We start from the raw sequence: 41,843 nt of genomic DNA, 5'->3' as shown, positions 1-41,843 counted from the left end.
GTACTTGTCCGCTCCCTCTTTGTGGTGCCTTACTATCATATCACGTTCGCGTCCCTTTGTCAAGTGCTTTTTTTCGCCCCTTGTCTTTCGGTACTCCCCCGCTTCGACAGCTTTGTTATTTTAGCACCTTTTTTCTACTTTGTCAATAGGATTTTGCAACTTTTTTATTTTTCTGCTACTCATTGCACCTTTCTTTTAAGAATGATATAATAGATTCATTCTTATAGTTATTTAAGGGAGGTTATAGCATGCCCATCAATATACCCAATTCCCTGCCGGCAAAACAGACGCTGGAACAGGAAAATGTTTATCTAATTACTGATGACCGAGCGGCGCATCAGGACATCCGCCCCCTGCGGATCATGATCCTAAATTTAATGCCTAAAAAGATCGAAACAGAAACCCAACTGCTGCGCCTGTTGGGCAATACTCCCTTACAGATCGACATTGACCTGCTGCAAACCGCGACCCATGTTTCTAAGAACACCAGTTCAGAACACTTATTGAAGTTTTACCGGACTTTCGACGAAGTAAAAGAGGAACGTTATGACGGCTTGATCATTACTGGCGCCCCGGTTGAGATGATGCCCTTTGAGGAGGTTGACTATTGGGGAGAATTGGAACAAATCTTTGAATGGAGCAAGACCCATGTCTACTCCACCTTTCACATTTGCTGGGGAGCGCAGGCCGGCGTCTATTATCATTATGGTATCGAAAAGCGTATTCTTCCACAGAAGATGTTTGGCATCTTCCCCCACAGCCTTACAAACGCCAATCATCTTTTAATGCGCGGGTTTGACGAGATCTTCCAAGTCCCTCATTCCCGCCATACTGGGATCGACGAAAAAGCGTTGTATGGGCATCCAGAGTTGGAGGTGCTTTCCTATTCCGATATTTCCGGGATCAATATCGCTATTTCTCATGACTGCCGGCGTGTCTTTGTATTTGGGCACTTTGAGTATGACCGCCGCACCCTTGCAAACGAATATTTCCGGGATATTGAAAAGGGAATGGACAACGTCCCGTTCCCCTATCACTATTTCCCTAATGATGACCCGGCGATGCGTCCTCCCTTTATTTGGCGGGGGCATGCGAATCTTCTTTATAAAAACTGGCTGAACATCGTCTATCAGCAGACTCCATATGATCTAAATGACCTGAAGTAAAAAAAGACCGTTCCATTTTTGGAACGGTCTTTTTTTACCGAAACAACTGATAGGATAGGTTGATCAAAAACGGCACACAGGCTGAACAGATCACCCCGTTCATCACAGAGATCACCACAACATCTTCACTGGTATATTTTATCATCATCGGAAGCGTTGTATCCTCGCTGGTCGCGCCCGCGGGTGCAATGGCAGTGTAAGGGCCGAAATGGCGCACTATAAATGGGATCAGCAGAAAGGAAAGGATCTCTCGCAGCAAATTGCTCAAAAACGCGATCGTCCCTGCTTCAGCGCCAATCAAATCGCCCACTAAAACTCCCGAAAGGCTGTACCAGCCCAGTCCGGAGACGATCGGCACGCAGGTGGACAACGGCATCTGAAGCACCAGTGCGGCAAGCCCGCCCCCCGCTGCAGAGCCAATGATGATACCTACAGGGATCAACAAAACTGTCAGGTTATATTCTTTCAATTTTCGCAGTACGACCTTATTCATCCCAACACTGATACCCACAGAAATCATCAACACATACAAAACTAAATCAGAAAGCCGGATCAGCAAATCCGATATTTCAGGTGTGAAGATAAACTGTGCGCACAGCACCCCGGCAATTAAGCTGACGATCGCTAGATATACCACCTGTTATTCCTCCTCTTTCCGAACATGCCACCCTAAAAAACGTTTTGTCAGCGGATATACTAAAGCGACCGACAGCACGATCGGGAACGCTGCCAGCACCAGGCTTTTCCACCCTAACTGCGTAAGCTCCTGGAGAAAATCTTCCCGGCTTCCCAATTTGACCCCCATCATAAAAATCAAGATACAGACCAGGATCAGCTGGAACTGGGAATTAAATTTCCCAAACCGTTCCGTTGCCCGGACCGGGATCAAAAAATATCCAATCAGCGTACCCGCTGCCATAATGATCACAACTGCCATGTTTTTCCTCCTGTTCAGCCAGAAAATAAGGCTTGCAGCGAAAGCCGCAAGCCTTATTCATTTTATTCTTCCTCTTCCGTGCTTTCTTCCGGTTCAGGCTGCTGCGCCGGGCCAGAAGAATAATAAATGGTGATCGAGCCATCCTGAATGTCTTCCAGCGGAACCTCTGCACCAGGCTGAATCCCATTCGGGCCTTCAATATTGATCACATTCCCCTTTGGAACGATCTCATGCGACTGTTCCACGGGGTCAGCAAACTTAGAGGCCGGAATATGCAAATCATCCCGTAAATTGGAAATCAAATTATCCTTTGTCATTTGCTGCAGATTATCTAATGCCGGGAAAGTTACCGTAAGCTCTGGAACTGTTACAACGATCAGCTTTAACTCCGCTCCCCGTTCCACCTTTGTTCCTGCTGCAATGCTCTGTTCTACAACGGTCCCTTCTTCGTATCCGCTTAGTTCCTGCGCCTCTACGACAAAGCTGTATTTCCCGTCATACATTGGGTTATTCTGGATCTCACTGATATTCATGTCGATAAAATTATCCACTTCGATCAGGTCCGCAGCCACTTCACTGGAAACTGAGGAATCAGAAGAAACGCTTTCTGTTTCAGACATATCAGAAGTCAACTCAGAGCTTGCCGCCGAGTTTAAATCATCTGCTGGCTCATTGGTGCTTTTACAGCCAAATCCGACCATCACCCAGTACAGCAAAAAGGCGATGAGCAGGACAAATGGCAGACAAAGCAGCACGACCCGTTTCCAAGGCGCGATCGGAGGACGCTCCTCTTTTTTCTCTCCCGGTTTTCCACCATTGGGTTCCTTTTCCGCTGGATTTGCCGCCGGGCGCTTCTTGGCAGCGTCATAATACTGGGTCGCCTCTTCCTTGACTGCATCCATAGAAATGGTAAAATTCCCTTCGTGGTACAGATCAGAAACTAACCCGCGGATATTGCCGGTACGTTCACGGTAGTCGCAGGTAAGGCCGCGCTCCACCGCCAAAGAAACTGACAACGGCACTGTTTCATTCAACTCCACCAGCGGGATCAGGTTATCATTCACTGCGCGGGTATTTGCCTCCGGCGGCATCGTGCCCGAAAGGGTCTTGTAAAGCACCGCGCACAGGCCGTACACATCGGTCCATTCACCGTGGGGAGTCATACGGGCATACTGCTCCGGCGCCGCATACCCCTCATAGATCTTACTTCTCAGTTCGCTGTGCTGGACCCTTGCTGCACAGATCTCAAAGCCGGTCAGGATCAGTTTCCCTTCCAGTGTTACCATCAGCGTTTCCGGGCTGATGCCGCGGTGGATCACACCGTGGGTATGGATCACCGCCAAGGATTCAAAAATCGGTTTAAACAGTTCCGAGGCTTGCTTCCAGCTCAGTTCCCCAGCCTGTTCCCTGATATACTGGGACAGCGGGACCGCGTCATATTTTAGATAGACCGCATAAACGGTATTGTTTTCCTCAAAAAGGTCATAAACCCGGATGATATTCTCCAGTGAATTCAATTCTCCAAGGTTCTGATACAGGTCCAGAAAATCAGATTTCAGCGCTTTAAACTTTGCATCGCAGCCAGGCTCCACGATCAGCGTTTCTTCCTCGCGGGCACAAAGATTATCGGGCATATACTCCCGTAAATAAATTGCGCATTCCTTATTGCAGTCAAAGCCGATATAGGTATTTCCTTCCCCATCTGAAGAAAGCAGCTTTCCAACCACATAACGGCTGTGCAGCACAGTTTTTGGTTTCAGCGCGTTAGGCAAAACAACATCCTCCCGGCTAAAGCCACAGTGCGGACAGCGTTCCACATCCCCGATCTCACGCATACAACCCAGACAGATTCTGACTCCCATCTTTTACACCTCAAATTCACGATATTTTCGCGAAATGTTTCTATCCTTTACAAAATGATTTTTCATCATGACCACATCTTATTATTTCCCGTTTAATATAATATCAACAACCAGAAAATTTGTCAACCAAACCGCCGGGTTTTGTCAAACAAAATCTATCATTTGCCGCTCGAAAATATGGACATTTGTTTCATCTCATTGACTTTCCGTCCGGGAATAAGATATAATAAAACCAGCGAGATTCAATCATTTGCTCCATCAATCTGAGTAAGGAAATGAGGGTGTTTTTATGTCAGTTTTGGTTACCGGCGGTGCCGGGTATATCGGCTCCCACACCTGTGTCGAATTATTGAATGCCGGGGAAGAGATCGTTGTCATGGACAACTTCTGCAACAGCAAGCCGGAAGCGGTAGAACGCATTAAGCAGCTTACCGGCAAGGACTTTAAATTCTATGAAGCCGACCTGCTTCATCCGGACGAAATGGAAACTATCTTCGCGGAAAACGAAATCGAAATCGTCATTCACTTTGCCGGGTTAAAGGCGGTGGGGGAATCTGTACAAAAACCGCTTTTATATTACCATAACAACATCACCGGAACACTGATTCTATGTGAAACGATGAAACGCCACAATGTCAAAAAAATCGTGTTCAGCTCCTCTGCAACCGTATATGGAAACCCGCATACTGTTCCAATCAAAGAGGATTTCCCATTGTCTACAACAAACCCTTATGGTTCCACGAAATTGATGCTGGAACAAATTCTGACCGATCTAAATGTGGCAGATCCGGAATGGAACGTTACTCTGCTTCGTTATTTCAATCCGATCGGTGCTCACAAAAGCGGCCTGCTTGGAGAAAACCCCAACGGGATCCCAAATAACCTGATGCCTTACATCTGTCAGGTAGCAGAGGGGATTTTGCCGCAGCTGAACGTATTTGGAAACGACTACCCAACTCATGACGGCACTGGCGTACGAGACTATATCCATGTTGTCGATCTTGCGCTGGGGCATCTGAAAGCCGTGGAAAAAGCAAGGGAGATCGGCGGGGTCAACGCTTACAATCTGGGGACAGGAACCGGCTACTCTGTATTGGATATCGTAAAGGCCTTTGAAACTGTAAATCAGATCAAAGTCCCCTATGTCATTGCGCCGCGCCGGGCAGGCGATATCCCGGAATGCTATGCAGACCCGGCAAAAGCAAAGGAAGTTCTGGGCTGGGAAGCAAAATACGGCATTGAGGATATGTGCCGGGACAGCTGGAACTTTATCCAGAAAAACAAATAACTTCAAAAGGCTTTCCATGATTTGTGGAAAGCCTTTGTTTTTTATAGCATCTTGATTTTTTTAATGCCGCAAGGTATGATAGTTTTGGTACTACATACAAGGAGGAAACAACCCGTGAAACGATGTAAATACTGCGGAAAGCCGTTGACTGGCCCGCAGGAAAAATACTGTAATGCAGACTGCCGCATGAAAGCCCATGCATTCAACCGATTCATGGACCGGAAAACTCATTCTTTCCTGTTCCTCTTTATCGTCGGCACGGCCGGCATTATTGCCGGTAGCGTTATGATGATGATGAAACCGGGGGTGGGCACCGGGATCATTGGTTTGTCGCTGATCGTTTGGGGGCTAAACTTTTTCATCCTGCCGTTTGGTTTCCCCGATTCCTTTTACTGGCTTGGGATCTTAAGGTCGATCCGCATCATCCGAGCGGTCAGCCTGCTGATCATCTTATGCGGGATCGTCATTGCTATTTTGGGCTTCGGAGGATAAGCCTCGGACATGTCTGCAACTATAAAAATCCCCCTGACCGAACCAATCGTCTTCGGTCAGGGGGATTTTTAAGTATCCTATTATTTTATATGAACAATATAGCTCAGCGGGCTGGTCCCTGTCAATTCTACACTTCTGTCATCCGGCTGGCTGATCCCAGCAAACAACTGGAAGCTGCCGCTTTCAATCTGCCGCTGACCCTGCTCATTCACCGCTTCCAGCTCATGAGGCTGTACGGTCAAGAAAACCGTTTTCTTTTCTCCCTTTGCCAAAGCAACGCGCTGGAATGCCGCAAGGCTCCAGTTACGCACCGCATTGGGAGATTCCAAGTCTTTCACATAAACCTGCGCTACCTCTTCCACATCGAATTCCCCGCGGTTTTCCAACGTCAGTTCTATGGCGACCGGTTCTCCTTTGGCGACTGCTTCCGGCGCATTGAGTGCAGCAGCCTCTACCTTGGAATAGGTCAGGCCATATCCAAATGGATAAAGCGGTGTGGTTTCCAGATAGCGATAGGTGCGCCCCTTCATGGAATAATCAGTGAATTCCGGCAGGTCAGCCGTATCATGATAAAAAGTTACCGGAAGCTTTCCGCTTGGGGAGACCTTACCAAACAGCAGATCGGCCGCAGCAGTTCCCCCGTGGCTGCCCGGATACCATACATCCAGGATCGCTGCGCAATGCTCCTGCGCATACTGGATCGCCATAGCGCTTCCTGCGCCCAAGATCAGTATCACCGGCGTCCCGGTGCCGCATACCGCCTCTAAAAGGTTCTGCTGAAATCCCGGCAAATTCAAATCCGCCTTATCCCCGCCGGCATAAGAGTTTCCTTCATCGCCTTCTTCCCCTTCGATCAGGGAATCCAGCCCAAGGCAAAGGACCACGGCATCGCAGCGTTCCGCCACAGAAACAGCCTCGCTGACCCGGTCGTTTGTTTTAGCAAGGCCTTCTACCCGGTCCTTATACAGGTGGCAGCCCTCCGCGTACCAAACACGGGTATCCGGGTCCACCGCTTCCTGAATCCCTTCCAGGATCGTAGTATACTTCGATGCTGTCCCATAATAGTTACCTTTGAGCATCAGCTGGCTGTCTGCATTCGGCCCGATCACCGCAATATTTTTCAGGGATTCTTTTTTCAGCGGCAGGATCCCATTGTTTTTCAGCAATACCATTGATTTTTGGGAGGCTTTCAGCGACAAGGCGTTGTGTTCCTTACAGTCATTGACCTCGTAGGGGATTTTGTTGTACTCGCAATCCTCATCAAACATCCCCAATTTCATTCTGGTAGTAAACAGCCGTTCTGCGGAACGGGTGATCGTCTCTTCGTTGACCAGCCCCTCCTGAAGCGCTGCCAGCACATGCAGGTAGGTGTTTCCGCAGTTGACGTCACAGCCGTTATTCAGCGCCAGCGCCGCTGATTCCGGAGCTGTCTTGGTCACCATATGATGGGTATGGAAGTCACGGATCGCCCAGCAGTCTGAGGTAAAATGTCCCTGGAAGCCCCATTTTTCCCGCAGCAGGTCGTGGATCAGGGTCTTGCTGCCGCAGCAGGGTTCGCCGTTGGTGCGGTTATAAGCGCCCATGACCGCCTCGACCTTCGCTTCCTTTACTGCCGCTTCAAAAGCCGGCAGATAGGTTTCGTTCATGTCTTTTGGGGTCGCCTGCGCGTCAAATTCATGCCGCAGGCTTTCCGGGCCGCTGTGCACCGCAAAATGCTTCGCACAGGCCGCCAGCTTCATGGTCTTTCCATCTCCCTGAAGCCCCTTGATAAAGCGCACCCCTAAACGGGAGGTCAGGTAAGGGTCCTCCCCATAAGTCTCGTGCCCGCGTCCCCAGCGGGGATCTCTGAAAATATTGATGTTTGGGGACCAAAATGTCAGTCCTTTATAAATGTCCCGATCGTTTTTCCGCACAGCTTCGTTGTATTTTGCACGCCCTTCGGTAGCGATCACCTCGGCAATTTCCTGCAAAAGATCCTCATCGAACATTGCCGCAAGGCCGATCGCCTGTGGGAAGATTGTTGCCGTCCCGGCACGCGCCACGCCGTGCAGGGCTTCATTCCAGTAATTGTATTCCGGAACGCCCAGCCGTTCTACTGCCGGGGCGTCAAATCGCAGCTGGGAAGCCTTCTCCTCGACCGTCATGCGGGAAACTAAATCCTTCGCGCGTTCCTCTGGGGAATAGGAAGGATCCAAATAAATGGGTTTTGACATTACACCATGCTCCTTTACGGTTTTCTTTTTCCTTGATTATACCGTATATCACACAATTTTGTATAGTATTATCGAAGAAATCGGCAAATTTTTCAACTAAAAACGCAATAATTGATAGTTTTTTCCTTGTTGCACAGAAACTTTAAAAACGGTATAATAATATCAATAAAACACGGGAGGAAAAATTATGGCTCAGGTCGGTTTAGTTTTGGAAGGCGGCGGCTTGCGCGGTGTCTATACTGCCGGGGTATTAGACGCCTTTCTGGAACAAAATATCAAAATCCCTTATGTGATCGGGGTTTCCGCGGGCGCCTGCAATGCGGTGTCCTATCTGTCTAATCAAAAGGGGCGGAGCGCCGCCATTAACATTGAGCACTGCAATGACCCGGAATATTATGGGTTTCGGAACCTGATCACCAAAGGTGCAATTTTTAACGAAGACATGCTGTTCCGAAAAATGCCGGAGGAACTGTATCCTTTTGATTATGATACTTATGAAAGCTGTGGGATCAAGCTGATGGTCGGCGCAACTGATTGCGTGAACGGCGGTGAAGTTTACTATTCCATGGAGGGCTTAAAGGACAAAATGGTGATCGTAAAAGCCTCTAGCTGGCTGCCCTATGTTTCCCCGATGGTGGAATACGATGGAAAAAAACTGCTGGACGGCGGGATCGCCGATCCAATCCCGGTCAGAAGATCCATAGCGGATGGCAATGATAAAAATATCATTGTTCTGACCCAGCCGCAGGGATACAAAAAAAGCCCCTCAAGTGTGATACGGCTTGCAAAAATCAAATACCGACGTTTCCCGAAACTGATCGAAATGCTGAAAAACCGACATGAGGTATATAACCAAACCCTTGCCTTCGTTGACCAACTGGAAGCGGAGGGAAAGGCGGTCGTTCTGCGGCCCAGCCAATCTTTAGGACTTTCCCGGCTGGAAAAGGACGCGGAAAAATTAAAAGCCGCCTACCGGTTGGGATATGCAGACGCACTGGAAAAAATAAAGGTGATCCAGGCCTTTTTAGAGCAATGATTCCGGTTGGACCCCGCAGAATACTGCGGGGTATTTCTTGCGCTTCGTGAGTCTGTCACAGAATCTAATTGCGAAAACGGTTATACTAATTAAAAAGGAGGAGACATCATGGCAAACATTATCATCATCGGCGCGGGGCCGGCAGGGGTTTCCGCCGCTTTATATACCGCACGCGCCGGGATCCAGACTACGATCCTGACAAACGGAAAAGGCGCGTTGCAGAAAACAGAAAAAATTGAAAATTACTACGGCTTTGCCCAGCCGATCAGCGGTCCCGAGCTGGAGCAGGTCGGCCTTGCCGGCGCTGTGCGTTTAGGGGTCGAGGTCAAACAAACAGAGGTTTTAGGCATTACATTCGAGGAAAAGCTGGTGGTACAAACCACCTCCGGCAATTTTCCGGCAGACAGTGTGCTGCTTGCTACCGGTTCTTCCCGCACCACCCCTAGAATTCCCGGCATCCGGGAGCTGGAGGGCCACGGGGTAAGCTACTGTGCAGTCTGTGATGCCTTTTTCTACCGTGGAAAATCAGTCGCTGTGCTGGGAAACAGTGATTACGCCTTGCACGAGGCACTGGAGCTGCTCCCGGTTGCAGGTTCTGTTACCCTGCTGACCGATGGGCTCCCCCCTTCCGTAGAGGTGCCGGAGCAAATTCAGACCGACTTGAGGAAGATCGCGGCAATTCGCGGTACGGAACAGGTAGAAGCCGTAGAATTTTCTGAGGGTGACCCTCTGCTGGCAGACGGCATTTTTGTGGCTTACGGCGTAGCCGGCAGTACCGATCTGGCTAAAAAAATCGGCGCTGTAACAGATGGAAACCGGATCGTCGTTGATGAACGTATGGCAACGAATATCCCGGGGCTTTATGCTGCCGGAGATTGTACCGGCGGCTTGCTGCAAATCTCTAAAGCTGTATATGAAGGAGCAAAAGCCGGGACAGAGATGATTCAATATATTCGGAAATTAAAATAACTCCTTCCGCTTTTCTACTATAAAAAGGCCGTTGTTTTAAACAGCGGCCTTTTTTATAAAATCTGTCACAAACGGCAGCTAAGGGTACGAGCGCACCGTGCCGCATATGACTCTGTATTGTGTTTTTGAAACGGTTATGGTACACTAGGAACAATAGAGTCGATCGGAGATGATACGATGCAGCCAACCGAATATGAAGTCATCTTACAAGAAACATTCCCTTTTTGGGGACAGCTATCCAAGGAACAAAAAGAATTGATGATCAAAAACACCATGACAGTCCAATACCCCAAAGGAGAACAACTGCATCGCGGAAGCCTGGACTGCATTGGGGTATTGCTGGTCCAAAGCGGGCAGTTCCGTACTTATCTGCTGTCTGAAGATGGGAAAGACATCACTCTGTACCGTCTCTCCAAAGGGGAGGTCTGCCTGCTGACTGCCTCCTGTATTTTAAAGGAGATCACCTTCGATGTTTTTGTAGACGCGGAGGAGGACAGCACGGCGCTTTTGGTCCCCGCGGCTGTGTTCCGGCAGGTCACCCAGCAGAATATTCATGCGCAGGTCTTTGAATACCAGCTGCTTACCACCCGTTTTTCCGATGTAATGTGGGCTATGCAACAGATCCTATTCATGAGCTTTGACAAACGTCTTGCCATCTTCCTCATTGACGAGCTTGCCAAAACCGGCGGGGATACCGTCCGCCTTACCCACGAACAAATCGCCAAATACATGGGAAGTGCCCGGGAAGTGGTAACACGTATGCTTAAATACTTTGCCAATGAGGGAATCGTCACGCTTTCCCGAGGAGCGGTTACCGTGACCGACCGGGAAAAATTGCGGAAGTTGACCAATTAAAAAATATCTCTTTCATGATAATGCCTAAGATTTATTTTTAACCCTAGGTTAATTCTCACAAAGCATTTTTTAACAACCTCTCCGTTGTATTTTACCGTAATTTTTGATAGGATGAAACCATAAAATCACGGGGGATTCGGTATGAAGATCAATCAAATCATTCGGGAAAAAAGAAAAGCATTATCGCTGACACAAGAGCAAATGGCAGAACTGCTGGGGGTATCTGCACCGGCTGTAAACAAATGGGAGAAAGGCAGCACATATCCCGATATTACTCTTCTGCCCGCTTTGGCTCGCCTGTTAAAAACTGATTTAAACACGCTTCTGTCTTTCCATGATGATCTGACAGCTGACGAAATCAAACTTTTTGTAGATGAAGTTGATCGAACAGTTCAAAATCAAAGTTACGAAGCAGCTTTCCAGCAGGCAATAGAGAAGATACAGGAATATCCCACTTGTGATAACCTGATTTATTCTGCTATTCTTTACTTAGAGAGCGCGCTCTTACTTTACGACGTACCTAACCCGGAACATTACAAAGAGAAGTTTCGACCATATTACGAACGTTTAGCCGACAGTGAAAACCCGGGAATCAGGGATACCGCTATGTGTATGCTGATCTCCTATGCACGCAATCAAGGGGATTTTGTAAAGGCAGAGGAACTGATCCATGCTCTTCCGTTTTCCTCCGTGGATAAAGAAGAACAGCTTGCCGTGCTTTATCAAAAGCAGAAACGGTATGAAGACGCGGAAAAATTGTGGGAACATCGGATATTAAAAGGAGTTACCGAAATAGAATCTGCCCTAATTAACATGCTTGATATTGCATTATCAGAAAATCGTGACAGCGATGCCGCATTTTTTGCAGATACCTATGAAGCTGTTAATACGCTGTTTTATTTTCCGGAATGGATGAACTGGCATGCTCATTTACAGCTTGCTCTTGTACAAAAGGATCAAAAGAAAAGTTTAGAAATCCTCAAAAAAATGCTGCCCGCCATGAAAATGAAGTGGATTCCTCAGGCCTGCCGGTTGTATCAGAGTGCAAAGAACGGCTATTCCACCGATTGGTCAAGCCGGTTGGCAGATACGATTTGTAACGAATTAGCCTACAAGGAAGATTTTTCGTTTCTTCGTAATAATACGGAGTTTGACAAACTGATTACGCAAATGCATGACGGTTAAACAAAATCTCTACTTATAAAAAATCCGTACTCTTTGAAAAACAAAGGGTACGGATTTTTTATGCTCTTTCATTACCGGATCAAATCTTCAATCGCAGATTTAGGCTGAACACCTACTGTCTGGTTTACCAATTTTCCTCCGCGGAACACTGCCAGAGTAGGAATACTCATAACTCGGAATTGCTGAGCCAGTTCCGGTTGTTCATCGATATTGATTTTGCCAACCTTCACATCAGCATTTTCTTCTGCCACTTCATCAACTACCGGGGAAAGCATCTTGCAGGGCATGCACCAGCTGGCCCAAAAATCTACCAGTACGGTCTGTTCCGCCTGAAGTACTTCCTGTTCAAAATTTTCTTTCGTTATCGTAATCACTGCCATGAGGATCTCTCCTTTTCTTTTATCTTGAGATTAGTATATCCAATTTTTTCATTCGATTCTGTAACCCGGTTACAAAAACAAAGAATATTATCGTTTTATCTGATATAAAAGCGCATTGACGATCGCTGCCGCGACATTGCTGCCGCCTTTTCTGCCTCTTGCTACGATCGCCGGCACTTTTGCGCCTAAAATCAGTTCTTTCGCTTCTACTACATTCACAAAGCCGACTGGAACACCAATGACAAGCGCCGGTTCCAGTTGCTTCTGGGTTATTAGCTCATACAGTTTTATCAAGGCGGTTGGCGCGTTTCCAACCGCAAAGATCAATGGTCCCGGCAGGGAGGCAGCTTTTTCCATGCTTGCCACGGCGCGGGTAGTCCCGGCGCTTTTTGCCAGCTTTTCTACATCCGGGTCAGCCATAAAACATTCTGCCGTTCCACCCAGCTCGGCTAGGATCTTTTTGTTGATCCCCGCCTTTGCCATGTTGGTATCCGTGACCACCGTCGCTCCTTTTTGCAGGGCGGAAAGCCCAGCTTCTACGGCATTTTCAGTAAAGGTCAGATTCTGCACATAGTCAAAATCCGCCGAGGTGTGAATGACACGTTTTACGACCGGCAGCTCCTTCTGTGAAAAGTGATGCGGTCCCATTTCCTCTGTGATGATCTCAAAGCTGCGGTGTTCTATCTCCATCGGCAGCGCCTGCGCAAGTTTCATCATTGCTCGATCCCCCTTCTTGCCGCGATCCCACGGTCATATGGATGCTTTTGTTTTACCATTTGGGTCAGATAATCGGCCGCTTCTATCATGTAATCAGCCGGGTCCCGCCCAGTCAATACCAGCTCCAGCTGCGGCGGCTTCTGTGTTAGTAATTTTTGCAAAGCCTCTTCTCCAAGCAACCCGGTGGAAATTGCAGAGGTCGCCTCATCTAACACCAGAAGATCGATCTCTTCTAGCTGAGAAACCGCTTCCCGCAGTAGTTCATCCTGCTGGAAACGCACTGCCTTTTTTTCTTCTTCTGTCATCTGAAAAGAAAATTTCTGGCACTCTCCACGCCGGACCGTCACACCCGGCAGACGTTCCAGCACCGCGATCTCCCCGCTGGGACGGCCCTTCATAAACTGCAAAAACCAGACCCTCATGCCGTTGCCCGCCGCGCGAACAGACAGCCCGACAGCCGCCGTGGTTTTTCCCTTTCCATCCCCTGTATAAAGGTGGATCAATCCCTGTTTCATATTCCTTCCTCCAAAAACTGATAGATCCGTTCCATATCCACATGTCCCCGGATCCCGTCTGCCAGTAAATCGAACTGCCTTTCCCGGTATGCGGTTTCATCGAAAGTGTCCAGAGAAGCGTCGATCCCTTTTGATTTCAGTAACGCTTTTACCATAGCGGCCGCGATCTCTGGGGAATCAAACAGGCCGTGGACATAGCTACCATAATAGTTTTCTTTCTGCGCTCCGCCAAGGTCAGAAAGCGGGAATACCGGTTGTAAAAAGGAGGTCTTCCCCATGTGGATCTCGTATCCGGAAAAAGCCTTGCCCGACAGGGCGGCAAAAATGCCCCGTACTTTTGAAAATGTTCCCCGCACCTGTCCGCGGACCTTTTCTCGGGAAAAGGCAGTTTGTGCTGGGAAAAGCCCCATACCCCGCATAGACCCGCCGCTTTCTACCTGCTCCGGATCCTCCAGCTGTTCGCCCATCATCTGGTAACCGCCGCAGATCCCAAACACAGGCCCGCCCTGTGCCGCAAATTTTAAAATCCTGGCTTCTAATCCGTTTTCCCGCATCCATTTCAGATCGCCCATCGTGTTTTTTGTTCCGGGCAGGATCACCATATCCGGCGTTCCAAAGTCCCGTAGGGAGGTTATATACCGGAGAGACACCTCCGGAACCCGTTCCAAAGCGTTAAAATCTGTAAAATTGGAGATGCGCGGGAACCGGACCACCGCAATGTCACAAAGTCCCTGCCCTTTGTGTCCGTCCAAACGTTCCGAAAGGCTGTCTTCGTCATCTAAATCCAAATGCAGGTAAGGAATCACCCCGCTGACCGGGATCCCGGTCAGCTCCTCCAGCATAGAAAGTCCCGGACGGAGGATCTCCTCATCCCCGCGGAATTTATTGATCAACAACCCTTTTACCATTTGGCGCTCGTCCTGTTCCAGTAAGGCGACCGTCCCATACAGGGAGGCAAACACCCCTCCGCGGTCGATATCTCCAACCAACAGCACAGGCGCCTGCGCCAGTTTAGCCATCCCCATATTCACGATGTCATCCTGCTTTAAATTGATCTCGGCAGGGCTTCCAGCCCCTTCGATCACAATCATATCGTTCTGGGAAGCCAGCGTGTGAAACGCCTTCATAATATCAGGGATCAGTTTTTTCTTGTACCGGAAATAATCCGCCGCTTTCATATTCCCCAGCACTTCCCCGTTCACGATCACCTGCGAGCCAACGTCATTGGTGGGCTTTAGCAGGATCGGGTTCATCAAAACAGAGGGCTCGACCCCCGCCGCCTGCGCCTGCAAAACCTGGGCGCGGCCCATCTCCAGACCGTCGGCAGTGATAAAGGAATTCAGCGCCATATTCTGTGATTTAAAGGGCGCGACCCGGTATCCATCCTGACGGAATATCCGACATAATCCGGCTGTTACCAAGCTTTTTCCAGCATTGGAAGTAGTTCCCTGAATCATCAGTACCTTTGCCATTGCTATGCTATCCTCCATAAATACAAGCCTTTAACGCCTGTATCAATCGTTGATTTTCTTCCGGTGTTTTGATCGCCACACGGTAATCATATGCGTCCAAGCCGCGGTAATCCCCGCAGTTTCGCACCAAGATCCCCCGCTTCAGCAGTTTTTTTTTTAAGTCGGGGCTACCGGCACGAAAGCAAAGGTAATTTGCCTGCGAAGGAATCACTGTCAGTCCCAAACTCTCCAGTGAAGCTTTCAGCCGGGGGCGTTCTTTCTGCAAAAAAAGACGTGTCCTTGTTAAAAATCCGGCTTCCCGAAGCGCGGCAAGTCCTGCCGCCTGTGCTGGGATCGAAACATTCCATGCCGCGCCCGAAAGCTCCATTTCCCTCAGCAAATCCTTGTCCGCACAGGAGCACCAGCCAAGCCGCAAGCCTGCCATGGCATAGGCTTTGGTAAACGCCCGCAAAACCAGCACATTTTTGTATTCACCCAGCAGGGAAAGCATGGTGTTCTGCTCTCCGCATTCCCAAAATTCCAAAAAGCACTCATCTACACAAAGAAAAGCCCCAGCCTTAGCACACCGCTTCGTGATTTCCTCAAGCCAGCTTCTTGCCACAGCCTGCCCGGTGGGATTGTTTGGATTGCAAAGAAAAAGCAAATCCCCCTCCTCAATCCAAGAAAGATCCGGGATCTCCTCTGGTAAAAAATCATTTTCCCGGGGCAAAGGGATGGTGCGGAGCTCGCATCCCACACTGTTCAGCGCGATTTCATATTCGGAAAAGGTGGGAGCAAACAATGCGGCCTTTTTCGGCTTTAACGCCTGCACCAATCGGAAAATCAAATCAGCCGCGCCATTCCCGCACAGGATCCATTCGTCCGGCAGGTGGTAATATGCCCCTAGCTCCTGTCTTAATTCCCGGCAGGCCGGGTCCGGGTACCGATTGCAGAAAGTCACAGCCCTTTGCGCCGCTTCCGCCACCGAGAGAGGCATCCCAAGCGGGTTTACGTTTACTGAAAAATCCAGCGCCCCCGCCGAAGTTTTCTCCCAATCTCCCCCATGTATCCTGTTGATATCAGCCGACACCCTATTTCTCCTTTCTGTTGTAACCGCCGGGCCGCTACCGGCAACCGTTATAAGATCCCGCTTAAAACAGCAAGCCAAATTCCCCGCCAAGCGCAGGAAAGCGCTAACGCCAGCACTGCGGCAGCCTGCATCAAAATATTTGCCCGCGCAATATCCTCCGGCACGATCGGGCGGTCATCGTCCCCAATATATGGCTTATGACAAAGCTTTCCAAAGTAAAAATTATCCCCCGCCAGCCGCAGATGAAGCGCCCCGGCACAGACAGATTCGGTCTGCGCGCTGTTGGGGCTTGCGTGCTGACAGCGGTCACGACGATAGATTCTAACGGCATTTTTCCGGTCAAACTTTTTTTCCCCGCAGCAGGCGATCATCAGCCACGCAGAGAGCCGGGACGGCAGAAAATTCATGATGTCGTCCAGCTTTGCCGCCGCCCATCCAAAGAAAAGATACCGTTCATTTTTATACCCGACCATGGAATCCATAGTATTGACAGCCTTATAAAAAAATCCCAGCGGGGCGCCGCCGACCGCTAAAAAAAACAGCGGAGCCACCACCCCGTCCGAGGTATTTTCAGCAACTGTTTCCACTGCTGCGCGGGCAACCCCGGCCCTGTCCAGTGAAGCGGTGTCCCGGCCAACGATCATGGAAACTGCCCGCCTGGCCGTTTCCAGCGTTCCATGCTGTAGCTGCTCCAGCACCGCCATGCTTTCCTTTTTCAGTGAGGTCACCGCTAAAATCTGGTAACACATCACCGTTTCCAATAAAAAATACAGAACCGGCTGGCATCGCCAGGCAAGCCATAAAATCACGCATGGGATTGCCCATGCCAACAGCGTAACAATCAGCGCCAACAGTACTCCGGCGGTACGTTCCCCCCGCGGCGTTTTTGGAAAAACAGCACGCAATCCTTTTTCCAGCCCGCTGATCAAAAGCCCGATCAGCCGCACAGGGTGAGGCAACCAGTGCGGATCGCCCAGCAAAAGATCCAAAACAAAACCGGACAGCATCGCTAACAACGAAAGCCATAAAAAATTCATGCCTGTCCCTCCAGTTGTGACAGCTTACCCACTACGGAAAACCGCTTTTTTTCCCATTGCTCCGGTGTAACCTCAACAAGCCAGCCGTCGCCGTTTTCACACTGCCAATCATAATAATCCCGCTTCGGACACCCATAGGCAGACAACAAATTCATCACCGTTCCGCCGTGCGCCACGACTGTGATCTCTGTTTTCCCCGATCGGAACAAGCTGGGGACGACCCGCTCCCAAGCGGTACGCATCCTTCGGTCTGCTCCCTCTAGCGTTTCCCCATTTGGAAAGCCGTTCTTCCCGTTTTCCTGCAAAAAAGCCTGATATTGCGGAAAAGTCTTTAACTGCCAGTGTGTTTTCCCCTCAAAATCCCCAAAATCAGTTTCCCTCAGTCCTTCTACGATCTGAGCTGTGACGCTGGGATAAAGGATCTGCGCCGTTTCAAGACAGCGCTTCATAGGGCTTACGATTACCAGCTCCGCCAAGGGGTACCTACCATGTTCTTTCGCACAGGTCAGCTTCTGTCTGCCCTCAACACACAGCGGCTGATCTGTCCGGCCGATAAATGCATGCTCTAAATTCCCTTTCGTTTTTCCATGCCGCAAAAAGGTGATCCTCACTGCCATTCCCCCTTTATGACTATTCCGATCCCGCAGGATACCCGCACTACGCAGTGTGCCTGTTTTGCCAGCATACAGCAGGCGCGCCCTACCGTTTCCCGCCAGTCTCGTTCCTCCCGCTTCATCGGCACGATCCCGTTCCCTACCTCAGTGCATAGAAACACCGTTTTTGGGGAACCTTTCACATACCTTTCCAGCCATGCGATCGGTTCTTCCTGTTCTGCCAGCAGCCGCCGGATCAATTCCTCCAAATGGCTGATCGCGGCTGGCTTTTCACCGCTTGTCCAGTCCCATTTCCTGCCATCCGCCATATTTTGTACAGCCCGCGGCGCCATTTTTTGCAGGTACGCCGTTTTTCCCTGCGCCATTCCTCCAACGATCAGCTTCATAATTTTTCTCCTTTACCAATGCTGTGCCAATACAACCCCTGCCAGAACGCCCATTTCCGCAAGCGTTAAAAAATAGCCTGCCAGATCCCCGGTCACGCCGCCAAACTGCCTGCGGGAGGTCAGCAGATAATACCCCAAAATAGTTGCCATGACCGCCAGTACTGCTAACGCTATCCGCCAATCCACTGCCAGCATTCCCACGGCCGTGATCCCCAGAAATGCCGCACACGATATAACGACTGCCCGCTGTTTGGCCGCATCGGAAAAGGTTTTGAGCATCCCCTCTTTCCTGGCTTGGGGAGCCAGCACAGAAACCAGTCCACTCAGCGCGCGGGAAAGCACAAAGCCACCCCCAAGGATAAACGCGCTTTCCACACTGTATTGGTATTCGCACCACAGCCCAAAGGAAAGCAAAAAATATACGCAGATGCCAATCACAGCAAAGGCCCCCACATGGGAATCCTTTAAAATTTCGAGCTTCCGTTCCTTTGGCTGGTGGGAGGAAAGCGCGTCCACCGTATCGCAAAACCCATCTAAGTGGATCCCCCCTGTCAGCAAAACCGGAATCACGGCGGCGGCCGCTCCGGTAAGCACTGCCGAAAATCCAATTTTCCATGCGCACCACAGCCAAAGCCATTCCGCCCCGCCGATCACCACGCCGATCAAAGGGAAAAAGCAAAACGCATACCGCATGGTTTCTTCTTTCCATTCTATGTTCCGCAACGGGATCACCGAATACATGGAAAACGCAATTTTAAAAGACTGCCAAAGATCCATCTTTCTCCTCCTACTTTAACATGACGGGGATCCCGCATACGACCTCGACCACCCGGTCCGCCATCCCGGCGATCCGCTGGTTCAGCTCTCCCAATATCTGCTGGTACTGCATGACTGTTTCCTCATAAGGAACGCCGTCCGAAAAGATCTCATTGCTTACGATCACCAGATGTTTCGCCTGTTCCGTAAGCTTGCAGATCCCGGCAAAAATCTCTTCGCCTGCCCGGTTCAGACCAACGCCCCTTTCATCAAACATTTCATTGGATAACAGGTTCGACAAGCATTCCAGCAACACAGTGCTCTGCTTCGGCACCTCGCAGTGGGATAAGTCCCGTTCCCGCTCCACGGTAAGAAACCCTTTTCCACGGCGAAGTGCCCTGTGCCGGCCGACACGGCGTTCATCCTCTTCGTCGGAACGGCGCATGGTCGCCAGGTAAATTTTGTTCCCGCCGAGCATTGCCGCCACCTGTTCCGCGTATTCTGACTTTCCGCTTGCCGCACCCCCGGTCACTAACATGATCATTTTATAATCCTCTCTTTATAACGGCTGATATGCCTCGATCTCAATTTCTTCAAAGGTGCTCATTTTCCGGTAAACCTCTATCGCCATGTCTAACAGCGGAATCGCGGCCACCGCCCCAGTGCCTTCTCCCAAGCGCATCCCTGCCCGGATCAGGGGCGTTATCCCCAATTCGTTCAACAGCAGTTCCCCGGCTGGCTCCTCAGAACAGTGAGAGGCCAATAAATATCCCTGTACTGCCGGGCATAAACGGACGGCGCAGAGCGCGGCTACTGAAGAGATAAAGCCATCTACCATCACAGGGATATGCCGCCTTGCACAGCCCAAAAACATCCCAGCAAGCCCTGCAATGTCCAGCCCGCCGACTGCGGACAGCACCCCGATCACATCTGCCGGATCGGGCTGGTGCTGTTCCAACGCCTGTTTAATGACCTCTATCTTCCGTTTCAGCCCTGCATCCGAAAGCCCTGCGCCTCGGCCGGTCATCTCTTCCACCGGCCGACCGGTCAGCACCGCGGCCACCGCACTGCTGGTGGTGGTATTCCCGATCCCCATTTCCCCGGTGGCAATCAACTGTATGCCCTTTTCCGCCAGCTTTTCTGCCAAATAGATCCCCTCTTCTACAGCCTTTACTACCTCCTGCCGGGACATTGCCGGCTCTTTTAAAAAGTTTTCTGTCCCATACCGCACCTTTGCACGTACCATGCCGGGTACATCAATATTCATGCCGATATCCACCGGAACGATCTCTGCGTTCGCAAGCTCTGCCATGATGCACACACAGGAATCCCCTTTTGTGAAGTTTTCCGCTACTACCGCCGTTACCTCGCTCCCGCACTGGGTCACGCCCTCTTCCACGATCCCGTTGTCGGCGCAGAATATCGTTACCGCACGCCGGCTGATATCGCAGTCTACCCGGCGCTGGATCCCCGCGATCCGGACCACCGCATCCTCTAAAAGCCCCAAACTGCCCAAAGGCTTGGCGATGCTGTCCCAGCGCCGCTTCGCCGCTTGCCCAAACTCCTGCCGCACAGGCTCGATCCTCTGGAGTGCTTGTTCTAATGATTCCATTTATCCATTCCTCCGTTTTTGACGGTACGCACAGCAGACAAGCACAAACCGTTTTGCCGCCTCAGGGTTAGAGGGCAAAAACAGGTGCGGAAAACCCGCGTAAAGGCTCCGGCTGGTATGCGCGCATTCCCACTTTGTCCCCCGCACCGGCTTGACCGCTAAAAAGCTGCTTCCCGGGTCGGAAGTTTCCCAGTAATGGAATTCATGCGCTTTGATCTGCCCCTCTGCCTGACACAGCAGGTTATCCTTTTGGGCGGTCAGCGTGATATATCCGAACCGCCCCAACCCCTGTTTAGGATAACTTTCCATGGGAAGCGCCCCTGCCATGTCATAACATTCCCCCCGCTGGTCAACGAGGCTTTTTCCAAGATACAAAAAACCTCCGCACTCTGCAATGCAGGGCATCCCGCCATGTACTGCGTTAAGCACAGAATCCCGCATACCGCTGTTTTCCGAAAGCGTTTTGGCATACAGTTCCGGGTATCCCCCGCTTAACAGCAGGCCATCCGCATTTTCAGGGATTTCCTTGTCCCACAGGGGGGAAAACGGGAGGATCTCCGCACCCAACTGCTCCAATAATTCCAGATTCTCCTGATAGGTAAAGCAAAAAGCCTCATCCCGCGCCAGTGCGATCACCGGCGGCTCTTTCACCCGTTCCGGCAAAAGCTCCTCTTCCGCCTCCAGCTCGGGAGCCTCATGAGCTAATGCGACGATAGCGGGAAGATCTAGGCTCTCCCGCGCCTGCTCTGCCAAACGTTCCAGCTTGTTTTGCAGGTCAGTTACCTCCTGCGCGGTCACAAGCCCCAAATGCCGGCTTTCCAGCTGGCATTCCGGTAAAAAAGGCAGGTATCCCAGCGCCTTGACCGGGAAATTCTGCTCCACTAGTTTCTGCAATTCCGGATACCGGGCCGCAGACAGCTGATTAAAGATCACGCCCTTGATCCCGGAATCCGGGTAAAGGGTCAAAAAACCATGGATCACCGCCAAAACCGAAGTGCTCATCTGTTTGCAGTCGATCACCAGCACCACCGGGGTCTTTGTTTGCTTTGCGACCTCATAAGCGCTGGCCTGGGTCGTAGTGCCGGCGACCCCGTCATAATATCCCATCGCTCCCTCCAGCACAGCGATTCCGCCGGCTGGCGTATGCCGAAGCAGGGAACGCCGCAGGGCATCCCGTTCCATAAAAAAGGAATCCAGCTGGTAAGAACTGGTGTGAAGTACTTTTCGGTGAAACATGGGGTCAATGTAATCCGGCCCGCATTTAAAGGATACCGCTTTTCCCGACTGGGCCAGCAGTTTCAGCGCCGCGCAGGTCACCATAGTCTTGCCGCTCCCGCTTGCGGGGGCGGTAAGCATCAGCCGCGCCGGATTTCCTTTCATCACATTTCCTCCTTCTTGTTCCAAACCGATTTAACGATAAAAACCGGGTTTTTCGCATCCATCATATGGTATTTCCCTACCGTTTTCAGGTCAGTCACCGCCACCTGCACAATTTCCGTGTCAGAAAAGCCAAGCTGTTCCAAATACGTTACGGCCCCCTGCAGGGTTTCCAGCGTAACGGCGTTCAGTACAAGCCTAAAAAAGCCCGTTTTCTCGGTTAAACATCTAAAAATCCCCTGTAAATTCCCGGAGCTTCCGCCAATAAACACCCGGGTCGGCGGTGGCAGCGGTTCCAGCGCTTCCGGGGCCTTTCCCTTTACCACATGTACGTTGCTACAGCCAAATTTCTCCGCATTCTGCCGGATCAGCGACACCGCTTCCGGCTGGTATTCCACAGCATACACCTGCCCTTGCTCTGCGATCAGCGCCGCTTCTACCGAAACAGACCCAGTTCCCGCACCAATATCATACACGACGTCATTCCGGCATAACCGAAGTTTGGAAATGGAAACACTGCGCACCTCGCTTTTGGTCATCGGCACCTTGCCCCGGATAAATTCCCGGTCGTCAATTCCCGGCACTGCCGGATGTTCCGAATCCTCCGCCCGTTCGATCAGCATCACGCTCAGCGGCGCTGTTTCAAGCCGGGCAAATTCTTTTGCCGTCCCGTGCAGGAAACGCTCTTCCGGATAAGAAAGGTTCTCTCCTACAACGATCTTTGCCTGTCCATACCCATACCGGCAAAGCATTCCGCATATCACATTCACACTGTGATCCGTTCCGGTCAAAAGGAAAATTTTCGGATGCCGCCGCAGGGCCGCCAGCAGATTTTGTTCTCTGCCGTGCAGGCTCATCAGATGGACCGACTCCCAAGGAAGCTGAAGCTTTGCAAAAAAATACTGCACCGAGCTGATCCCGGGTATTCCTACCACTTCCTCATTTTTAAACGCATCCGCAAGCTGTTTTGCTCCGCTGTAAAAGCCTATATCTCCAGACAGCAGTACCGCCGCGGTCCGAATATCGGGATGCGCGTCAAGATATTCCGCAATTTTTCCCGCCTGATAAATGGGCTCTACACACCTTCCCAGTTCCTGATAGGGAGCAAGCAACCGCGCCGCGCCGAACAAGATCTCGCTTTCTTCAATCGCCTGTTTCGCCTGTCCGGTCAGGGAGAGCAATGTCCCCATCCCGGCTCCGACCAGATAGATCCGTCGTTGTTTCATGCGTTTCTCCTCCCTTTGTCTGGAACAATTTCAGCAATGCCGGCACGCTTTTTTTGGAAAGCCTTAACACCATAAATCCCGCCTGCTGTGCCGCAGATCCCGCGCCTTCTGTCAGCGCGATGAGTATGTGTTTTCCTCGTTCTTGCTGGGAAAGCTGGCCGCACACGGCCTCCACCGCCTGCGGCAGGTCAGCCACCAAAAAATCATCAGGCATGAGCAGATCTAATTTTTTCCCTGTCCGTACCATTTGGCACACAGGTACTTCGTCAAACGCGATCCCATATCGAGAGCATGCACAAAGCAGTCCGGGCGCCTTATGCTGCCCGGAAAGGACCAGCGCCCGTTCTCTGCGGCAGGACTGTTCCGCCATTTTCCGCACCGTTTCCTCTTGCGTTTCACAAGGAGGAAACGCGCAAAATACCCCGCGTTTCCTAACAGCCTGTTCCGCTTCTTGGTTTCCAGCCAGCAGTTTGATGTGTCCCAAGGCCCGCACATCTGTCCGGCACTGCAGCAGCATATCAAAAAACAATTCCGCTTCTTCTGCATCCGGAAAAATCAGCCAATCATATTGCTTGATTTGACAAACGGCCTGCCACAACAAGGTGTTATGAGTCAAAGGACGGCTGGCCGTTAAAGGAAGGTGGACGGATAATATCCCATGCTCTGCCAGCTTATCGTAAGCCGCCTGCCAGCGGAATGTTTCGGTCAGCCAAATAACTCTTTGGGGAAATTCCTGACCGCATTGTCCCTGTATCATTCCAAGCCCTCCTGTTTTCGCCCAAACTCCCTACGCAGAAAATTCGCCGCCTGTTTTACCTTTCGGTGATCTGCCCCTGATGAGCAAATCCCAAATACCAGCCCGTCATGCTCCGCAACCGCCGGAAAATAAAAGTCGCATTCCTCTTTGCAGTCCGCGGCATTTACTAAAATCCCTCGGTTCCTGCAAAGGGAAACAATATGGTGGTTCACCGCCCGGTCATTGGTAGCGGCTAATACGAAATACATGCCCCCGCAGTCACTATCTGCAAATTCCCGTTCATAGATCCGGTCCGCCATGGCACGCACCGGATCGGAAAGACGGGTCGCCACCACAGTGATATAGCATCCAAACCGCTTCAAGGTTTGGATGCGCCGTGCCGCAATAGCCCCGGCCCCGACCACTAAAATCCTTTTCCCCTGTAACGAGAAGAACATCGGAAAGTAAGCGGGAGGGGCCAGTTCTTGGCACACCCCAAATAAACCGCACAATTCTTCCATGGAAAATCCGGTTTCCTGTTGAGTGCGCCCAATCACGATCACGACTGCTCCGGCCCTCTTTGCCGCCCGTACCTTTTCATCAAAACCGCCTGCCGTCCCGGACGATTTGGTCACCAAAAATTCGGCGTTTATCTGCCGCAGAACCGCCAAATTCATCTCTTCGGAAAACGGCCCCTGCATAGCAAGGATATGCCCGCCCATTAGTCCACAGCCTTGGCATGCTTCAATGGATTCCACACAGGGCAGGACTCGCGCATAAACCCGGTCGGAAAAGCCGGAAAGCGACGCATATGCACTGAGCTCCTTTGCTCCTGTTGTCAGCAAAACCTTGCCTGAAGTCTGCTCCAAATACTGGACCGCCTCTGCCGGGGAGGATACATATACCGCTTCCTTTGCTGAAGTTTCCATGCGTTTGAGGCGGTAATAGGATATGCCCAGCGCTTCACAAGCCGACTTTAAGTTTTCTGTCACCTGCACAGCATAGGGGTGGGTCGCATCGATCACCGCATCAAAGCGTTCGGCTTTTAGTTTTTCTTCCATTTCTTCCCTGTCCAGCCGACCGGTCCACACCCGGTACCCCGCTTCAGAAAAGGCCAGTTCCTTTCCATATTTGGTCGCCACGCTGACTGTGACATGATGTCCCGCCCGGCACAGGCTTCCCGCAAGCAGCCGCCCCTCTGTGGTACCGGAAAAAATCAGCAGTTTTTTCATTGCCCCATCAGCCCTTTCCAAGATGGTAGCCGCGTGGCGTTACCATCCATTCCCCAACTTGTTTCGTTTGGGAATTTCCAATAAATACAGTGGTAAACATATCTACCTCTGTATCCCGTAAATCCTTTAATGGCAAGATCCGCTTCTCCTGCTCTTCCCGTCCGATCTGCCGGACGATCCCACAAACGGTTTCCGGCTCACGGGTCCGTAACAGAATATCACATGCCCTTTTCAAATGATCCTTTCGCTTGCGGCTGGATGGATTATAAAGGGCAATGCAAAAATCTCCCTGTGCCGCCAAGGAAAGCCTCTTTTCAATCAAATCCCAGGGAGTGAGCAGATCGCTTAAGCTGATAACCGCGAAGTCATGCATCAAAGCTCCGCCTAATACGGCCGCCCCTGCGCACGCCGCAGTCACCCCGGAGATCACCTCGATCTCCACCGGCGGATATTCTTCTGAAAGTTCTAAAACCGGGCCTGCCATCCCGTAGACCCCGGCGTCCCCGCTGCACAAGAGCGCTACCTGTTTTCCCGCAAGCGCCTCTTCGACCGCTTTCCGGCAGCGTTCTATCTCCTGTTTCATCGGAGTGCTGAAATATTCTTTTTCCGGGAAGTCTTCCCGGATCAAATCCAGATAAACCGGGTATCCGACAACAAGCTCACAGCCTTGCAATGCCTCAAAAGCCTGCCGTGTCATCCCAGATACCCCGCCGGGGCCCAGCCCGATCACCGATAATTTTCCCATCCGTCCTATCCTTTTCAAAATTTTATTTTCACTTCACATTCCGCGGCCGCCACCGTTACGCCCTGCCCGGAAAACTTAGGAAGGATCAGTTTTCCTCCGCTTCCCAGCACCGCCGCGCGTTCGCAGACATTTTCCGTTCCTACAGTCCGCTTTACGAAATCCGACGAGGAAAATTCCCCCTCCACTTCGGAAAGCTCCCGTGCGGAATAACAGAGAAACGGCAGTCTATGCTCCCTGCACCAACTCACCAAGGCCGGTTCGTCCTGCTTTCGGTCGACCGAGCAGACTGCCCGAAGCATTTCCCGTTCTATGTCTGCATGGAAAAGAGCCTTTGCAATCTGTTCTTCCAAAATTTCCCGGGAAATCCCCTTACGGCATCCGATCCCCAGCACATAGGGTCTAGGCGTCAGCAGCAGCGTGTTCGCAAAGGGGAACTTTTGCTGTGCGCTGATACAGAGCCCCACCTGCGCTTTTTCCGTTTCCCGAACCCCCGGCGGAAGCGCTCCGCACCACGGATATTCGGATACAAAGCCCACCGCTTCCCCCCGCAGCAGGGCGGCAGAAACTGTTTTGATCTGTTCCGGCGTCCGAATCCAAAGATGTTGTTCCTTTGCCCAGCTGTCCACTGCAAATACCCGGTTGATGTCCGTCGCGGTGGTGATCACCGCAGTCCCGCCCAGAAAACAGGCGGTCTGCTCTGCCAGCCGGTTCGCGCCGCCAAGGTGCCCCGACGCCACCGGGATCACAAACCTTCCCTGTTCGTCAATCACTAAAACTGCAGGATCAACGGTTTTGCTCTGCAAAAAGGGGGCGATCGCCCGCACTGCGATCCCGCAGGCGCCCACAAAGATCAGCCCGTCATATTTTTCAAATCCAATCCGGGCAAATTCTGATAGCCCTGTTACCGTTTTGATATCCTGCCGAACGCCGTTGATCTCATACCTGTCCAAATCTTTGCCAAACAGGTCCGAAAACCGCTCCAGCAAGCCCTTTCCTGTTTCAGTAAAACCAATTCCTGCCAGCTTCACGGCTCCTATCCCTTCCGGAACTCATGGGTAAACTGCGGGTCGTACAGTTTGGAGCGGGAGTAACCGCCCTCCAAAAAACGCCCCACGGTGATAAGCGCAGTTTTTGTGATCCCCTGTTCCTGTGCTGTTTGCGCCAAGGTCTCCACCGTACACCGGCACACCTTTTCGTCCTCCCAGCTTGCCTTGTAAACGATCGCGGCAGGCGTATCCTTGGGATAGCCGCCTGCAATCAGCTCCCGGCTTAGCTCTGAAAGCAATCCTGCGCTTAAAAACAGCACCATGGTGGACTGGTGCTCCGCCAAACGGGCAATAGATTCCCGCTCCGGCACCGGGGTTCTGCCTGTCATCCGGCTGATGATCACCGTCTGCGACACATCCGGCAGAGTGTATTCCGCCCGAAGCGCGGCGGCGGCCCCACAGAAAGAACTGACGCCGGGCACCACATCATAGCTGATGCTCTCCCTCTCAAGCAGGTCCATCTGCTCCCGAATCGCCCCATATAAGCAAGGATCCCCGGTATGAAGCCGTACCGTCGTTTTCCCGTCCAGCTCCGCCTGTTTCATCACGGAAAAAACCTCTTCCAGCGTCATGGAAGCGCTGTTATAGATTTGACAGCCATCCTTTGCTTCCTGCAAAAGCTGCGGGTTCACTAACGACCCGGCATAAATGATGACATCCGCCTGAGAAAGCAATCGCTGGCCGCGCACAGTGATCAGATCCGGTGCGCCACACCCAGCTCCAACAAAATAAACCATTACGCTTCCTCCTGTCCCGGTTTTACCAGTAAAACGGAAAAATAATGCGGATTCTGCGGCGCTTCATCCAGCGTGTGATACACGCGTTCACCCTCCATGCCGCACTGTTCCGCCATCTGGGTCTGATCAAACAGCCCATGTTTTTTTAATAAGCCTTTTACCTCTTCGAAAGCCCGCCCGGTCTTCATCAGCACCTTATTGCCGGGAACGGACAGCATCTCTTCCGTACATTCATAAGACCCCGGTACGATCACCAGCGGCTCCTTCCCCTCCACTAAGCTGGTTTCCAGTGCGGCGGCCGCAGCGCAAAAGGAAGGAACTCCCGGAATGATCTGCGAGTCATATCCTGCCTTTCTTACCCGTTGGTGAAGATACAGGTAGGTAGAATAAACCGTAGGGTCCCCTAGCGTTAAAAAAGCGATATCCTTGCCTTTTGATAATTCTTCTATGATCATTTTTGCCGCGCGGTCACGGTTTTTATTCGCTTCTTCCAAATCCCTCGTCATCGGCATGGGAACGGATAAAAACGGCTTCTCTTCCAGTTCCGGCACAGCCTTTGTGGCGATTTCAAAAGCAGTTTGGTTTTCACCGTTGGCCAAAGGGCCTGCGGCCATATCGCATTCAGTGATGATGCGCACAGCCTTTAATGTCATCAGCTCCGGGTCTCCCGGACCTACTCCGATTCCATATAATTTACCTTTTATCATCTTTTACCTCTCTTCTCGTAATTCACGAAACAAAGCGATCATTCTATCCGCGCCAGCCGTTTTCCCTACTGTCCCGTGAGTCTGGGAAAATAAAACCAGTTCCGCCGGCAGCTCGGGGGCGCGGCGTTTTACCTCCTGTGCTATCTTTTGGGTCACCGCATCCATCACCGGCTCCAACTTATCGGTTTCCTTCAATACGTCCAACGCCGCCTCCGTAGTGACGCTTTCCATCATTCTTCGCAGGCTTCCCTGCGGCACGCCAAAAAGCGCCGCATATGCGCAGAGAATCTCCATGCGGCAGTCCCCGTATTTGGAGTGGGTGTTCATCATACCGCCGGCCACCTTGATAAGCTTTCCAATATGCCCAACTAATAGAATCCCTTTGATCCCTTCCCGGTGTAAAATATCCAGTGTGTCACCGATAAAGTTACTGCACTGCGCCATGGGAGCGTCAAACAACCCCATCTGCTGTTTCACAAAGGTTTCCCCATAATTCCCCGGAGTGATCAACAGGCGTTCGTTTCCGGCTGCGTGAAGCACCTTGATCTCCAACCGTATCGATTCCAGCAGCGCCGCGTCGCTCATCGGTTCCACAATACCGCTTGTCCCTAAAATAGAAAGGCCGCCCTCGATCCCAAGGCGGGGATTAAAGGTTCTCTTCGCAAGACGTTCTCCCTCAGGGATAGAGATCACCACCTCAAACCCGCCGACACTCTCAAGTTCCTCGGCTGCCGCTAACACGGCATGGCGGATCTGCTCCCGCGGGCCGGGATTGATAGCGGCCTCCCCTACCGGACAGGCAAGCCCCTTTTTTGTCACACGGCCAACGCCAATGCCGCCGTCGACCCGCACTTCTTCGCCGGGAGCCTGTTTTACTTCTGCGTATACCAGCACCCCGTTGGTAATATCCGGATCGTCGCCGCTGTCTTTTCGGACCGCGCAGACTGCCGCACCGTTTTGCAGTGTTCCCTTCTCTACCGGCACACAGACCGTGATCCCTTTTGGCGTGCGGACGCTGACCGAATCCGGAATCTTCCCGGAAAGCAACGCCTGCGCCGCCGCTTTTGCCGCAAGCGCCGCACAGGTCCCGGTGGTATAACCATAGCGCAAGCCGGGATGCATTGGGTCAAGATAAAGTTCCATGATAAACCTCTAAAAAAACTCCATTCAATGAAAATCACCGAATGGAGTCTGAATCGAATCTGACAGACAGGCAGAATCCGCCCGTTCTTTCCTGCTCCACAAGCTTTGGTGACCGCAAAGCTGTGAAATGAGCGGCCCGGCGATCTGGCTTACTGCAAAAAGCAGACACAGTAACGGACTTGCGCAGGATTCCCACCTGACTTCCCCGGATACTGCCCCTCATTTATCCAACCTTATTGTAGCTTATCCGCTGTCCACTGTCAAGGAATCCGTTTCAAAATCCTGATTGACAGGAAGGCCTTGTCATGCTACACTGAAAATGCGAAAGAATGAAACTAAAATTATCAATCAGTTGAATAACGGTGAAATGCGGATGATAACTCTGCATTTCTTAAAAGGGAACTCAGGTGCAAATCCTGGACAGTCCTGCTACCGTAATGGCTGAGGAAGCTTTCCGGCGGGAGCATGCTCCTGCCAGCCACTGGCGATAAGCTGGGAAGGCGAAAGCGGACAAAGAAGCCTAAGTCGGGATATCTGCCGTTATTTTCCGCACAGCGGATGGCTGTAACTTCACAGTGTATGAAGGGTATAGTCTGCATGGAAACTGTCAAGATCGCAGGATTTTGACAATATTTTGTAATGCAGAAAACCCTGAGGAATACTCCTTGGGGTTTTATTTTTTCGCATGCACAACAAATTGATAAGAAAGGGGTTGTTTTACAATGATGAAAACAACTACATGGCAAAAGCTTGTGCTTTCTGCCTCTGTCGTATTGTGCGCGGCAGTATTTTTTACGCCTCAGGTTTCGGCAATGCATATCATGGAAGGCTATTTGCAGCCGGGCTGGGCCATTGCATGGGGCGCGGTCTGTATACCGTTTTTGGTATGGGGATTTTTCTCGATCTCCAAATCAGTCAAGCAGTCTTCCAAAAACTTGATCCTGCTGGCAATGTGCGGCGCGTTTGCGTTTGTCCTTTCCGCGCTAAAAATCCCGTCGGTCAGCGGCAGCTGTTCTCACCCCACGGGCGTCGGCTTGGGCGCGGTGCTGTTCGGGCCGTCCGCCATGTCCGTGATCGGGGTGATCATTTTGCTGTTTCAGGCCTTATTGCTGGCGCACGGCGGTTTAAGCACCCTTGGGGCAAACACTTTTTCCATGGCGGTAGCAGGCCCCTTGGTTTCATTCGGTATATTCAAACTCAGCAAAAAGCTGGGCGCGTCCTCCGCTGTCGCAGTATTTCTTGCCGCGGCATTGGGCGACCTGTTTACCTATGTAGTTACCTCTGTTCAGCTTGCCATGGCGCATCCGGACGCAACCGGCGGCTTCCTTGCTTCCCTTGCGAAATTTGCCGGGATCTTTGCGGTTACACAGATCCCTTTAGCAATCTGTGAAGGACTGTTGACAGTCGTGGTTTACAACGTCTTGGTCAAATACAACCACAAAGAGCTGGAAACCCTGCATGCTTTATAATAATCGGAAAGGATGAACGATCATGAAATTATGGAAGAAAAATCTTCTGCTGATCTTGGCGGTGCTGGTGATCGCCACAGTCCCGCTTATTTTGCTGCCCAATGCCGAATTTGGCGGCGCTGACGGCCAAGCGGAAGAAGCGATCACGGAGATCGACCCGGACTACCAGCCATGGGCGGAATCCCTGCTGGAACCAGCAAGCGGTGAGATCGAATCCCTGCTGTTTGCCCTACAGGCGGCGATCGGCGCGGGCGTCGTAGGATTTGTTTTGGGCAGGGTTACCTCCAAAAAAGGCGGCAAAAGCACCGAAAAACAGCATGAATCAAATTGACTCGATTGCATATCATTCTAAGCTTGCATGGATAGACCCCAAGGCGAAGCTGTGCTTTTCGCTGGTACTCCTTTGCGTTTGTATCGGCTGCCGAAGCATCTTGGTCGGAGCACTTGTACTGCTGGTCACGGCAGGGGCCACCTTGTTTTTTGCACGGCTTTCCCTGCGGCGTTACCTGCACTTTTTATCTATCCCTCTGGGCTTTCTGCTGGTCGGGACGCTGACTATTTTCATCAGCGTCTATCCAGCCGGGGAAAAACTGCTGGCCGGCATTCCTATTGGCGGGTCGCAGGTCGGCATCAGCGCCCAGTCGTTTCTGGAAGGGCTCCGGCTTTGCGCCACCGCCTTAGGCGCTGTGGGCTGCATGTATTTTCTCTCATTTAACACACCGATGACCGGCCTGTTTGCCTTATTCCGCAAGAGCCCGCTGCCGGAGGTAGTCGTTTCCCTGATGGAATTGATATATCGTTATATCTTTGTTTTATGGGAGGAAGCTGCCACCATGAAAACAGCGCAAAACGCCCGCTTGGGCTACCAGGGGATCCGCCATTCCATCGCCTCTTTCGGCACATTGGTAGGCACCTTGTTTTTCCGGGCTTACCAGCGCTGTGACCGGATCTATTCAGCACTGGAATCGCGCGGCTATCAGGGAAGCTTAGAAGCCCTGCAGGAGGAATACCAGCCCGGCAAGGGATGGTACGGTGCGACTTTCCTGACTGCCGCAGCAGCCTTAGGCATCTTTTTTCTGGAAAGGAGTGTCTTATGAATCTAATCGAAACGCGCGGATTATGCTATTCCTATCAAGGGGAAAAGCTTGCTTTGGACCACTTGGATACGGCGATCCCCGAGGGAAGCATCACCGCCTTTTTAGGGGGGAACGGCGCCGGAAAATCCACCTACTTTTTGAATCTGAACGGTGTACTGACCCCGGACGAGGGCACCGTCCTGTTCCGAGGAGAGCCGGTCGACTATCATAAAAAAGGAATCGCTGCGCTCCGCCGCAAGGTAGGGATCGTATTTCAGGACCCGAACGACCAGCTTTTTTCCGCCAGCGTTTTAAAAGACGTTTCCTATGGGGCATACAACCTGAAGCTTCCGGAAGATGAAGTCAAGCGCAGGGTGTCACTGGCGGTAAAGCAGACCGGGATCGAAGAATATCTCCATGCCCCAACGCATGCGCTCAGCTTTGGACAAAAAAAGCGGGTGGCGATCGCCGGGGTGCTGGTCATGGACCCGGAAGTCATTATTTTGGATGAACCGACCGCTGGGCTGGACCCGTCGGGCGTCAGTGAAATTTTAAACCTGATGCAGAAGATCAAAGAGGAAAATCGGGTCACTTTCCTCATTGCAACGCATGATATCGATCTGGTCCCGCTTTACTGCGACTATGCCTATGTACTGGATCACGGCCGGGTCATTCTGAGCGGAACACCCAAAGAGATCTTTGCCCAAAAGGAAATCCTGCGCCAACACCATCTGCGCCTGCCGCGTATTTCCCACCTAATGGAGATCCTGTCCCAGAAAGACCATCTTTCGGTATCCCCTGCGGCCTCCACCATCTCGCAGGCCCGGCGTACCATCCACGAAATGCTAAAAGAAGAAAAAAGCAAGCGATAACCTGCTTGCTTTTTTCTTTTCATATTGCGGATGGCACATCTATCTGCTATAATAACTGTGTATCGAATAGAAAAGGATGGTAATCACACAATGATCATAGAACCAAAAACAAGGGGCTTTATCTGCACCACCGCGCATCCAGCAGGGTGCCGTGAAAATGTAAGGCGCCAAATCGAATATGTAACGTCCCAGCCAGAAATCAACAGCGCTAAAAAGGTACTGGTCATTGGCTCCAGCACCGGATATGGACTTGCCTCCAGAATCTCCATGGCATTTTCCGGACGCGCTGCGACGATCGGCATTATTTTTGACAAACCGGCTTCCGGCAAGCGGACAGCCAGCGCAGGCTGGTACAACACCGCGGCGTTTGAAGAATTTGCAAAAGCCGACGGTCTTTACGCAAAAACCTTAAACGGTGACGCATTCTCCAAAGAGGTGAAAGAAAAGACCATTTCCCTGATCAAGCAGGATCTTGGAAAGGTAGATATGGTCATTTACAGCTTAGCGGCGCCCCGCCGCGCCACAGAAGACGGAACGACCTATTCTTCCGTACTAAAAACAGTGGGAAACAGCTATACCAATAAAACGATCGACCTTGCCAACCGAAAGGTGTCTGATATTACCATTGATCCCGCCACCGAAGAAGAGATCACAAATACAATCAAAGTCATGGGCGGCGAGGATTGGAAAGACTGGATCCAAGCGCTCAAGGATGCCGATGCGATCGAAGAAGACGCAGTAACGCTTGCGTATTCCTACATTGGGCCGGAATTGACCCACCCTATGTATAAAGACGGCTCCATCGGCAAAGCGAAAGATCACCTGTTCCACACTTCTCAGGAAATTTCCAGGGAACTGGGGATCGAAGCATACATCTCTGTCAATAAGGCGCTGGTCACCCAGTCCAGCGCAGCGATCCCGATCGTGCCGCTTTACATTACGCTCCTTTATAAAATCATGAAAGAACAGGGCAACCACGAGGGCTGTATAGAACAGATGTACCGCCTTTTCCACGATAAGCTGCAAAAGGACAGCGTGGAAACAGATGAGGACGGGATGATCCGTTTGGATGATCTGGAAATGCTGCCGCAGGTACAGGAGGCCGTCATGAAAGTATGGAGTACCATCAGCGATGAAACCTTAGAAAAGGATGCTGACATTAACGGCTACTGGGAAGATTTTTACCAAATGTTTGGATTTTGCATCTCCGGTGTCGATTATACTGCGGATGTTGACCCGGATGTGAAAATTCCAAGTATCACCGAATAACTGAATATCTAAAGGAGAGATTGCCATGAAATTTCAAGGCGTAGTTCCACCCATGGTCACCCTGCTGGACGAAAACCGGCAGATCGACTATCCAGCTAATGAAAAGCTGATCGAGTACCTGATCGAAAACGGCGTCGACGGCCTGTTGATCTTAGGTACCTGCGGAGAGTTCTTCGCATTCAGCGAACAGGAACGTCAGGATTTTGTTTCATTTGTCGTGAAAACGGTTCGGCATCGTGTTCCGGTTTTGGTCGGCACAGGACACACAGAACTGGCACAGGCCGTCCGGTTTACCCAGTACACGCAGCAAGCGGGAGCCGACGCCGTATTGGTGATCTCCCCTTATTATGTCACGCTGGATGAAAATGCCTTGTACCACTATTACTGTGCGGTTGCACACGCTGCGGATATTCCGGTATTATTTTATAATTTCCCGGAGCGCACTGGCGTTAACATTCAGGTCCCGCTGGTAAAACGGGTCATGGAGGCATGTCCTAATGTTTGCGGAATTAAAGATACCATGAGTGTATTCGCGCATACCCGCTCCTTTATCTCGGATATCAAGGAGAAAAATCCTGATTTCTGTGTATTTTCGGGTTGTGACGAATATTTTTTCATGACCCTTTTGACAGGTGGAAATGGAGTAATCGGCGCGCTATCTAATTTTGCGCCAATGTTCTATAGTACGCTTTACGCGTCTTTTCAAAAATGCGATTTTTCCCTGGCAAATGAATGCCAGCGCAGGATCGGTATTTTGATGGAATTGTCCGATGTTTCCGTCCAATTTATCGCTGTCGTAAAATATGCGGTATCTCTGGTCTTGGACATCAATCCTATGCCTGCTGCTCCGTTCGACCTGCCCACTCCTGATGAACAGGAAAAAATCAAAGAAATCCTGATCCGGGCAGGCATTCCCTTAAAGGGCGAATGTCCGGCTTCCGGCGTGGTAAAAATGAAACCGGGACCGGCAAAAGAAACGTTATAGCTTTTGTCTTTTCCGGCAAGAGGAACTAAAATAATGAATCATCAAGCATGCATTATGATCAGCTTCGGCACCTCGCATCCCGATGCACTGTCGGCGATCGGGCATCTGGAAAGCAGCTTAAAAAAACAGCTTTCCGGGGTGGATTGTTTCCGGGCATTTACCTCCCGAACGATCATAAAAAAATTAAAAGAAGAACAAGGGGTATCTATCCCCACCCCGGAGGAGATGATCAGTCGGCTGGCAGAACAGGGTTATGACACGGTGATCTGCCAAACGCTGCACGTTATTCCAGGCTTTGAATATGAAAAAATGGTGCGGGAGCTTTCCAAATACCGCGCCGCTTTCCAAAATTTTGTCATCAGCAAGCCTCTTTTATCATCTGAGACGGATTATATCCAGTCGGTCAATGCAGTCTGCTCCTGTATTCCTATTTTAAGGGAGGACGAAGCGTTAGTGCTGATGGGCCACGGCACCGAACATTTTGCCAACGCCGCTTATTGCCAACTGGAAAACACCTTCCGTGCCTTGGGGCACGAGCGGATCTATGTCGGCACGGTGGAGGGGTTTCCGGGGGTCGAATATATCCTTTCCCGGTTGAATGCCCGGCAGGTCAAAACAGCCTATCTTATGCCGTTTATGATCGTGGCCGGGGATCATGCCAAAAATGATCTTGCCGGTGAAGGCCCGGATTCCTGGAAATCTGTGCTGGAAAAAAACGGGGTCTGTGCTGTTCCCATTTTAACTGGTTTGGGTGACTTGGAACTGATCGGCGAAATTTTTGCCAAGCATCTTAAAGAAGCGATCGAAGAATAAATAAAAAGGAGCGGGAATTTTATTCCCGCTCCTTTTTATTTATTCTTCGACAGAATCCAAAAGCTTCTCAAACTTTTTCTCAGATAAAATTTCATGGGTGATAAACTTTCCTTGATAAAACAGAGAAAACGTTGTAAACGGACAGGGGGCGCTTTGCGCCTGTTCCTTGGTCAGCAAATGGACCGCGTCAAACGCTATCCCGTGTCTTTCGGCTATTTCCTGCAATAAGGGCACATACTTTGCAGTGAAAGGACACTGGCTGGTGTAGTACAGGACGATCCCCTCCTGCGGAACACACGGCTTCTCTTTCACATGAGGCCGAAAACACGGTTTTTCTTCTCCCTCTGCAAACGGAAGAAACATTAACTCAAAATGCGGGGCGGCAGTATCAGCAAGCAAAAAGCCCTTGTGCCGCAGATATTTAGGATCCGCAAGAAATCCCTGCTTCTTTTGGGAGGACAAGATCGTCAGCCCTTTTCTCCCTTTTTCCTTTGCGTCACGGATGCATGCCTCCAAAAGCAGGCTGGAATACCCATGCCCCTTGAACTGCCCGGACACCCAAAGGCAGTCGATATAAAAATATCCCGGCGCGTTGACCGGCGCCCAAGCCGCTTCGGCGGGAAGATATTCGATAAAACATTTCCCACGGACATTGCCCTTTAAGAAAACGAGCCCGTCATCCAAACGGTCTTTCAGCCACGCCTTTTTAGCCATGACCTGACGATCCTTTTCATTGGCGATCGCACAGCAAATGTGCTCACAAGCCAGATTCTCCCGCGTAATTTGAATCAGTTCCATGGCAATATCTCCGATCATAAAACCTCATAATGGTCTAAAACCTGTTCCTTGCACAGCCACGGCAGAGTCTGCTCCAACAGTACGCCATACCTCGGGTCGGTACTGTAGCTGAACGTTGTCTTAATGGCAAGCTCCAGAAAACGGGTAGCCCGCTCCATGGCAATTGGAAGACTGTCCCCCTTTAGAATAGAGCCGACAACGATTCCCGCAAAAATGTCCCCTGTTCCCGGATAATTTACCGGCACATAACTGCATTTGACCCGCCAAAAGGTGTTGTGCTCCCGGTCATACCCTACATTGTTGATCGTCATATCCGCCAGTTCCACCCCGGTCACGATCACGGTAGAAGGCCCAAGCTCGCTTAGTTTCAGCAATTTTGTTTTAAATTCCTGATGGGTTAGCGGCTCCGGGCAGTATGGTTCGTTCAGCAAAAGGCTCATCTCGGTGGTGTTGGGGGTAATGATATTCGCACGCCGCACCAGCTCCCGCATCCGCGCGCAAAGCTGCGGCGTATAGGTGCGGTACATCTTTCCGTGGTCGCCCATCACCGGGTCAACAAAAGCCATTGCCTCCGGATAAGCGTCCATAAAACGGATACAATCGTCGATCTGCTGTTCCGAAGCCAAAAATCCGGTATAGATGCATTCAAAACCAATTTTTTCCTTTTTATATTGCTCTAAAGCGGGTACAATATAATCACTTAGATCCCTTACGGCAATGTCCTGAAAGCCGCCCGTATGGGTGGACAGCACCGCCGTTGGAACCGGAACTGCCTGAACGCCCATCACGGACAGCAACGGCAGGATCACGGTTAAAGAGCATCGGCCAAAACCGGATAAATCATGGATCGCGGCGACGCGCGCGGGGCGTTTGAGCATGTTAGCCTTCCCTTCTTTCTTTGGTTTCCGTTAACTGACAAAAATTTTGCCAAAATCTCATGGCAATAAAATATTTTTTGCCACAAATAATAAAGTTGCGGGGTTATTTCCCGTAATTTCAATTTGGAGGTAGCAGCATGAAAAAATCAATCAATCCTTTGGTCACCGGTCTTGCCGCAGGCGCGGTGATCGGTACCGCGGCTTATGTCATCAACCACAAAGGCCACTCAAACTCCGCCGCAAAAACGATCCGCCGCAACACCGGCAAAGCGTTAAAAACCGTCGGAAGCGTCATGGAAAACATGTCCTATATGATGAAATAAGCGGATTCCCTCTGATCATTCAGAGGGAATTTTTTTGTTATGATTAGTATACCATATTTCAGCGCCACTTTCCACACTCAAGTCAAAAAAAGCGGCAGAGCGTTTATAATCCCCTGTTTTTTCATCTTTTTGAGCATAACTGCGGTGCTTCGATAAAAACTTTACAATTTCATATACATCGATCCAAATCTCCTGATCGGATTCCTTCTGGGATTCGTCAAAAACAAGCTGCATCCCAAAGTGCAGATGCGGTTTTTTCATCCCGTTGGTATCCTCTGTGGTAGAATAGCCGGTCATCCCCAAGTATCCGATCACGTCCCCGGCCTGCACCGTATCGCCTTCCGATAGCGTAAAAACATACGGATGCCCGCTTTGCAGGTGCGCATAATAATAGTACCGCTTTTTATCCATGCTCCGTATCCCGATCCGCCAGCCGCCGTATTCGTTCCAGCCCATCGCCTCAATAGTGCCCGTTTCCACCGCCATAATCGGCGTTCCAACACTTCCCAGCAGATCGTTGCCCAAATGGTTGCGCGCAAAACCATAGCTCCGCCCGGCGCCGAAATCATCATAATGGCTGTATCCATACCCACCCGCAATGGGGGAAAACACTTTGACCCCATAGTTTGTTACAATAGAGGAAGCGCCGTCCTCCTCTGCTTCTTCTATCTGATATTCCCCAATAAAGCCGCCTAAAACGGCGTTGTAAACCGTTTGATAGTAATCGTATCCCTTGGTGTTCCCACTGATCAGATCCTCCGGCTTTTCCCCGTCTTTTAACGACTGGATCACACGGTCCAGATCCTTTCCTTGATACTGTTCCCAATTCCCGCCATACCGCACTGCAAGACAGGACAAAGCCTCGATCCAATCCACATGGTTTTCTTGCTGATAGGTATCAATATCCGCCTGCCCTGCTTTTTGCATTGCTTTGAGCGGAACATCAAACTCCGCCCAAGTGGGAAAATTCCCAGTGACAGTCAACGGCTGTGGATAGAAAAACCAAAGCCCCAAGCTTAAAAAAGACAATATCGTGCCAAAAACCACGCTTTCTTTCATCCATTGCTTCACCGAAATCCCCACCTTTTCCTTTTGCATGTATATGAGCTGAAAAGCAGGAAAATACTTGATAATCCCCAGCGGATTGTTTATAATAAAAAAGATGTTGGTAGTTTTTTAAACAGGAAAGGTGTAAGTTATGGTACTGACGATCTACATAGAAAATACGATCGTTACTTTTGGCGTGTTCGATGACGACAGGCTTTGTTATGCTGCGTCAATCGCCGCACAGCCAAACGCGACTGAGTATGAATATGCGGGCTCTTTAAAGCAGATCCTATCCCTGCAAGCCACGCCGCTTTCTGAAATAGATGGCGCGATGATCGCCAGCGTTGTACCGATGCTTACCCAGAAACTAAAACAGGCGGTTTCCCTTTTACTGGGGATCGAAGCAGGCATTGTCGGCGCAGGCGTCAAGACCGGGCTGAACCTAAAGGTCAGTACCGCGACTTTGGGCGCTGATTTTGTCTGCGCGGCTGTCTGCGCCGTTGCAGAATACACTGCGCCCTGCGTAATTGTTTCCATGGGTACCGCTACGACCTTTTCTGCGATCGATCCCCGCGGGGTCTTCTGCGGGACGGCGATCACCGCCGGGGTAGGCGTTTGCTTGCAGGCGCTCCATCAAAGCGCTGCCCAGCTTCCCCAAATCAGCATGGAAGCCCCTGCTTCCGTGATCGGGACAAACACCGTTTCCTCCATGCAGTCTGGATTGGTTTACGGCACGGCTGCAATGATTGACGGGATGTGCCGCAAATACGAAATACAGCTTGGGCAGTCCCCCTGCTTTCTGGCTACGGGACAGTATGCTGATGTGATCGTTCCCCACTGCGAGACACGCTTCGTAAAAGACCCTTATCTTGTGTTGAAAGGGCTTTACCGGATCTATCAGAAAAACCATACCAACAAATAATTTGCACTGCATCCGAATACGGAGCAGCAGCAGGAGGTTTTTTTATGTCAAATCAATCCACCAAAACCATCACGATGGTCCAGCTAGCTCTGCTGACCGCGATCATGGTCGTCATGGCGATGATCCCGTTTTTGGGATATATCCCTATCACACCGACCATTCGGGCCACTACGATCCATATCCCCGTCATTATTGGGGCGATTTTAATGGGGCCAAAGGCGGGTGCCTTTTTAGGATTCGTATTCGGTCTTACCAGCCTGGTGACCAACACCATTAACGGCGGTATCACAGCTTTTGTATTTACCCCGTTTTACCAGCTCGGCGATACCCATGGAAACTTCTGGAGTTTGGTCATCTGTTTTGTACCGCGTATTTTGATTGGCGTTGTGGCAGGACTGCTGTTTCAATGGATCCAAAAGTGGGACCGCACAAAAGTGCTCGCCTGTGTCATCTCTGGGATCGCCGGATCTATGGTAAACACCATTTTGGTGATGTTTGGGATTTATATTTTCTTTGGACAGCAGTATGCTGCCGCAAAAGAGATCGCTTTTGACACCTTGCTCACAGTAATCGGCGGGGTGATCGCACTCAACGGGGTGATTGAGGCGGTTGTCGCAGCTTTGATCGCAACCTTTGTCGCCCGCCCCCTGCTTACGATATTAAATAAAAAAAGATAAGAAAAAACGCCATGAAATTCATGGCGTTTTTTTGACCCTTGTGCTATAATGCAACCATAGCCCTTTTAAGAAAGGATCTGAAACTTATGGATAATGCTGTTATCATTGAGGCAAAAGATAATGTTGCCGTAGCCATTGAACCGATTCCGGCAGGAGTGCGGGCGTCTTTCTGTTATCCAGATGGGAAACAGCGCGCTGTGAATGTGCGCGAGGACATTGCCATCTACCACAAATTTGCTGTCTGTGATATTCCTTGCGGTTCTAAAATCATTAAATACGGGGAACATATCGGGGAAGCCAGCCGGGATATTTTAACCGGAGAGCACGTCCATGTACATAACGTAGCAAGTGTGCGTGAAAATCTGGAAAAGGAGGAAAGCCTGTGAGTAAGCAGACATTCTTAGGATTTGCGCGCCCGGATGGCCGCGTTGGGATCCGCAACCATATCCTGATCTTGCCCGCGAGCATCTGCGCCTCCGACACCGCCAGCCTAGTAGCCCGCCAGGTACAGGGAGCCGTGACCTTCCACAACCAAAACGGCTGTTCCCAGGTAGGGGCGGACCAGCAATGGACCATGGACATTATGGCGGGCTTTGCCGCCAATCCCAATATTTACGGTACTGTTATCATTTCTCTGGGGTGTGAAAACTGCCAGATGGATCTGGTGACAGAAGCCATTCAAAAACGTACCAATAAACCGTTCCGGCAGGTGGTGATCCAACAGGCGGGCGGTACTTTAAAGGCAGTGGAACAGGCCGTCCGCTATGCCAGCGAGCTGGCCGAAGCCGCCAGTATGCAGCAGCGCCAGCCCTTTCCGGTATCTGAGCTAATCATCGGAACCGAATGCGGCGGCTCTGATCCCACCAGCGGCCTAGCGGCGAATCCGTTAGTGGGGTGTTTAAGCGACCTCATTGTAGATTTGGGCGGCACCTCTATTTTAAGTGAAACGACCGAATTTATCGGTGCCGAGCATATCCTTGCGCGCCGGGCTGTCAATGAAATGGTCCGGTCACGGATTTTTGAGATCGTCCACCGGTACGAAGAAGCTTTACATATGGTGGGCGAAGAGGTGCGCCATGGAAACCCGTCTCCCGGCAACATGGCCGGCGGAATCACAACGCTGGAAGAAAAATCCTTGGGATGCATCCACAAGGGCGGCCACCGCCCCATTGTGGCAGTATATGACTATGCTCAACAGCTTCAT

The 41,843-nt window shown here is 50.9% G+C and carries 46 protein-coding genes and 1 riboswitch (1 of these 47 running past the window's edge); of the genes, 19 read left to right on the top strand and 27 right to left on the bottom strand.

What is annotated here, in order from left to right; all coding sequences use genetic code 11:
* The first annotated feature begins 248 nt into the window (after nucleotides 1-248).
* The gene (gene metA / locus CIB36_RS13150) at nucleotides 249-1,166 is read left to right on the top strand and encodes a homoserine O-acetyltransferase MetA (protein ID WP_093989970.1); all 918 of its coding nucleotides are present in this window, start codon (nucleotides 249-251) and stop codon (nucleotides 1,164-1,166) included.
* Between the two features lie 34 nt (nucleotides 1,167-1,200).
* Here metA and CIB36_RS13145 read toward each other — a convergent pair whose 3' ends face one another.
* The 3 genes from CIB36_RS13145 to CIB36_RS13135 all read right to left on the bottom strand — a co-directional run bounded on the left by CIB36_RS13145 (nucleotide 1,201) and on the right by CIB36_RS13135 (nucleotide 3,965).
* On the bottom strand, nucleotides 1,201-1,803 hold the full coding sequence (locus tag CIB36_RS13145; RefSeq protein WP_093989969.1) for a lysine exporter LysO family protein: 603 nt from the start codon (nucleotides 1,801-1,803) through the stop codon (nucleotides 1,201-1,203).
* Nucleotides 1,804-1,806: 3 nt separating this feature from the next.
* A complete protein-coding gene (locus CIB36_RS13140; RefSeq protein WP_093989968.1) occupies nucleotides 1,807-2,103 on the bottom strand; it encodes a LysO family transporter in 297 nt (98 codons plus the stop codon).
* Between the two features lie 62 nt (nucleotides 2,104-2,165).
* Nucleotides 2,166-3,965, bottom strand: coding sequence for a protein kinase domain-containing protein (locus CIB36_RS13135; RefSeq protein ID WP_093989967.1), 1,800 nt, complete (start codon nucleotides 3,963-3,965; stop codon nucleotides 2,166-2,168).
* 289 nt (nucleotides 3,966-4,254) lie between these two features.
* On the opposite strand from CIB36_RS13135, the gene galE reads away from it, so the two are divergent.
* The gene (galE, locus tag CIB36_RS13130; protein ID WP_093989966.1) at nucleotides 4,255-5,253 is read left to right on the top strand and encodes a UDP-glucose 4-epimerase GalE; all 999 of its coding nucleotides are present in this window, start codon (nucleotides 4,255-4,257) and stop codon (nucleotides 5,251-5,253) included.
* 114 nt (nucleotides 5,254-5,367) lie between these two features.
* Nucleotides 5,368-5,745 carry a hypothetical protein gene (locus tag CIB36_RS13125; protein ID WP_093989965.1) on the top strand — a complete coding sequence of 126 codons (378 nt, stop codon included), beginning with the start codon at nucleotides 5,368-5,370 and terminating at the stop codon, nucleotides 5,743-5,745.
* 80 nt (nucleotides 5,746-5,825) lie between these two features.
* Here the strand turns inward: CIB36_RS13125 and CIB36_RS13120 are convergent, their stop codons facing one another.
* Nucleotides 5,826-7,958, bottom strand: coding sequence for a glycoside hydrolase family 3 C-terminal domain-containing protein (locus CIB36_RS13120; RefSeq protein WP_093989964.1), 2,133 nt, complete (start codon nucleotides 7,956-7,958; stop codon nucleotides 5,826-5,828).
* Between the two features lie 187 nt (nucleotides 7,959-8,145).
* Here CIB36_RS13120 and CIB36_RS13115 point away from each other — a divergent pair, with 187 nt between their 5' ends.
* The 4 genes from CIB36_RS13115 to CIB36_RS13100 all read left to right on the top strand — a co-directional run bounded on the left by CIB36_RS13115 (nucleotide 8,146) and on the right by CIB36_RS13100 (nucleotide 12,003).
* Nucleotides 8,146-8,994 (top strand): patatin-like phospholipase family protein, encoded by an 849-nt coding sequence (locus CIB36_RS13115; protein WP_093989963.1) that lies wholly within the window; start codon nucleotides 8,146-8,148, stop codon nucleotides 8,992-8,994.
* A 108-nt stretch (nucleotides 8,995-9,102) separates the two neighbouring features.
* Entirely contained in the window at nucleotides 9,103-9,963 is an 861-nt protein-coding gene (locus tag CIB36_RS13110) for an NAD(P)/FAD-dependent oxidoreductase (RefSeq protein ID WP_093989962.1), read from the top strand.
* 177 nt (nucleotides 9,964-10,140) lie between these two features.
* A complete protein-coding gene (locus CIB36_RS13105) occupies nucleotides 10,141-10,818 on the top strand; it encodes a Crp/Fnr family transcriptional regulator (RefSeq protein ID WP_093989961.1) in 678 nt (225 codons plus the stop codon).
* Between the two features lie 141 nt (nucleotides 10,819-10,959).
* Nucleotides 10,960-12,003 carry a helix-turn-helix domain-containing protein gene (locus CIB36_RS13100; protein ID WP_093989960.1) on the top strand — a complete coding sequence of 348 codons (1,044 nt, stop codon included), beginning with the start codon at nucleotides 10,960-10,962 and terminating at the stop codon, nucleotides 12,001-12,003.
* Between the two features lie 71 nt (nucleotides 12,004-12,074).
* Here the strand turns inward: CIB36_RS13100 and trxA are convergent, their stop codons facing one another.
* The 20 genes from trxA to cbiD form a co-directional block, all read right to left on the bottom strand.
* Nucleotides 12,075-12,383 carry a thioredoxin gene (trxA, locus tag CIB36_RS13095; protein ID WP_093989959.1) on the bottom strand — a complete coding sequence of 103 codons (309 nt, stop codon included), beginning with the start codon at nucleotides 12,381-12,383 and terminating at the stop codon, nucleotides 12,075-12,077.
* An 87-nt stretch (nucleotides 12,384-12,470) separates the two neighbouring features.
* Nucleotides 12,471-13,097: a precorrin-8X methylmutase gene (locus tag CIB36_RS13090; protein WP_178085735.1), complete on the bottom strand. Its 627-nt coding sequence runs from the start codon at nucleotides 13,095-13,097 to the stop codon at nucleotides 12,471-12,473.
* Complete coding sequence (locus CIB36_RS13085) at nucleotides 13,097-13,615, bottom strand: cob(I)yrinic acid a,c-diamide adenosyltransferase (RefSeq protein ID WP_093989957.1); 519 nt, start codon at nucleotides 13,613-13,615, stop codon at nucleotides 13,097-13,099. Before CIB36_RS13085 ends, CIB36_RS13090 begins: the two co-directional genes overlap by 1 nt.
* Nucleotides 13,612-15,087 carry a cobyric acid synthase gene (locus tag CIB36_RS13080; RefSeq protein WP_093990045.1) on the bottom strand — a complete coding sequence of 492 codons (1,476 nt, stop codon included), beginning with the start codon at nucleotides 15,085-15,087 and terminating at the stop codon, nucleotides 13,612-13,614. Before CIB36_RS13080 ends, CIB36_RS13085 begins: the two co-directional genes overlap by 4 nt.
* 7 nt (nucleotides 15,088-15,094) lie before the next feature.
* A complete protein-coding gene (gene cobD / locus CIB36_RS13075) occupies nucleotides 15,095-16,156 on the bottom strand; it encodes a threonine-phosphate decarboxylase CobD (protein WP_229408257.1) in 1,062 nt (353 codons plus the stop codon).
* Nucleotides 16,157-16,203: 47 nt separating this feature from the next.
* Nucleotides 16,204-17,193: an adenosylcobinamide-phosphate synthase CbiB gene (gene cbiB / locus CIB36_RS13070; RefSeq protein ID WP_093989956.1), complete on the bottom strand. Its 990-nt coding sequence runs from the start codon at nucleotides 17,191-17,193 to the stop codon at nucleotides 16,204-16,206.
* Nucleotides 17,190-17,804, bottom strand: a complete 615-nt coding sequence (locus tag CIB36_RS13065) for a histidine phosphatase family protein (RefSeq protein ID WP_158662711.1) — start codon at nucleotides 17,802-17,804, stop codon at nucleotides 17,190-17,192. The genes cbiB and CIB36_RS13065 overlap by 4 nt, the downstream gene beginning before the upstream one ends.
* Entirely contained in the window at nucleotides 17,801-18,193 is a 393-nt protein-coding gene (locus tag CIB36_RS13060; protein WP_093989954.1) for a bifunctional adenosylcobinamide kinase/adenosylcobinamide-phosphate guanylyltransferase, read from the bottom strand. The genes CIB36_RS13065 and CIB36_RS13060 overlap by 4 nt, the downstream gene beginning before the upstream one ends.
* 12 nt (nucleotides 18,194-18,205) lie before the next feature.
* The gene (gene cobS / locus CIB36_RS13055; RefSeq protein ID WP_093989953.1) at nucleotides 18,206-18,970 is read right to left on the bottom strand and encodes an adenosylcobinamide-GDP ribazoletransferase; all 765 of its coding nucleotides are present in this window, start codon (nucleotides 18,968-18,970) and stop codon (nucleotides 18,206-18,208) included.
* Nucleotides 18,971-18,980: 10 nt separating this feature from the next.
* Entirely contained in the window at nucleotides 18,981-19,493 is a 513-nt protein-coding gene (locus CIB36_RS13050; RefSeq protein WP_093989952.1) for a bifunctional adenosylcobinamide kinase/adenosylcobinamide-phosphate guanylyltransferase, read from the bottom strand.
* Nucleotides 19,494-19,508: 15 nt separating this feature from the next.
* Nucleotides 19,509-20,561, bottom strand: a complete 1,053-nt coding sequence (gene cobT, locus CIB36_RS13045; RefSeq protein WP_093989951.1) for a nicotinate-nucleotide--dimethylbenzimidazole phosphoribosyltransferase — start codon at nucleotides 20,559-20,561, stop codon at nucleotides 19,509-19,511.
* Nucleotides 20,562-21,941, bottom strand: a complete 1,380-nt coding sequence (locus tag CIB36_RS13040; RefSeq protein ID WP_093989950.1) for a cobyrinate a,c-diamide synthase — start codon at nucleotides 21,939-21,941, stop codon at nucleotides 20,562-20,564. It abuts the gene before it with no gap.
* Nucleotides 21,941-23,164 carry a precorrin-6y C5,15-methyltransferase (decarboxylating) subunit CbiE gene (gene cbiE / locus CIB36_RS13035; RefSeq protein WP_093989949.1) on the bottom strand — a complete coding sequence of 408 codons (1,224 nt, stop codon included), beginning with the start codon at nucleotides 23,162-23,164 and terminating at the stop codon, nucleotides 21,941-21,943. Before cbiE ends, CIB36_RS13040 begins: the two co-directional genes overlap by 1 nt.
* Nucleotides 23,082-23,921, bottom strand: a complete 840-nt coding sequence (locus CIB36_RS13030; protein WP_093989948.1) for a uroporphyrinogen-III synthase — start codon at nucleotides 23,919-23,921, stop codon at nucleotides 23,082-23,084. Before CIB36_RS13030 ends, cbiE begins: the two co-directional genes overlap by 83 nt.
* Complete coding sequence (gene cobK, locus CIB36_RS13025) at nucleotides 23,918-25,132, bottom strand: precorrin-6A reductase (RefSeq protein ID WP_093989947.1); 1,215 nt, start codon at nucleotides 25,130-25,132, stop codon at nucleotides 23,918-23,920. Before cobK ends, CIB36_RS13030 begins: the two co-directional genes overlap by 4 nt.
* 7 nt (nucleotides 25,133-25,139) lie before the next feature.
* Entirely contained in the window at nucleotides 25,140-25,877 is a 738-nt protein-coding gene (gene cobJ, locus CIB36_RS13020) for a precorrin-3B C(17)-methyltransferase (RefSeq protein ID WP_093989946.1), read from the bottom strand.
* Nucleotides 25,878-25,891: 14 nt separating this feature from the next.
* Nucleotides 25,892-26,905 (bottom strand): cobalt-precorrin 5A hydrolase, encoded by a 1,014-nt coding sequence (locus CIB36_RS13015; RefSeq protein ID WP_093989945.1) that lies wholly within the window; start codon nucleotides 26,903-26,905, stop codon nucleotides 25,892-25,894.
* 5 nt (nucleotides 26,906-26,910) lie between these two features.
* Nucleotides 26,911-27,660, bottom strand: a complete 750-nt coding sequence (gene cobM, locus CIB36_RS13010; protein WP_093989944.1) for a precorrin-4 C(11)-methyltransferase — start codon at nucleotides 27,658-27,660, stop codon at nucleotides 26,911-26,913.
* Nucleotides 27,660-28,367, bottom strand: a complete 708-nt coding sequence (gene cobI / locus CIB36_RS13005) for a precorrin-2 C(20)-methyltransferase (RefSeq protein WP_093989943.1) — start codon at nucleotides 28,365-28,367, stop codon at nucleotides 27,660-27,662. Before cobI ends, cobM begins: the two co-directional genes overlap by 1 nt.
* A gap of 3 nt (nucleotides 28,368-28,370) precedes the next feature.
* On the bottom strand, nucleotides 28,371-29,510 hold the full coding sequence (gene cbiD / locus CIB36_RS13000) for a cobalt-precorrin-5B (C(1))-methyltransferase CbiD (RefSeq protein ID WP_093989942.1): 1,140 nt from the start codon (nucleotides 29,508-29,510) through the stop codon (nucleotides 28,371-28,373).
* A 343-nt stretch (nucleotides 29,511-29,853) separates the two neighbouring features.
* Nucleotides 29,854-30,066, top strand: a riboswitch (cobalamin riboswitch).
* A gap of 166 nt (nucleotides 30,067-30,232) precedes the next feature.
* On the opposite strand from cbiD, the gene CIB36_RS12995 reads away from it, so the two are divergent.
* The 7 genes from CIB36_RS12995 (at nucleotide 30,233) to CIB36_RS12965 (ending at nucleotide 35,994) form a co-directional block, all read left to right on the top strand.
* Nucleotides 30,233-30,979 (top strand): energy-coupling factor ABC transporter permease, encoded by a 747-nt coding sequence (locus CIB36_RS12995; RefSeq protein ID WP_407657480.1) that lies wholly within the window; start codon nucleotides 30,233-30,235, stop codon nucleotides 30,977-30,979.
* Between the two features lie 22 nt (nucleotides 30,980-31,001).
* The gene (locus tag CIB36_RS12990) at nucleotides 31,002-31,310 is read left to right on the top strand and encodes an energy-coupling factor ABC transporter substrate-binding protein (protein ID WP_093989941.1); all 309 of its coding nucleotides are present in this window, start codon (nucleotides 31,002-31,004) and stop codon (nucleotides 31,308-31,310) included.
* A complete protein-coding gene (gene cbiQ, locus CIB36_RS12985; RefSeq protein WP_093989940.1) occupies nucleotides 31,297-32,076 on the top strand; it encodes a cobalt ECF transporter T component CbiQ in 780 nt (259 codons plus the stop codon). The genes CIB36_RS12990 and cbiQ overlap by 14 nt, the downstream gene beginning before the upstream one ends.
* Entirely contained in the window at nucleotides 32,073-32,927 is an 855-nt protein-coding gene (locus CIB36_RS12980; protein WP_093989939.1) for an ATP-binding cassette domain-containing protein, read from the top strand. Before cbiQ ends, CIB36_RS12980 begins: the two co-directional genes overlap by 4 nt.
* Before the next feature lie 90 nt (nucleotides 32,928-33,017).
* Nucleotides 33,018-34,196, top strand: coding sequence for an enoyl-ACP reductase FabV (gene fabV, locus CIB36_RS12975; protein ID WP_093989938.1), 1,179 nt, complete (start codon nucleotides 33,018-33,020; stop codon nucleotides 34,194-34,196).
* A gap of 25 nt (nucleotides 34,197-34,221) precedes the next feature.
* Nucleotides 34,222-35,181 (top strand): dihydrodipicolinate synthase family protein, encoded by a 960-nt coding sequence (locus CIB36_RS12970; protein ID WP_093989937.1) that lies wholly within the window; start codon nucleotides 34,222-34,224, stop codon nucleotides 35,179-35,181.
* A 33-nt stretch (nucleotides 35,182-35,214) separates the two neighbouring features.
* A complete protein-coding gene (locus CIB36_RS12965) occupies nucleotides 35,215-35,994 on the top strand; it encodes a sirohydrochlorin cobaltochelatase (RefSeq protein WP_093989936.1) in 780 nt (259 codons plus the stop codon).
* 39 nt (nucleotides 35,995-36,033) lie between these two features.
* Here CIB36_RS12965 and CIB36_RS12960 read toward each other — a convergent pair whose 3' ends face one another.
* Nucleotides 36,034-36,792 carry an N-acetyltransferase gene (locus CIB36_RS12960; protein ID WP_093990042.1) on the bottom strand — a complete coding sequence of 253 codons (759 nt, stop codon included), beginning with the start codon at nucleotides 36,790-36,792 and terminating at the stop codon, nucleotides 36,034-36,036.
* 14 nt (nucleotides 36,793-36,806) lie between these two features.
* Nucleotides 36,807-37,670, bottom strand: a complete 864-nt coding sequence (locus CIB36_RS12955) for a pyridoxamine kinase (RefSeq protein ID WP_093989935.1) — start codon at nucleotides 37,668-37,670, stop codon at nucleotides 36,807-36,809.
* Nucleotides 37,671-37,807: 137 nt separating this feature from the next.
* Here CIB36_RS12955 and CIB36_RS12950 point away from each other — a divergent pair, with 137 nt between their 5' ends.
* Complete coding sequence (locus tag CIB36_RS12950; RefSeq protein WP_093989934.1) at nucleotides 37,808-37,993, top strand: hypothetical protein; 186 nt, start codon at nucleotides 37,808-37,810, stop codon at nucleotides 37,991-37,993.
* Between the two features lie 15 nt (nucleotides 37,994-38,008).
* Here CIB36_RS12950 and CIB36_RS12945 read toward each other — a convergent pair whose 3' ends face one another.
* Complete coding sequence (locus CIB36_RS12945) at nucleotides 38,009-39,064, bottom strand: M23 family metallopeptidase (protein ID WP_158662710.1); 1,056 nt, start codon at nucleotides 39,062-39,064, stop codon at nucleotides 38,009-38,011.
* Between the two features lie 127 nt (nucleotides 39,065-39,191).
* Between CIB36_RS12945 and CIB36_RS12940 the strand changes: the two genes are divergently transcribed.
* From CIB36_RS12940 to CIB36_RS12925, 4 genes are all read left to right on the top strand, one after another.
* The gene (locus CIB36_RS12940) at nucleotides 39,192-39,962 is read left to right on the top strand and encodes a type III pantothenate kinase (RefSeq protein WP_093989932.1); all 771 of its coding nucleotides are present in this window, start codon (nucleotides 39,192-39,194) and stop codon (nucleotides 39,960-39,962) included.
* Nucleotides 39,963-40,006: 44 nt separating this feature from the next.
* Nucleotides 40,007-40,639 carry an ECF transporter S component gene (locus tag CIB36_RS12935; RefSeq protein WP_093989931.1) on the top strand — a complete coding sequence of 211 codons (633 nt, stop codon included), beginning with the start codon at nucleotides 40,007-40,009 and terminating at the stop codon, nucleotides 40,637-40,639.
* A gap of 86 nt (nucleotides 40,640-40,725) precedes the next feature.
* A complete protein-coding gene (locus CIB36_RS12930) occupies nucleotides 40,726-41,025 on the top strand; it encodes a UxaA family hydrolase (RefSeq protein ID WP_093989930.1) in 300 nt (99 codons plus the stop codon).
* Nucleotides 41,022-41,843, top strand: the 5' portion of a protein-coding gene (locus tag CIB36_RS12925; RefSeq protein ID WP_093989929.1) for a UxaA family hydrolase. The gene runs 348 nt beyond the window's last position; 822 of the gene's 1,170 nt are visible here — the first part of the coding sequence; it begins with the start codon at nucleotides 41,022-41,024; the stop codon falls past the right edge of the window. The genes CIB36_RS12930 and CIB36_RS12925 overlap by 4 nt, the downstream gene beginning before the upstream one ends.

Source organism: Massiliimalia timonensis, assembly GCF_900186585.1.
GTDB classification, from domain to species: domain Bacteria; phylum Bacillota; class Clostridia; order Oscillospirales; family Ruminococcaceae; genus Massiliimalia; species Massiliimalia timonensis.
The sequence above is the reverse complement of the archived record's forward strand: the minus strand, read 5'-3'. Positions and strand labels throughout refer to the sequence as shown.

Coding starts and splice junctions, on each gene's coding strand:
- CIB36_RS12935 (WP_093989931.1), top strand. CDS start 40,007: ATGTCAAATCAATCCACCAAAACCATCACGATGGTCCAGCTAGCTCTG.
- CIB36_RS12970 (WP_093989937.1), top strand. CDS start 34,222: ATGAAATTTCAAGGCGTAGTTCCACCCATGGTCACCCTGCTGGACGAA.
- CIB36_RS12950 (WP_093989934.1), top strand. CDS start 37,808: ATGAAAAAATCAATCAATCCTTTGGTCACCGGTCTTGCCGCAGGCGCG.
- fabV (WP_093989938.1), top strand. CDS start 33,018: ATGATCATAGAACCAAAAACAAGGGGCTTTATCTGCACCACCGCGCAT.
- cobT (WP_093989951.1), bottom strand. CDS start 20,561: ATGGAATCATTAGAACAAGCACTCCAGAGGATCGAGCCTGTGCGGCAG.
- CIB36_RS13080 (WP_093990045.1), bottom strand. CDS start 15,087: ATGGCAAAGGTACTGATGATTCAGGGAACTACTTCCAATGCTGGAAAA.
- CIB36_RS13135 (WP_093989967.1), bottom strand. CDS start 3,965: ATGGGAGTCAGAATCTGTCTGGGTTGTATGCGTGAGATCGGGGATGTG.
- galE (WP_093989966.1), top strand. CDS start 4,255: ATGTCAGTTTTGGTTACCGGCGGTGCCGGGTATATCGGCTCCCACACC.
- CIB36_RS13115 (WP_093989963.1), top strand. CDS start 8,146: ATGGCTCAGGTCGGTTTAGTTTTGGAAGGCGGCGGCTTGCGCGGTGTC.
- CIB36_RS13060 (WP_093989954.1), bottom strand. CDS start 18,193: ATGAAGCTGATCGTTGGAGGAATGGCGCAGGGAAAAACGGCGTACCTG.
- cobS (WP_093989953.1), bottom strand. CDS start 18,970: ATGGATCTTTGGCAGTCTTTTAAAATTGCGTTTTCCATGTATTCGGTG.
- CIB36_RS12995 (WP_407657480.1), top strand. CDS start 30,233: ATGATGAAAACAACTACATGGCAAAAGCTTGTGCTTTCTGCCTCTGTC.
- CIB36_RS13140 (WP_093989968.1), bottom strand. CDS start 2,103: ATGGCAGTTGTGATCATTATGGCAGCGGGTACGCTGATTGGATATTTT.
- CIB36_RS13105 (WP_093989961.1), top strand. CDS start 10,141: ATGCAGCCAACCGAATATGAAGTCATCTTACAAGAAACATTCCCTTTT.
- cbiQ (WP_093989940.1), top strand. CDS start 31,297: ATGAATCAAATTGACTCGATTGCATATCATTCTAAGCTTGCATGGATA.
- CIB36_RS13050 (WP_093989952.1), bottom strand. CDS start 19,493: ATGATCATGTTAGTGACCGGGGGTGCGGCAAGCGGAAAGTCAGAATAC.
- CIB36_RS12955 (WP_093989935.1), bottom strand. CDS start 37,670: ATGCTCAAACGCCCCGCGCGCGTCGCCGCGATCCATGATTTATCCGGT.
- CIB36_RS13110 (WP_093989962.1), top strand. CDS start 9,103: ATGGCAAACATTATCATCATCGGCGCGGGGCCGGCAGGGGTTTCCGCC.
- CIB36_RS13120 (WP_093989964.1), bottom strand. CDS start 7,958: ATGTCAAAACCCATTTATTTGGATCCTTCCTATTCCCCAGAGGAACGC.
- CIB36_RS13040 (WP_093989950.1), bottom strand. CDS start 21,941: ATGAAAGGAAATCCGGCGCGGCTGATGCTTACCGCCCCCGCAAGCGGG.
- CIB36_RS13090 (WP_178085735.1), bottom strand. CDS start 13,097: ATGAAACTTGCGCAGGCGCTGCCGATGGAGATAGAACACCGCAGCTTT.
- trxA (WP_093989959.1), bottom strand. CDS start 12,383: ATGGCAGTGATTACGATAACGAAAGAAAATTTTGAACAGGAAGTACTT.
- CIB36_RS12930 (WP_093989930.1), top strand. CDS start 40,726: ATGGATAATGCTGTTATCATTGAGGCAAAAGATAATGTTGCCGTAGCC.
- metA (WP_093989970.1), top strand. CDS start 249: ATGCCCATCAATATACCCAATTCCCTGCCGGCAAAACAGACGCTGGAA.
- CIB36_RS12965 (WP_093989936.1), top strand. CDS start 35,215: ATGAATCATCAAGCATGCATTATGATCAGCTTCGGCACCTCGCATCCC.
- CIB36_RS12940 (WP_093989932.1), top strand. CDS start 39,192: ATGGTACTGACGATCTACATAGAAAATACGATCGTTACTTTTGGCGTG.
- CIB36_RS12980 (WP_093989939.1), top strand. CDS start 32,073: ATGAATCTAATCGAAACGCGCGGATTATGCTATTCCTATCAAGGGGAA.
- CIB36_RS13030 (WP_093989948.1), bottom strand. CDS start 23,921: ATGATACAGGGACAATGCGGTCAGGAATTTCCCCAAAGAGTTATTTGG.
- cobK (WP_093989947.1), bottom strand. CDS start 25,132: ATGAAAAAACTGCTGATTTTTTCCGGTACCACAGAGGGGCGGCTGCTT.
- CIB36_RS13085 (WP_093989957.1), bottom strand. CDS start 13,615: ATGAAACAGGGATTGATCCACCTTTATACAGGGGATGGAAAGGGAAAA.
- cbiE (WP_093989949.1), bottom strand. CDS start 23,164: ATGAAACAACGACGGATCTATCTGGTCGGAGCCGGGATGGGGACATTG.
- CIB36_RS12990 (WP_093989941.1), top strand. CDS start 31,002: ATGAAATTATGGAAGAAAAATCTTCTGCTGATCTTGGCGGTGCTGGTG.
- cobJ (WP_093989946.1), bottom strand. CDS start 25,877: ATGGGAAAATTATCGGTGATCGGGCTGGGCCCCGGCGGGGTATCTGGG.
- CIB36_RS12960 (WP_093990042.1), bottom strand. CDS start 36,792: ATGGAACTGATTCAAATTACGCGGGAGAATCTGGCTTGTGAGCACATT.
- cbiD (WP_093989942.1), bottom strand. CDS start 29,510: ATGGAACTTTATCTTGACCCAATGCATCCCGGCTTGCGCTATGGTTAT.
- cobI (WP_093989943.1), bottom strand. CDS start 28,367: ATGATAAAAGGTAAATTATATGGAATCGGAGTAGGTCCGGGAGACCCG.
- cobM (WP_093989944.1), bottom strand. CDS start 27,660: ATGGTTTATTTTGTTGGAGCTGGGTGTGGCGCACCGGATCTGATCACT.
- CIB36_RS13100 (WP_093989960.1), top strand. CDS start 10,960: ATGAAGATCAATCAAATCATTCGGGAAAAAAGAAAAGCATTATCGCTG.
- cbiB (WP_093989956.1), bottom strand. CDS start 17,193: ATGAATTTTTTATGGCTTTCGTTGTTAGCGATGCTGTCCGGTTTTGTT.